Consider the following 57671-nt stretch of genomic DNA (forward strand, 5'->3'; position numbering starts at 1 on the left):
AGCCTCGACGCGGCAAATACGCTCGACCACACGCATGGTCGGCCAAGCGCCTTGACCACGATCATATGCCTGCACCGCAGCATCCAGTGCAGTCATGGCAGTCTGTGCATCCAGTAGCGGTGTACTACCCAAAATGACGGACTCGTGTCCCGACTCTTTCTTCAGGCACACAGGGCTACGCACCGGAGCCAATGGACCGTCCCACAACAGCAACTCACCATTGACGAGATAGTCGCGCTGTTCGATGGCCGGTCCTGGACGGAAAGCAGTGGGGATTTCGTCAGCGCTCGGAAACAGTGCTTCAAGTCGATTGTTCAAAGTCATTTTTATACCTCTGTGCCTGCACCAGGCGCTGCCCGAAAGAAATGAACGGGCACGCAGCGCCTACACATTGAAAAGAATTCAGATCGCGATAGATTCGGTAGTTGGATTGGTCTGAGCCGCCCAGCAAATGGCAGCGAAAGACATCGCATCCAGAGAGGCTCCGCCTATCAAGCCGCCATCGATATCGGGTTGATTGAACAGTTGCTCTGCGTTGTCGGCCTTCACACTTCCACCGTACAAAATCCGGCAATCGGCGGCGGCTGCGCGGTCCTTGTTAGCCAACCACTGTCGGATGTGTCGATGCACTGCTTGCGCCTGCTCTGGTGTAGCAGTTTCACCAGTACCAATGGCCCAGACAGGCTCGTAGGCAATTACGCCTTTAGCCAGATCCTGAATGCCAACAGCCTTCAGTACCGCACTCAGCTGAGTAGTGACGATCCCTTCCGTTTCGCCGCACTGACGCTGTGCGAGTGTTTCGCCTACACACAAAACCGGAATGAGCCCAGCACGAAGCGCCGAAGCAAATTTCTTTGCCACAAGGTCATCGTCCTCTGAATACAGTGCCCGGCGCTCCGAATGCCCGACCAACACGAAGCGGCAGCCGATGTCATGGAGCATCGAAGCACTGACCTCACCGGTATGAGCGCCTGATAGCTGGGAGTTAAGATTCTGAGCACCCAGCGAAACGTCTGAATCATCAAGTAGATCAGCCACGGTCGTCAGGTAAGGAAACGGCGGGCAAATTGCAATTTCAACACCTTCAAAGCGTGAAATCACCGGAAGTACGCTACGCAACAATGACGCATTGGCAGCGCTACTCCCGTTCATTTTCCAATTACCGATCACCAATTTTTGCTTGTTCGAAGAGGTCTGCATGATTCAGGCTTTCCTGTTCAGAAGCGCGGCCGTGTTGTAAGGCGCTCGCTCCTGCAAGGCCTCTTCAATACGCAACAAACGGTTGTATTTACCCACACGATCCGAGCGGCTCAGAGATCCTGTTTTGATCTGTCCCGCGCAAGTGGCGACGGCGAGGTCGGCAATGGTGGTGTCCTCGGTCTCACCCGAACGATGGGAAATGACTGCGGTGTAACCGGCATCCTGCGCCATGCGGATGGCGTCCAGCGTTTCGCTGAGTGTTCCGATCTGGTTGAACTTGATCAGGATCGAGTTACCGATCCCTTTCTGAATTCCTTCTCGCAGTATTTTGGTGTTGGTCACGAAGAGGTCGTCACCCACCAATTGCACGTGACCAAGCTTTTTAGTCAGGCCTGCCCAGCCGTCCCAATCGCTTTCGTCCATCCCATCTTCAATAGAAATAATCGGGTATTTGTCACAGAGCATCGCCAGGTAATCGGCGAAGCCTGCCGAGTTGAATGCCTGATCTTCACCGGCGAGCACATATTGACCGCCCTCGTAAAATTCCGAGGCAGCACAATCGAGTGCCAGGGTAATGTCTTTGCCCAGCTCGTAACCCGCTCTACTCACTGCCTCCTTGATAACAACCAGTGCTTCTTCGTTGGAGGCCAGTGAAGGAGCAAAACCACCCTCATCCCCCACCGCGGTGCTCAGGCCACGCTCCGACAAAACTTTCTTCAAGGAATGGAACACCTCGGCGCCCATGCGAAGCCCTTCCCGGAACGACGATGCTCCGACTGGCTGAATCATGAACTCCTGGATGTCGATGTTGTTATCGGCGTGCTCACCACCGTTGATGATGTTCATCATCGGAACCGGCATGCTGAATTTGCCCGGCGAGCCGTATAGCGCAGCCAAGTGTTCGTACAAGGGAATGTTCTGAACCTTGGCAGCCGCTTTGGCTGTCGCCAGCGAAACGGCAAGAATCGCGTTGGCTCCCAGGATGCTCTTACTCTCTGTGCCATCCAGGGCGATCATGACATTGTCAATTTCGCGCTGATTGAATGCATCCAGTCCGATCAGGCACTCGCGGATCGGGTTGTTTACATTCTCGACCGCCCGCATGACACCTTTGCCCATGTAGCGCGATGCATTGTCTCGCAACTCAAGCGCTTCACGTGAACCAGTCGAGGCTCCGGAGGGGACGCTGGCGGTAGCAGTAACTCCATTCGCGAGAGTTACCACCGCTTCAACAGTCGGGTTCCCACGCGAGTCCAGGATTTCCCGAGCACTGATTTGTTGAATTTGGCTGTTCTTGTTAAGCATGGTTCTCCCCCTTCGGATGGTTCGGAGCTAACGTGTCGTCGCTCTGCGACTTCAGTAATTCCTGCTGCTCCGCATACTGCTCACGAAAATCGAAATCTCTTGGCCACGATTCACTTTCAGTCGCGTCCTGGTCTGCTGAATTGATCTCACTCATCAATGCTTCCTCACTCAGCGAATGGCTTCACCGACACACACGACTCGAAGGGAGTTAGTACCGCCTTGGGCATTGGCGTAGTCGCCTTTGGTAATCAGAATGTGATCGCCAGCCTTCACGACGCCACGCTGGGTCAGTTCCGCAACGGCCTTCTCGTTCACCAACTCTGGGGCGAAATCATCGCTGTCGAAAGGAATGGTGGTGACACCACGAAAAAGCGTGACCCGATTCTGAGTAGTCAGGTTGCGAGAGAATGCAAAAATGGGCAGGTGTGAACGTATGCGCGACATCAAACGAGGGGTATCACCGCTTTCCGTCATGCAGATAATGGCTTTCACACCATGCAGATGGTTCGCTGCATACATTGCCGACATGGCGATGGATTCATCGATCTTATGGAACACTTGATCGACGCGATGCTTGGAGCGATGGGACTGAGGGTGCTTTTCGGCGCCGATGATAATCCGGTGCATGGCCTCAACCGTCTCAATCGGATAGGCACCTGCTGCGGTTTCAGCTGAAAGCATCACCGCATCGGTGCCATCGAGCACCGCATTGGCGACGTCGAATACTTCAGCGCGCGTCGGCATCGATTGAGTGATCATCGACTCCATCATCTGCGTCGCAGTGATTACCACGCGATTCAGTGTGCGAGCACGGTCGATAATCAGCTTTTGCACGGCAACCAATTCTGCGTCGCCAATCTCAACACCGAGATCGCCACGAGCGACCATTACACCTTCCGACGCCTCAATGATCGCATCCAGAATGCGTAGGTCATTGACGGTTTCTGCGCGCTCAATCTTGGCGATCAGACCTGCCTGCCCTCCTGCTTCATGCAGCAGCCGACGAGCCAACTCCATGTCAGAAGCATCTCGCGGGAACGACACAGCCAAGTAATCCACCTGCATTTCTGCGGCAGTCTTGATATCGGCGAAGTCCTTTTCGGTCAGCGCCGATGCAGACAACCCTCCGCCCTTTCGGTTGATCCCTTTGTTGTTCGAAAGCGGCCCGCTGACCAGAACTTCGCAGATCAATTGCGTGGCCTCGACCTTCAAGACCTTTAGCTCAATTCGTCCATCATCGAGCAGCAGTATGTCGTCTGGACGGCTATCGGTAATCAGCGCTTCGTAGTCGATACCGACTCGTTGCTTGTCCCCCGCATTCTTGTCCAGGGAAGCGTCGAGAACGAACTGTTGCCCCTTTTCGAGGATCACTTTTCCTTCCGCAAAACGCGCAATTCGAATTTTCGGACCTTGCAAATCCGCCAGTACCGCCACGAAGCGACCGTGCTTGGCAGCCAACTCACGGACCAATCTGGCACGAGCAATGTGATCCTCAGCCTTGCCGTGGGAAAAATTCAGACGCACGACATCGACGCCCGCTTTCACCAATCCCTCGATGGCTTCGAATGATTCTGTTGCTGGCCCTAATGTGGCCACGATCTTGGTTCTGCGCTGCATGACAGATGCTTCCTCGAACAGGGTTTTATTATTGAATGCAAAGGAAATCTTGATTCTGCTTATGGCTATTAGCGTGCAAATAACCAATCAGAGCAAAGCAATCTGATTGGTACCCCTAACAACCTCGGCTCGATTAAATCCTTTAAATCTCAGCTTTTCTGCCTTGATCACAAATCATTGAGGTGAGCCGTCTCGAAAAATCGCCAAAAAAATATTGGCACATTGACACACCAAAATGCAATGCTATTTTAGTCAGCACAAATACACGCATCCGGCCAAGACCCGGATCGCACTACTCTGCCGAAGGGACAATGCTCATGCTGCCAAGACACCTCTCAATCGCCAGTCGAATGGTTCTCGGGTTCTTCATCATTGCCGCGCTGAGCGTTGCTTTAGGGGTATTCGCGTTGCAGCAGATTGACGAGGTTCAAGATCAATCGATCCAAATCAAGGACAACTGGCTCCAGCGAGTCCGTGCGTTGGGTGCAGCTAATGCCGCGCTGAATCGCTATCGGATGGGATCGATGCAGCACATTCTTTCGGTCAGCGAAAAAGACATGCAGTCCTACGAGGACAAGACCGCCGGGCGGTTGCAGCAGGTTCGAGAGCAAATGCAGACCTATGCGCAGTTGCTGACCAACGACGAAGACAAGGGTCGTTTGAACGCGTTTAACTCCAGCCTTGAGGTGTATGCAAAAAATCACCTCGAATTGCTCAACCTGTCTCGTCAAGGGGACAAGACGGGCGCCAGGGCATTTCTGATGACCATCAGGGACTCGTACGATCAGATGACCAAGAACTTCGATGACCTGATCGATCGCTCGAACCAAGGGGCAGAAGCCGCGGGTAATCAATCAATCGATGCCTATCAACGTGCTGTCAGAGGAGTGGTGCTGGTCATCATTTTGGTTGGTATCGGCACAATCCTGGTGGCGTGGTTACTGACCCGCAGCATCACTGCACCGCTGAATGAAGCCCTAAGAGCGGCGAGAACAATTGCCGAAGGTGATTTGAGTAAGCCCATCCAACCGACCGGCAATGATGAAGCCACTCGCCTGCTCGAATCCCTGGCGACAATGCAGAACAATCTGATCAAAACACTGAGTCAAATATCCGGATCTTCGAAGCAACTGACCTCCGCCACCGCTCAACTGAACACCGTTACAGAGGCATCAGGCCAGGACATTCACCAACAACATGCGGAGATCGAACAGGCAGCCACCGCGGTCAATGAGATGACAGCTGCCATTGAGGAGGTAGCCCGTAATGCGCTGTCTACTTCAGAGTTGTCGCTGGCTTCCCGGGACATTGCTCTTCGTGGCCAACAGCGCATGGTGGAAACCCTCGGTGCAATCGAAACACTCACCCGAGACGTGCAACTCAGCTCAAAACAGGTGGAAGGTCTGGCCGATCAGGCACAAGGCATCGGTAAGGTTTTGGACGTGATTCGCACGATAGCCGAGCAAACCAATCTGTTGGCGCTGAACGCTGCCATTGAAGCTGCGCGGGCGGGTGATGCGGGGCGAGGCTTTGCTGTGGTCGCCGATGAAGTCCGAGCGCTCGCTCACCGTACCGCGCAGTCCACGCGAGAAATTGAAGACATGATCAGCGGGATCCAGAACGGCACGGATACTGCCGTGTCGACCATGCTCAGCAGCAGTGAAAATACCCGCCTCACCCTCTCACTAGCTCAGTCCACCCAAAGTGCATTGGCAGAAATCGTGGCCGCCAACGACGACATCAACCAACGAAACTTGATGATCACGACGGCGACTGAGGAACAAGCCCATGTTGCGCGTTCAGTCGACCAGAACTTGCTCAACATCCGAGACCTGTCTGTTCAATCAGCGACAGGCTCGCAGCAAACCACCAGTGCGTCTCAATCCCTTGGCTTGCTGGCCCTTGAGCTGAATTCAATGGTTCAACACTTCAAGATGTAACAAATACGCTCATGCAATTTTTTGCATAATGACACGCTAAAAAGTAGTCATGCGCGACAAAAACTGATCGAATTGAGGTATGCCTCATTTGATCTCACATTCCGGCTCAACCGGTTTGTGTTTGTCGCCACCCCCATTTCGTAAGTGATCACAGATATGGCCTCAAGCGCCCTCGTACAACGAATCGCTGCCGAGATCCGGCAGAAAATCCAGACCGGTGAGCTATCGCTGGGCGCTCACTTGAGCGCACAAAAAGTCGCCGACGAATTCAACGTCTCTCGCTCCCCGGCGCGCGAAGCACTGGTCTTGCTCTCGGAACAATGTGTTCTGGAGCAACTGCCCAATCGCGGGTTCTTCGTACTGGAATCAGTACAGGATCCATCGCAGATCCAAGACGAGGTACTTCCTCTTGAAGAGCCGGATGAATACTACCGACTCTCGGAAGACTGGTTGAACAACGCAATCCCGAGTGAAGTGACGGAGCAGTTTCTGCGCACTCGCTATGACCTGACCAAAGCCCAGGTCATCGACATTCTCAATCGCGCCGCCAAAGTAGGATGGGCTGAGCCAAAGCCTGGTTATGGCTGGCGTTTTCTGGATGTGGCGAAGACACCGGAAACCCTTGAGCAAATCTACAAGGTGCGCTCGCTGATCGAGCCAGCGGCATTGCTGGAGCCGACTTACCTGCACGACCTGGCCAAGCTCCAACGCCTTAAAAAAGAGCAGCAGGACATGCTCAATGGTGGCATCGATAGCCTGCCGGCAGATGTCCTCTTAAAAAATGGTATTCGCTTCCACGAAGAGTTCATCAAGCTCTCTGGCAACCCGCTTTATCACATGATTCTGGTCCAGATGAACAACATGCGGCGGCTCATCGAGTACCGCTCGATGATCGACCGCAAGCGTCTCTACAAACAATGCGCCGAACACATTCGGATGATCGAGCTGGTGGAACAGGGCAATAACCTGGAAGCCGCGCATTTGATGAAGCAGCACTTGAGCGGCTCTTTTGCTCACAAATCGCCGATCCTGAAACTGCGATCAGAATCTGCCGAAACCACCCCTTCACTTTCTGGCCTCAGCACTGGCCTCATATCACTTCTCGAGGAGAACACACGTTGAATACCGAAGAACAACTACGCGAAGAAATCTGCATCGTCGGAAAAAGCCTCTATGAACGCGGTTACACCGTGGGCAGCGCAGGCAACATTAGCGCACGCCTGGAAGATGGCTGGTTGATCACCCCCACAGACGCCTGCCTGGGAAGGTTGAAGCCGGAAGAGATAGCAAAAGTCAGCAAGGACGGTACTTGGGTCTCGGGCAGTAAACCGTCGAAGACCCTGGAATTGCATCGTCAGGTGTACGACCGCAACCCTGAAGTCAACGGTGTAGTTCACACCCATTCGACTTCGCTCGTAGCTCTAACACTTGCAGGAGTCTGGGCCAATGACGACATCCTTCCACCATTGACGCCTTACCAAATCATGAAGGTTGGCCACATCCCATTGATCGCTTATCAGCGTCCCGGCTCTCCCGATGTGGCCGGGCAAGTGGCGCAATTGGCCAACAAGGTTCGGGGCGTGATGCTGGAGCGGCTGGGCCCAGTTGTTTGGGAAAGCTCTGTATCAAAAGCCAGCTTTGCGCTGGAAGAACTTGAGGAAACGGCAAAGCTTTGGATGATGAGCAATCCTAAACCTGCGTCACTAGGTGAAGACGCTATTGAAGATCTGCACAGGGTGTTCTCTGTTAAGTGGTGACCCCGCTAGGGGATAAGGCAATGTGTTCGCTTGAGCTATTGCCAATCGGTGCGTCCCATCAGATCGTGCCAGAGGGGTTGGCGGTGTGAACTCTTTCTGACCCGTCTCGCGCGCTTCAGACGCCTTCGTTACCAACTTTGATCGCCCAAGTAACGGCATTATCGACATTTCATGGTCTGTTTCGCCCGTTCACCACCTCACGCGACTAATGATCGGGTCGCGTGCTCAGCTAGATCGAAAGAGTGGCCATTTGCATTATTGTCTACGTGACCCACACTCTGCCTGCTAGCGGGCAAGGTGACGCTGCGTGAGGGCACGGTGCTATCATCGACTGCACACAATCTCACGACTTTCCCCGGCATTCCCGGTGGATTCACGGATGGATTTAGCATGGATGATCTGAACAAAAACATAACTGGTGTCGAAGCTGCCGGTGAAGAAGTAGAGAACAAATCACTCGTAGTCGTGAGTGCCTGCGCTGCGAGGTTTTTCAAAACCTCCCTCGGAGGGCACACTTTCTATGACAGTAAGAAAGGCAAAGATTGGAATCTGAAATCCAGCGTTTGCGTGGATTTCGTCAATTTGATCGGTAAGAAATTTTCACGCAGTGGTCGAATTTACGGCTATGTCGATCCAGGCATCGTTTCAGCGGCTGAAAACTTCTCTAATTATTGCAGCAACGCAGATTTTAACGCTTTCGTTACCGGAGTTATGGATAGGCTTTGTCATGAAGCGAACGATCCTGCGCGCCGCTCCCTCAGTGAGGGTTATGTCGTATTTGCCCACTATCAGGACTTCCAACAGCGTGATTATGTCCTGGTCGTAATGCTGGGTAAGAAAGGGGGGTATGATTTTGACGACAATGACAACCTCAACCCCAAAGGCACGGAAAGCTTAAACCTTCAGGATTTCAGGCAGGCCGCATGCATGGACCTGACGGCCTTTGCATCTAGTTTTCCCGAAAATAAAGGTGAGGCATATCTCTACTTCATCAAGGGAAACTCCAAGAGCGAGTTTTTCAACGCCGCCTTGGGCTGCTCCGACTCCATCCCCGGCAAGGTATGCGTCGACAATCTAAAGAGCGCGCTGGCAGCATATTTCGTTGAGGAAGCGAAAGACCTATCGGCAGCTGATAGGAGAAAAATCCACACCCGCGTGGTCAGTTACATTGAAAACAGAGCGGGAGAAAGGGTACACCTTTCGGAAATTCAGCGTGAAATCGACAAGTGCTTGCCATCAAAATCCCCCCACCATGGCGGGCTCACAAAGTTTATTTCTGAAAACTCAGAGCGTTTTAAGGTCAGTGAGGAATTCCAGCCCTCCAGTATGACTGCGAAAAACATGGGTTTCGTCGACGTCAAACTACCGTCTGGCGATTTTGATGGGCGCATCAAGCTTGACGCTGTGGCCATTGGTGACAAGGGCGCTGATCTGAGCGTTGACAAGGATTTTGTTTATCTGACGATAAAGCTACCAAGCGATGTTTCAGAAAAGCTAAAAGGCATAGGTGCAGAGAACAATTGAGGGCGCACGGATGCTAGACCGGATCTCACTGGATGAGGATCAACTGGTGCTCAATGCTGAAGCGCTGAGCGACGCAGAAATCAATGAATTTCTGACCCAACATGGTTGCGAAAGCCCTCAAAGTCTAGAGCGCATTGGCAATCATATTTACCTTTTAACGAGCGCTGCATGGACTGACCGCTATATCCCTTTCTTCGCTGATGCCGAGGCGCTCTGGCATGCGGTACGGACTAAGGCGACAAAGCCCGAGCATCACTATGTGATCGGAATGGATGCGCAAGAGATAGCGTCACTCAACCTCCGGTTGGGTGTGTATTTCTCATTGCGTTCAATGCTTAAGTCTCTGTGTCATCACGAAGGTGATGACACGCAGCCGATGAAATACGTATTTTTCAGCTCTAAGGAATCGTTCCTTACGAAGCAAGAAGTTCGGTACGCGATGAGCTACACCGATCTGATGTCGATTGATGTCGATGAGGCTGGGGCAAAGCGCGCCAAGACGCTAGAGTCGGCTGTCAGTGAGGAAGATGATGTCCACTGCGATGAGCGGCGACACGTTATGCGAGAAGCTTTGATCGAATTTTTCAAGGAAGAGGACAGCCGAAACGTCAAATTTTTGATGTCCTCGCTAGGCAAGTTTTATCAAGGCTACACCGAGCGCTACAAGGTTTATGTAAGCAAGTTTTCGGTGAACAAAATCTTGGCCGGAATTGAGAGTGAGCGCATTGGGTTTTTATGCAAGGTCCAAGACGCGATCATGGCTCAGCAGACCAAGGCATTCGCGATTCCAGGCGGTGTGGTCGCTGTAGGTGCAATCTTAAAATCCACGACTACCGGCTGGGATTTCTTCGTGGTCTTCGTTGGCCTGTTGATTTCGACATGGATGATTGCGTCCCTCAACAGCAACGTTATTGGTCATATCGATTTGCTAGGCGAAGAGTTTGAGCAGTCGGTATCCAAATACGATGACGTGGTCGTGGGCATCGACGAGGTCCAAGAAGAAATTAATCGCTCCAGATCCAAACTTTCAGGCTCATCATCTGCAGCGAAATCCAGGTTACGCACGTTGACACGAATATCCTGGCTGATTCTTGTGTTGGTGAGCCTCGTGCTATTTGAACGCGCCAAATTGGTTTGATGTCGGAATCGCAGCTTAGGTTTGTAACGTACCGCGTTGTTACTAGGCTTAGAAAGTATTCAGTAATTCCGTCCTTGGCATTGATAAGAGTGATCACGACGCTCGTGTTCACTGAGTCGTACCTGATCACCAGGAATAACGATTGCAGTGCGTCGAAAGCATCCTTTCACTACAGGCCAATTTCGGCCAACAGCTGTTTTGGAGGCTAGTTGCGGCAAAAATGGACCAGCCGTTTCGGAGCCACAGCGGTTGTCGGCCTCGGCATCATTCCGCGAAGCGGGTTTCGGGTGTCTGAGCTGCTGCGCGGAAGCAGGCCAGTGATACTCGGCTGTTGGGCCTCGATCCGCGGCAGGCAGCAATCGGCCTTATATGGCCTTAAAAGGATGCCTCTCGGTTAGGTTAAGCCTGCGCTTGCGCGACGACCTTGCGCACGACATAGGGCAGGATCCCACCCTCCTTCAAGTACAGAATTTCCTGTTGCGAATCCAATTGCAGAATCAACGACACCAACGTCTGGCTTCCGTCAGCACGAAGGATCGTCAGGCTTACCGCGTTTGCCCCCACCTGCAATGTCTCCAGTCCGCTGAAGTCCAGCGATTCATTGCCCGTCAGTTGCAGGCTTTGGGCGTCACCCCCAGCAGCAAATGTAATGGGCAGGATGCCCATGCCGATCAGGTTGCTTCGGTGGATGCGCTCAAAACTTTGCGCGATAACCGCCTTTACACCGAGGGTGGCTTGCGCCTTGGCGGCCCAGTCACGACTGGAGCCCGCCCCGTAGTTGAAACCGGCGAAAATCACCAGCGGGACGTCCTTGGCGACATAGCTCAGTGCCGCGTCGTATACGCGCTGAATCGAGCCGTCGTAAGCCGTGGCAAAGCCGCCCTCTCCCGGCTGTTGATCAAGCAGCTGATTCTTGACCGCCCGATTGACGAACGCGCCACGCATCATCACTTCGTGATTGCTGCGGCGGGTCGAGTATTGATTGAGATCTTTCGGATTTTCGCCGCGCGCGGTTAACCATTGTCCAGCCTGGCTTTCGAGTGGAATCGCGCTAGCCGGTGAGATGTGGTCAGTAGTGACGTTATCGCCCAGCTCCATCAATGCACGCGCGCCGTGAATCGACAATTCAGTGGGGGCCTGGAGTTTGACGTTTTGCAGATAGATTGGCCGACGTAGGTAGGTGGAATTCGCAGCCCAAGGAAACTGCACACTGCCACTGGCCGACAGTGCCTGCCAGTGGTGAGTGCCGTCCCACAGCATCGCGTTGCGCTTGCGGAAAAGGTCCGGGCGAACGGTCTGGCTGACCAGTGCCTGAATCTGCTCTTCGCTTGGCATCAGCTCATGCAGATACACGTCGTTGCCTGCCGCGTCTTGCCCCAACGGTTCAGTCTGGATGTCCATGCTGATGGTGCCCGCCAACGCGTAGGCGACGACCAGTGCAGGCGAGGCCAGGTAGCCGACCTGCACCCGAGGATTGACGCGCCCTTCGAAGTTGCGATTTCCGGACAGCACGACCACGGTTTTGAGGCCCTGATCCGAGAAGCGCTCCATATGTTCTTCGAGGCTGCCGGAGTTACCGATACAGGTCATGCAGCCGAACCCAGCTAGGTCAAACCCCAAAGCCGAGAAGTCGCTCAGCAGGTCGGCTTGTTCCAGGTAGTCCGCCACCACACGCGAACCTGGGGAGAGCGAAGTCTTGACCCAAGGCTTGCTGCGCAAACCGCGACGCTGGGCGTTACGTGCCAGCAATCCGGCTTGGATCATCTGGCTTGGATTCGCGGTGTTGGTGCAACTGGTGATCGCCGCTAATGAGATTGCGCCATGGCTCAACGCCTGACCAAAAGTAGGCTCGAAGTATTCGGCTTCACTATCCGAGGAGCGAGCAATGACGCCGTCCCGTTCACCCAGAATATCCTGGCGAAAGGATGGTGCGGCGTCCGCCAGTTTGCGCCACTGGTGCGGCTGATGGGGCCCTGCAACACTTGGCTCGATTGCCGCAAGGTCCAGCTCGATCAGATCATCAAAATGCGGCTCGGGCAATGAGTCGTGGCGCCACAGCCCTTGCGCTTCAAGGTACGTTTCAATGCGCGCAATGGTGTCGTCGCTACGCCCGGTCAGATGCATGTATTCCATCGTGCTGTCGTCGAACGGGAAGAACACCACCGTGGCGCCATACTCAGGGGCCATGTTCGACAGCGTCCCCCGTGCCGCCCAACTGAGCTTCGACAGACCGGGTCCACAGAACTCAACGAACTTACCCACCACGCCTTTCTCACGCAGCATCTGAGTGATGCGCAATGCCAGATCGGTAGCTGTCACACCGGGCCGCAGTTCGTTACTCAACCAAATGCCGACGACCTCAGGAAAGCTGATCGGCACCGGCTCGCCCAGCATGGCAGCCTGCCCCTCCAGCCCACCCACGCCCCAGCCCAGCACGCCGATGGCGTTGATCATGGGCGTGTGGCTGTCAGTCGCAACGATATCGTCAGGATGCAGCAGCGGCTGGCCGTCGGCCGTCTGGCTCTCCCAAACGACGGTGGCCAGTGATTCCATGTTGACCTGGTGGATGATCCCGGTGCCCGGCGGCACCACCTTGAAATTGGTCAGGCTCTTTTGTGCCCACTTGATGAACTCATAACGTTCGGAGTTCCGGCGGTAATCGATGTCGAGGTTCTTCTCGACGGCATCCGCCTCTGCGTAGCGCTCGACAATCACCGAGTGATCGATGACCAGCACCGCAGGAATCATCGGGTTCATGGTTTCCGGTGCGCCACCCATTTCAGCAACCATGTCACGCATGCCGGCAAAGTCAGCCAACGCCGGCAGACACGTTGTATCGTGAAACATCAGCCTATTGGGATAAAAAGGCACTTCGCAAGCGGGGGCACCCTCGCGTATACACGCGATGAAATTGTCCAGAGCCGTAGGTGAGCAACGAGCCACATTCTCCAGCAGGATACGGATCGAATAGGGCAAACCGAGTAGTTCGTCCGGGGTCAGTATCTTGTACAGATCGACGTAGGCGTAACGGGTGTCGCCCACTTGCAAGTGACTTTGATGGCGTGCATCGATGGTTGAAATCATGGGCTTATCATTCACCGGTTGAGTGCATGAGCAAACGACTCTATGCGGTCGTTCAGTTGGACCCAGCGTAACCAAAGGCAGGCCCGAGTAAAATTGAGCGTTGAGCAAGCCATCGTTCGTCCACGGAGAACGCAGCCTTGGCGAGCCTGAAATTGTCAGGGCCTGCACACTTCCCTACCCTCAGGGCCGACGACATTTTCCCTTGGAGAACCTGTATGCCCGCCCCTACCGCAGAAGTCCTCAACGATCTTGCCCCAACAGGCGTACTCAGAGCCGCCATCAACTTCGGTAACCCTGTTCTTGCACAGCGCAATACCGAAACAGGACAGCCTCAAGGGGTGTCCGTCAGCCTCGCCGTGGAATTGGGTAAGCATCTGGGCGTCCCTGTTGAATTCATCACCTTTGACGCTGCCGGCAAGGTGTTCGAGGCATTGGCGAACAAGCAATGGAATATTGCTTTCCTGGCCATCGAACCCGTGCGTGAAGCCCAAGTCGCTTTTAGCGAACCGTACGTGATCATCGAAGGCACTTATCTGGTCAAGAACAGTTCCAGGTTCTTCACAATGGAAGATCTGGATCAACCAGGTGTGCGGATCGCCGTCGGTCAGGGCGCTGCTTACGACTTGTACCTGAGCCGAACTCAGCAGCACGCGACCCTCGTCCGTGCGCCGACATCGGCCGCCGCGGTAGACCTATTTCTCGACGAAGACTTGGATGCAGCTGCGGGCGTGCGTCAGCCACTGCTCAAAGTTGCCGAGGCCAACAACGAACTGCGCGTGCTGGACGGTTACTTCACCTCGATTCGCCAGGCGATGGGTGTTCCCGTGGAATGCGTCGCTGGCGCGGCTTACGTCAGGGCGTTCCTGGAAGTACAGAAAGCCAGCGGTTTCGTCCTCAAAGCTCTCGTCGACAGCGGTCAGAGCGACGTCACTGTCGCCCCCAAGCAGGGCAATTAATACATCGCCCACGGTGGGTTGAAACGCACTTGCCCGCTCAGCGGCGAAGGCGTTTCAGCCAGACTTTGTGTACTGGTTCGGCACATAGCATCACCACCACCAAGCGCATGATTTGCATCGCCGTGACAATACCGACACCTAGGTTTAGGGCTTCGGCCGTCAGATACATCTCTGTACTACTGCCTGGCATCATGCCCAATGCTAGGGTCAATACCGGAAAGCCCAGTAAGTATCCGATTCCAAGTGCCAGAACCAGGGTGCAGAAAATCATGATCAAGTTGAACAACGAAACCTTGAGCAGGAAAGTCGGCGAGGCTCTGAAGAACTGGCGATCAAAGTAACCACCGAGTGCGCAACCGATCATGAGCTGCCCGTAATGACTGAGTTCCACGGGCAGGGCCGTTTGAAGATTAAAACTGGCCGTGAACAGAGCACACAAAGCCATCGGTCCGAACATCCAGGGATTCGGTAACTTGTACCGCTTCCAGATCATTGCTGTTAGCGCTCCGCCGATCAGCAGCGGTAGCAACCAATACCAATCACTCGGCAAGCGAGCATGGACCACTGCCGGCGAAATTTTCGCGGTGAAAAACATCGCAGGCGGGACGCAGAGAACAATCACGACCAAGCGTACGCTGTGCGCCGCAGCGATCTGACTGACGTCGGCCTTATGCCTGATTCCCGATTGAATCATTTCTGCAAAATTGGCGGGCATGAAAGCGAAGAATGCAGTCGTCAGATCCATTCCACGACGCCGCATAAACTCTACGCCGAGCAGTGCAAGGAACAGGGTGAGAAACGCCGCGAACAGCATCATCGCGAAATGCCCCAGGATTTGTTCCAGCACCACAGGCGTGAAGTGCAAACCGATGGACGTCGCGATCATCCATTGTCCGGTCAGACGGCCATTGGGAATCTCTCCCACGCGCCAGCCCAGGCAACGCACCAGGATCACCGCCAACATCGATCCAATAATCCATGGCAAAGGCCAATTCAAGTAACTGGCGATCAGAGCCCCGGCAATGCCAACGAGCGGTGTCGCCCACCACAATCCCATTGAGGTGAAAAACGCCTTCATGTCCTCGGACCACCGAAGACCATGCACACAGGGCTCCCCGTCTTGATCAGGTTACCCGTCGGGGTCAAGCCTCCGGTTGCTGGGTCAACACTGAAAACCACAATCGTATCGCTGTCCTCATTGGCGACGTACATGAACTGTCCGTCGGGTGAGAGCGCAAAAAATCGCGGCGTGCGGCCTTTCGTTGGCGTCGCCGACACGAACGTCAGCCAACCCGTTTGCGGGTCGATGCTGAAGATCGCGATGCTGTCATTGCCTCTATTGGAGGCATACAAGAATCGCCCAGCTCCATCGACTTCGATCTCGGCGGCGGTGCTGTCGCCGGTAAAAGAATCAGGCAACGCAGAGATCACCTGCTGCGGCAGAAGCTCTCCGCTTTCGCTGTTAAAGCGGTAGGTGCCAACGGTGGAATCCAGTTCATTGACCGAGTAGACCACTGGCAATCCCGGATGAAACGCAACATGCCGTGGCCCTGCCCCTTTGCGAGTGGCCACAAACGGGCAAGCTGCCGGCAGCAGCTTGCCCAGTTGCGAATCGAAACGATAAGTGAAGATCCGGTCGAGCCCTTTGTCCGGCACGACCACTAGCTTTCCACTGGGATCGAATGGATTGAAATGAGGCTTCGAGCCTTTCTGCTCCACTCGATGGGGGCCGATTGGCCCCTCGGTCAACACTTGATCACAGAGTTCGCCCAGCTCACCCGAAGCGAGTATTGGCAGCACAACCACTGAACCGCTGTAATGATTGCTCACCACTAGGAAACCACCGTCCGGTGAAATCGCCAGATGAGCAGGATTGTGACCATGGGTGTTCTGGCTATTGAGATAGGTCAGCGTGCCGTCGGCGCTGATGCTAAATGCACTGGCTTGATCTGTATCGCCATGGACGCAATACAGGAAATTCTGTTGTTTGCTGATGGCCAGGAAAGACGGATTCACCAAGCCATCGACGAGTTGCACGTGAGACAGCTGCCCCGTTTGCGAGTCGACGCTGTAGACGTTGATCCCATTACCGCGAGCATTTCTTTCACGAGTGGTACGACAGCCGACGTAAATAAACATGTACTCATCTCAAGAGTGAACAGGTGATTGAACAGCGCCTGTTACGCGGTCAAGTGTGCGACGAACGCACGGGCAGTAGGTGGTAGAGCCTCAAATCGTCGAGCAACGATCTGCAACTGACGCTTGGCCCAGGACTCAGCCAGAGTCACAGCTTGTAGTTGAAAGGGACGCAGATAAGGGCGCAACACATCGCGAGGCAAAATGCAGATACCCAGATTGGTCGAGACCATCCGGCACATGCATTCAAAACTGGAAACACGAACCCGCTGCCTGACTGGCTTTCCTAATAATTGGGCTTGTTCAGTCAGTAGCAGGTGCACCGAGCTTTCCACATGAGGACCAATGAATTCGTAGAGCAACGCCTGCTCAAAACTGGCTTGCGCCTGCCCCGCCAAGGGATGGTGATCTGGGACAGCAATCACCAACTCGTCCACGCGATAGGCCAGTGTTTCCAACCCAAGGGACGGCGTCTGTTCCGCGATGATGCCGACATCCGCACGCCCATCCGAGACGGCTCGTACGATTGCGGCACCGACGCGCTCCTCGATGTCGAACTTGATATCGGGGTACGTTTCCAGGAACGTCCCGATGTCCAGGCTCAGCTGTTGCGCTAACGCGGATGTAATGGCGTGCAAACGAACATGGCCTTTGATCCCAGCGCCATATTCACTCAGCTCCTGATCCATCTTCTGGAGGGTTTCATTCACCTGCAACGCGTAGTGACGAAGCGACTGCCCTGCCGGAGTCAGCTCCATTCCGCGGGGGTAGCGAACAAACAGAGGTGAGCCGACTTTCTCCTCAAGCTCGCTGATCCGTTTACTGACCGCGGACGTCGCCAAGTGGCAGAGTTGCGAAGCCTTTGTCAGGTTCCGCTGCTCCGCCACTGCCATAAAGATTTCCAGGCTGAGCAGATCATGGCGCATTGGCCAATGCCTTCTCGAAGAAGTCTACTGTTCCGAAATTGCCGGACTTAAGTGCCAAGGCAACTGGGTCGTCCCGCAAGCCAAGCGTCCAAGGCACACCGGGATCAATTGTCGCGCCGATTCTCAGCGCCTTGACCTTAAGTGCCTTGACCACTGCACCCGACGTTTCGCCACCGGCCACCACGAGTTTACGAACGCCCATTTCATATAGGCCAACAGCTACGGCGGATAGCGCGTCTTCAACGATCTGCCCTGCGGCTTCAACACCGAGCTTCTGCTGTGCAAGCTTTACCGTCTCTGGCTGCGCACTGCCGTAAATCAGAATCGGCCCTTGCTGAATCAAGTCTTTCGCCCAGGCGAGTGCTTCGGCTACCTGATCATGACCATTCGCCAGGAGCAGCGGGTCAAGGGAGAAACTCGGACGACTCTTTTGCCAGTGCTCTACCTGGCTATTGGTCGCCACTGAACAACTTCCGGAAACCACCGCGCACAAGCCTTCAATGGCGGGTAGTACCGAAGCGGTCTCGGACTTGCCCAGCAAACCTGCACGGCGGAAGTTTTCAGGGAGACCCAGCGCAACTCCAGATCCGCCGGTAACGAGTTTATGGTCCGCAACAGCCTGACCGATTGCGTGTAGATCCTCATCATCTATCGCATCGACAATGACGTAACCGCGGCCCTGAGCCTCAAGGTTACTGAAGGCAGTTGAAATGGCTTGCGCACCCTTGCTTACGACCGAATGCGCAACGAGCCCGACTGGCTTGAGCGTCTGCTGTTGTAGCACTCGAACCAGATTGGAATCAGTCATTGGCGTCAACGGATGATTGCGCATTCCGGATTCGCTCAACAACACATCACCGACAAACAAATGACCGTTAAAAATCGTGCGTTTGTTCTCCGGGAATGCAGGGCAAGCCACAGCGAACGAGACATTCAAAGCATCAGCGAGTGCGTCGGCGACAGGCCCGATGTTCCCGCGAGAAGTCGAATCGAACGTCGAGCAATACTTGAAAAAAAACTGTTGACAACCCGCAGCGCGCAACCACTCCAACGCTTCAAGCGATTGAGTAACGGCCTCTTCGGGACTGACAGTGCGGCTTTTCAGGGCAATAACGACAGCATCAATATCTTCTGGCAAGGGCCCTTCAGGCACACCGATCACTTGCAGCGTTCGCATCCCGCCACGTACCAAAGTACTGGCCAAATCAGTACCGCCGGTGAAGTCGTCAGCGATGCAACCGAGTAGTAATTGACTCACTGTTCTCTCCTCGCGCCCCTCCCTTGGTTACCCCAAGGATGAAAGGCATTCTCTTGTTATTGATCCAGCAATACTCCAAACAACGGGCGGCATGACATTCATGCCGCCCGTGTCGATCAGCCCAGGATGACCTTGGCGACGGCCTCACCAAAAGCTTTGGTACCGCTAGAACCGCCCAGATCCGGGGTGCGTTGCTTAGGATCTTTCAGAACAACATCCACGGCCTTGTCCATTTCCAGACCGGCTTTGATGAATGCTTCATTGTTGTGGTGCTCGCCCATCCATTGCAGCAACATGCCGACGGAGAGAATCATGGAGACCGGGTTGGCCTTGTCCTGACCTGCGATATCCGGCGCGGAGCCATGCTGTGCTTGGGCGCAGCAGTGAATATCGCTGGCCATCATGGAGCCGGCGAGACCCAGGCTACCCGACAGTTCACTGGCGAGGTCGCTGATGATGTCGCCGTAGAAGTTCGTAGCGACCAGCACGTCGAAACGCTCAGGGCTGCGCACCAGGTGAGCAGTCGACGCATCGACCAGCAGATCGTCCAGAGCCACTTCTGGGAAGTCCTTCGCCACATCACGGACGCACTCCAGGAACAGGCCATCGGTCATATGGAAGCTGTTGGCTTTGTGAATGGCAGTGACCTTCTTGCCACGCTTCATAGCCAACTCGAACGCACGGCGGGCAATACGCTCACTGCAATGACGAGTGATTTTACGCGTGGATAAAGCCATATCAGGGGTCGGCATCACTTCGCCCCAGCCGCGGCTCATGTTGCGGTCCGGATAAAAGCCTTCAGTCGCTTCGCGCATGATGACCAGATCCATCGTCTTGCCTTCCTTCATGTTCGAAGTCAGGAACGGACGAGTACGGGCAGGACGTACGTTGGCATAGAGATCCAGGCCAATACGGAAACCGGCGGAAACGTTACGACCGCCCTTTTCAGGCACTGGATAGTCGGCGTGCGATTGGGTGCCGAGAATGATGCCGTCGTAGCCCTTGGCCTTTTCCAGCACTTCATCACGCAAGGTGGTGCCGTATTTATCCAGGCTCGTGAAACCTACATCCTCGTAATCGAAGCTCAGGTCCAGATCGAATTTTTTGTTGGCTGCTTGCAGGACCGACATCGAAGATTCAACGATTTCCGGACCGATACCATCACCAGGAAGAACCAAAATACGCATCGCACACCCCTTGCTTATTGTTTGAGCTGAATTTTTTGAAGCAGGTCTGTCTGAAAACCGCTCCATTTATGTACATCGTAAATACAAAGTACAATATTGGCGAGGCGAAATCCTTAACCATTTGCTCCCGTTCGTCCTGACATTTCCTGGAGCAGTGTCGTTATCGCCTTCGACAGATTGCATTTTATTGCATGAATATTCAGTTTGTGCAATCTTTTCGCTCAACGGTCATCCATCAATCGAGCCAGGAGACTCACTCCATGACAGTTAAAACATCTGATTTGTGCGACCAGTACCCGGACACCGTTCGGGTTCTGGCCCCAGTGTTCAGGGACTTTGGCGGGAAAAATGATTTCGAGGGCCGTGCTTTCACCCTCAAATGCTTTGAGGACAATTCAAGGATCAAAGAAATAAGCAGTTTGCCGGGTCAAGGCAGAGTGTTGGTCGTGGATGGTGGGGGTAGTGATCGGTACGCACTGTTTGGCGATGTGATCGCTGAGGACTTGGTGAGGAACGGCTGGGCCGGCGTACTGATCTACGGTTATATCCGCGACAAGGCGGCTCTGCGCGACATGCCGATTGCCATTAAGGCACTTGGCACATCACCGCGAAAGACCGTCAAACGCAACGAGGGGAAGATTGGTATAGCGGTGGAATTCGCCGGGCACACCATCTCAGATGGCGACCAGCTATACGGTGATGACGATGGGGTGGTGCTGCTGAACGAGCCGCGGCTTAGCTGACCACCGAGATCTCAAGGCTGCGCTGGTATTCCAGCTCATCCTTGGCCTCTTTGTCGGTTTTCTGCCGCCCGACGACATCGAGATGATTACGCAGGAACTCCGCAGCAGCTTCTCGCTGCCCACTTTCGATGAGATCTAGAAGATGGATGTGCTCTTTACATTGGTTGATCAAGCGAGGCCGGTCCACGTTGGCCTTGTAGGCCATGAATCGACGCAACTGGTTTTGCCGGCGGATAGCTTCGAGAAAAAAAGCGTTGCCCGAACAACGGACCACCAGTTCGTGAAGCTGTGCACCTATCTGAAACAGCTGAGATCGCGACAGGTTAAAAATGTCTCCATCCAGCATTTTTTGCTGGGTCTCACGAGCTTTGGCAAACGCGGCCTTATCCACCTCGTAGCCAGGTTCGAGCACGGCAGCCGGTTCAATAGCCATACGGAAACGGTAGCTCTGAATATGGGCCTTGGAGTCATGCAGAAAACTGTTGATCTCCCACCCCTGCCCAGGCTTGCGCTCAATCATCGCCTCATTGGCCAACCGGTTCAGGACCTTCATGAGTTGCCCTCTGGGCACCTCATATTTGCGCATCAACTCGGCTTCAAAAAAAGTCGTTGGGATGTCGCCGCGAAGAACGTCGTCGACAACACGCAGATAGAAATCTTCAAAAGGGTCGACTTCCAAGGGGAGCTTACGACTGTCGATTCCTCGCGCGTCAGCCGTCAGGAAATAGCCCCGATTCGGTTCCTTGGTCGCGAGGCCCAACTCAGCCAACAAAGCGAAACCACGTCGAATCGGCGAACGGGAGACCCCCAACTCTTTGGCAAAAGACTCCTCGCGCAGCGGATCACCGGCACGCATCGACCTGGCTCTCGCCATATCGATGATCTTGGGAGCCAACTGCTCCGCAAGGTCTTTTTTTATCTTGGGCTTCATTTTGGATTGTTCGCCCGCCAATGGTTGTGGAGGAGTCAATTCTGCTGAATTCATGGAAACCGGTTATCAGAGGAGGATGGATTCGATGCAAAGGTCTGGGGTGGAGCCTTGACACCAAAATCCGGGACTTGAAAGAAAAATAACACACCTGATGCGCATCAACACGCCACCGAAATGCCAAGGCTACACCGTCCATCAACTTGATCTACTACAAACCAGGAATACGTCATGACCGCACCACGTATCTATTTGATTCATGCAACGCCGGTGGCAATCGCCCCCATCACTGAAGCTTTCACTCGGCTCTGGCCCGAGGCCAAGCTCGCAAATCTGTTGGAAGACTCGCTTTCCAGCGACCTGGCGGAAGCCGGTGAACTCACTCCAGCATTGAATGAACGCTTTTTGAAACTGGCTACCTATGCGGCGGAGTCAGGGGCTGATGCGATCTTGTTTACGTGCTCAGCTTTTGGTGACGCCATTGATCTGTGCAAGCGGTCGCTGAGCATCCCAGTGCTCAAACCGAACGAAGCCATGATCGAGGAGGCCATTCAACGCACCCAAAGGATCACTATCCTTGCGACCTTCAAACCAGCCATTACATCGATGACTGAGGAGTTTGAAAGCTATGCGCGGCAACTCGGCGTAGAGATTGAACTCGATACACGGGTCTGCCCTGAAGCGTTTGACGAACTGCGCAGGGGAAATACAGATCGTCATGACGCTTTGATTGTTGATTCGGCTCGCGCGCCTACGAGCAGCGAACTGCTGTGTTTCGCGCAGTTTTCCATGACCAGCGCAGCGCAATTGGCAAGCCAAGCGAGCGGCCTTTCAGTGCTGACCACGCCAGATAGCGCAGTGTTGAAACTTCGTAACCTTTTGAACGCTTGATGCAGGTCGAAAAACCTCGGAGTAAGGCATGACCAGATTAAACGCACACATTGGATTCCAATTTACGGAATTGCCATTTCTAGAGCGGTTTGCTGCGGCCGCGAAATCAGGATTTCGAGCGGTCGAGTTCCCCTCGCCCTATGAATACGAAGCGACGCACATTGCGGAGCTTCTCAATGAGCATCAGCTGCAGATGGTGCAATTTGCCGCGCCATCAGGCGCAACAAAAGGCACCACTGGCATTTGTCGCTCAAAGCAGGATTTCCTGGCAGAAGTGAACCAAGCCGTTCAATACGCAAAGGTGCTCGACTGTAAAATGGTGCACCTGATGTCTGGTGTGTCGCTTGCTGAGCTTGGGGTGATTGCCGACAGCGGTATTTATCGACGTAACCTGAAGTACGCGGCCGAGTTCTTGTCTGGCGAAGGTATTGAACCCTTGATTGAAGTGATCAGCTCAACTGAGGTTCCGGGCTACCTGATGAGCCGCTTCGACTTTGCAGAGGAAATGCTGGAGGCCCTTCCCAACCTCGGCCTGATCTTGGACACCTACCATACGGAGCTTCTGGGCGAGGATTGTCTGCGAAAGCTAAATCAATGGTGGCCGCGCGTTTGTCATGTCCAAGTGGCCGACTTCCCGGGCCGGAATGAACCTGGTACTGGCAATGTCGATTTTCCAAAACTGCTCTCCATGCTTGAAGACCATGCCTATCAAGGCTGGGTGGGATGCGAGTATCGCCCTCGCGCCTCCACGTTCGACGGGCTCGAAGACCTATGGAGGATCATGAAACCCAACCCGCATGAACATGACCGTTGGTAAGAAATCGTTTCTTTTTGAAGAAATTGTACTGCGTTACCTTGCAAAACAATTTCGAGTGGAGTTTATTAGGGCCAGTAGCCCTTGAAGGTTGCACGCAATACTCCCCACAAAAAACACAAAAGGAGTTTACGCATGACCAAGAAGATCGCCTTTGTTACTGCTGGCATGGGAAACCTGGGCACAGCAGTTTGCCAGCGACTCGCCCGAGACGGATTTACCGTTGTCGCAGGATGCGGTCCCGATTCCCCATTGAAAGACACTTGGCTAGCTCAGCAAAAGGAGCTTGGCTTTAACTTCATCGCCTCTGAAGGAAGCGTTGCTGATTGGGACTCTTGCCGCCAAGCCTTTGAGCAGATCAAGAAAAATGTCGGGCCAGTCGATGTCCTGATCAACAACGCCGGCACCGCTCGCAACGTTGTCTTTCAGGAAATGCAGCCCAACGACTGGACAACCGTCATCGACACCAACCTCAACTCTCTGTTCAACGTAACCAAACAGGTTATCGATGGCATGACTGAAAGAGGCTGGGGACGGGTGATCAACATCTCTTCCGTCAACGCCCAGTTGGGCCAAGTGGGTCAGGTCAACTACTCCACCGCCAAGTCTGCAATCCGGGGTTTCACCCGTGCGCTGGCACGAGAAGTGGGATCCCGTGGCGTCACGGTGAATACCGTATCCCCTGGTTACATTGCCACCCCCAAACTCAAGTCCGTTACTACCGCCGACGTCATGGACCGCATCATCCAGGACATTCCGACTCGGCGCCTTGGAACGCCTGAGGAAATCGCCGCCGTATGTGCCTGGCTTGCCTCCGATGAGGCTGGGTATGCGAACGGTGCTGACTTCTCGCTAAATGGTGGTCTTCACATGAGTTGATACTCGTGTGAGACTCAGCGGCAACCCGCTGGATCAGACCAAAAATGCAGCGGGAACCTTGATGCGCTTTTTGCGCAGATCCCATAAAAACAATTGTACTTTACGTCAAGGTGATACAAATGCTCTCAATACTCGGCTACGGCATGATCGTGACCTTCATGGCACTGATCATGACCAAGCGGTTGTCACCGTTGGTAGCGATGACAATAGTCCCTATCGTATTCGCTCTGCTGGCGGGTTTTGGCCCGGACATGGGCGGCATGATGATCGAGGGTCTGAAAAAGGTAGCTCCAACCGCGGTCATGGTGATGTTCGCGATCCTTTACTTCGGCGTGATGTTCGATACTGGTCTGTTCGATCCGATCATTCGCAAATTCATCAAGCTGATCAACGGCGACCCGATGAAGGCCGTCGTGTTTGCAACACTTCTGGCAGGGATGGTATCGCTGGACGGCGACGGTTCCACTACGTACATGATTACCGTCACCGCAATGCTGCCGCTGTTCAAGCGTCTGCGACTCGAACCACTGTCGCTTACCTGCGTCGTTATTCTTGCGGCAAGTGTCACCAATCTATTGCCGTGGGGCGGACCCTTGGCACGTGCAGCAGCGTCCTTGCAAGTCGACACTGCCGAACTGTTTATCCCGCTTATCCCAGTTATGGTGGTCGGCTTCCTAGGTGTTCTTGCACTGGCTTACTTCATCGGTATTCGCGAGCGTCAACGCTTGGGCACGCTGCGTTTATCCGTGGGTGCCGCCGCTACCGTTTTTGATGATGAGGCTGACGAAGGTCTGCCATCCATGTCAGACGAAAATGCCGAACTGCGTCGTCCAAAACTGTTCTGGTTAAACGCAGGTTTGACGATCGCCTTGATGGCCGGCCTGGTGGTGGAAATACTGCCACTTTCCATTTTGTTCATGGTCGCGTTCTCCATCGCCTTGGTGATCAACTACCCGCACGTGAACGATCAGCGTCGCCGCATTTCCGCGCACGCTCCAACGGCTTTGAACCAGATCGCGATCTTCCTGGCAGCCGGCATCCTGGCAGGTATTCTGTCCGGTACGGGCATGGTCAATGCGATGTCAGCGAGCTTCCTGGCAATGTTGCCAGCGACTTGGGGCCCGTACATGGCGCCGATCACCGCGTTGGCGAGTATTCCGGGCACCTTCTTCATGTCCAATGACGCCTTCTACTATGGCGTGCTTCCAGTGCTTGCCAAGGCTGCCGAAGTCTATGGCATTACCCACGCTGAAATTGGGCGTGCCTCTCTGGTAGGTCAACCTGTTCACCTTCTGAGTCCTCTTGTGGCCTCGACCTACCTGCTCTGTGGCTTGGCAGGTGTGGAGTTCAGCGACCACCAGAAATACACAATGAAATGGGCATTCGCGCTGAGCTTCCTGATCTTGCTCGCCTGCCTGCTGCTGGGATTGTTCCCTCTGGCAGCTGGTGTCTAAGGGAAAACCGAGAGCAAATAGCATCACCGCATCGAAACAATGAAAAATCCTGGAAACAGAAATGTTTTCGGGATTTTTTGTGTTCGCTCAATCAAGGATCACTTTGGAGCCCGAATGCCTAGTGAAAAGGACATGGCCGCCGAAAGCGGCGCACCGATGATCCCTGAACAGCGCCGTGAGTTGATGCTGCGCCAGTTGCGCAAACATCAGGTGCTGAGCGTTCATCAATTGATGGAAATGTTCGACTGTTCGCACATGACCATCCGCCGCGACATCGCGTTGCTCGAGCAGGAAGGTCGTGCCTACTCGGTAACGGGTGGGGTGCGAATCGCCAGTCAGCTGCACAGTGAGCCCAGCCATCAGCTCAAGGCGGTGGTGGAGTTGCCGCAGAAACAGGCCATGGCCAAACTCGCCGCCCGGCTACTGCATGCTGATATGGCGATTTACCTGGATGCGGGAACCAGCACCCTGGAAATTGTTCCCTACATCAAGGCGCTGTCCGGCATGACCGTGGTGACCAACGATTTCGGGATTGTCCAGGCCCTGATCGAAGCCCCCCATGTCACGGTGATTCATACCGGCGGGCAGCTGGATCACCCCAATCAATCGTGCGTAGGCAGCCTGGCGGTTGCCACATTGCGTCAGGTCGTCACCGATATCGCGTTCATATCGACCAGCTCATGGGATTTGCGTCGCGGTCTCACCACGCCTTCGGCGCTGACGGTAGACGTCAAACGAGCCGCGATGCAATCGGCCGCGCAAGTGGTGCTGGTGGCCAGCAGTTTGAAATACGGCACCTTCAGTATGTACAGGATCGCAGAGGTCGAGCACTTCGACATCATCCTCAGTGATGATAACTTGCCCCCTGCCGCGGCCGATGGCATCCGAAAACAGGGTGTAGAACTGTTACTTCCGTCGAACGATACCTTGGCCTGAAACGACGAACTTCCGCATTCGGAAATGAGAAAGGGGACGTATTTGATTCCCGGAAATATAAATCCGGGGATGCCCTCTCAATGCGCCTCGAAATTAGCAGGGAGGCCATGGCTTGATAGCGGCATACCTAGTTAGGCACGGTTTGCCGTTGAGTCTATGTGCAATAACGCTAGCCTGACGCTGGATAACCTGAAACAGGTGAGAGTATATGAACGACTGCTTTTGGCTGTGGATTGAACCGGTCGTGATGGGCACCTACCAGTCTTCAGTTGAGGAGCAAAAAACGGGGCCGAATGTACCTATCCCCACTTTTTTCGCTTGCTCTTCAATACGCCCAGCCTGCAGCACATCGTGCTTAGTAGGAAAGTGGCGTAAAAGGAAATAAGCGTTTTGTCTAACGCGTTCGGGCACTTCTGTGTCGCGAGCAAGTTCCGTCAGGAAAGCATGAGTTTGTGCGACGGACCTGCTCCGTTCAAATGGCATCGTCATTTAAGCCTCCACGCGTTGAGGTTGTCAGTCCAATACAAGGCGACCAGATTCGGTCACCTATAGTCGCTCTATAATCGCTCTATAATTCCCTATAAACCTGCGTCGTAAGCGTCCGCCTGTAGCGGTCTAATGGGCAGATCAGAAACGCGTGTTCGAAACGCAGCTTCAAAGCTCAAGCTTCCTGGTCTTACCCGTCTCTATCCTTTCGAGCAGCATCGACAGTACTTCGGCGGCAGCCCCCATCAGCATGAACTCCTTCGGTTCACCCATTGCAACGTCGACCTTGTTCACATGAATGACCGACGCGCCAGACGCCAACGCAAGATCGGGAAGGCCTGCGGCAGGCATGACGATCCCGGAGGTGCCGACTGAGACCAGCAGATCGCACTCCTTCACCAGCTGCACCGCAGTTTTCCAGGCCTGGGGTGGTAAATCCTCTCCGTACCAGACCACCGCAGGACGCATTTTGCCGTTACAACGCTGACACCTAGGAGGGTCGATCAGAGCACCTTCCTCCGGCACTGCTGATTGATCGGGTGACACAACCGCAGGCCGATGACAGGCGAAGCACTTGGGCATTGCCAAACTGCCATGCAGATGCACCACATTCAACGAGCCGGCTCGCTCATGGAGGTCGTCAATATTCTGGGTGACAACAGACACCTGGCACTGGGAGTTAGCTAGGCGCGGTATTGCACGATGTGCGGCATTGGGCTCTGCTTGAGCAACGCGGAGCCGCCGCCACAGATACCATCCCCACACCAATGCGGGGTTCTCCCGAAAGGCCTTGGCCGTCTCTAAATCCCTTGGATCGTATCCTGCCCAGATTCCAGACAGCTTTTCGCGGTACGTGGGAATGCCGCTATCGGCGGAGATGCCAGCGCCGGTGAAAAAGACCACCTTGCTGGCCTTCTGCAGTGCGTCTACAGCTTGCTCTATGACCGACATGCTACCCCTCCCAGCCTCAGTTGCTTTCCACAAGCAGCAACTGCCAGCTAATGCCATCGAAGCCGCCACGCCCTGCTACGCTTTTCCCTTCACGGAGGAAACACCATGCCCACCTCAGACCTGCTGCCTTCCCTGTTGCCCAAGCTCAATGAAAACCAACTGGCCCTGGAAGCGGCCATCCTAGAACTTTCAAACTGGGTAGAGCAGCGTGGTGTGGTTGAAGTCGCGGATAACGTACGCGGCGCCCTGGTGGCGATCGACCGAAATGAAGAATTCATCAAGATGATCCTCGCGGTAATGATGACGCCCGAGTGAAGATCGAAAGCGAGCTGTACCCCACGAAACGCCACAACGGGGGAGTGATTTACCCCCTTCATCACAGCCGCAGACGAGCCGTTATCGTCTGTCGATCCGCTTTTGTCACTGTCAGGACTGCTGACTTACGGTTTTCGACGACGAGTGTCGCCAGGCGGGAGATCCGTGCCTACTCCCGCCAGCGGGCCGGGTGGCTCCTGGCTTTCATCGCGATGGCGCAGGTTATTGATCAGCCGCTCATCGAGTGCGCCAAATCCCAAAGTCGTTTCTTCCGCCTCTGGCTCAAGGTCCTCGGCGTCTGGGGCCAAGTAGCCAGGGCTGAGCAAATAATGCGAAAGCAGTTTGTGCTGGGGATATCGATTCTCAAAAAGCGGTAACAACCCATTGAAAATTTCTTCCCCGGCCGGCGTTCCGGCCACCCGCCGAATTACAAACTCGGCGATGGCCAGGCGTACCTCGATCTCACTCGCGTTGAGCGGAAGCTCCTCTGCGACTTCTTCAAACCATTGGTAACTACCGAATCTCAGAGGCTGATCAGACATCTTCGGACACCCGTCGCGAATGGAACGCCGTGATGAGCAAGACCGTACACCCACGTCCGGCCAATCGTTATCAGGTGGCCGTCATTCGATCAATGCAGCAGCGAAGTCCAACATACTGCAAGCAGGAGACCAATGAAACCACCGGAATCCTGTGTACGCTCGCGGGAGGGCCGCGGCCGTACATACGGCAACAAGCACCAGGATGACCGTGTCGAACCTCATCGCCAGCGTGGACGCTCCGGCCAGGCTCCTCCTCAGCCATTTCAACCGCCGAGGCCGCCTTTGGGACTGGCCCAGCTCGGAGCTTGACCACCTCCGCGCATGACGCATTCGGTTTTCCCTTCAGCTCGAAGCCGGCATTAAACGATGAGAAAACGCCACTCCAGACGGCACGCAACCGCCGTGAGGGCATGCGGCTTCAGTCTCCATCGACCAGCGATTGACTGCGCGGCAGAATGACAGCGGCATACTTTTGCAAGGTGTCGTATTATTGTATGTAACAAAGCATTGGCCGATGCTGGAGTTTTAAATGTCCGATCGGCATCAAAACCGCTTGAAAGTTAACACCAGGTTATAAGTAAAGCCGTCACGGAGACGAATGAGCGCGAGGGTCTACGCCAAGAATAATCGCTGGTTACCCGTCAAATGATACCAAATTTTCAACTATTTTCCCGATAAACGGTCATCACCTTGGGTAACTTTAGATTATCCCGTGTTAATTAGCTTCACAAACAAGCGTTCGATCACGGCATTTGTACAGTGTAATTACATGCAATGTAATACAGGTCGAAAAAGTAGGAGGACGTTATGGCGCGCGAAGGCATCAACAAACAATTGGTGCAACAAGCCAAAACGGCGCTACTGGCCCAAGGCAAGCGCCCGACCATCGACGCCGTGCGCATCGCGCTGGGCAACACTGGATCCAAAACCACGATTTCCCACTACCTCAAGGAACTCGAAGAAAAACCCAAACCCACGCTTGAGCGTCTCAGCGAGCCGCTGGCGCAGCTGGTTTTAGGCTTGAGCGAACATCTGCAAGCCGAAAGCGAGGAGCAATTGACTAGGGTTCAAGCGCAACTTTCCCTGGATAAAACCCAGTTGGAATCACAGTTGCAAAGAACGCAGAAACATTTGGAGGAACAGCAACACCACATGGAGAACTTGGAGGCACGCCTGCTCAACGAGCAACAACAACGACAAGAAGCTACGGCCAAAGTTACCCAACAGACTTCCGATTTAGTTCTCGCACACCAACGTATTGAAGAATTAACCAGACAACTGCAGGAACAACGCACGCAGATCGCGATACTTAACAATGAACGGCAGCATGCCGATGAAATTTTTAAACAGTTTCGTCAAGTCCGCCAGGAGGAACACGACACCCTGTTACGGCAACACGCACAACAAGTGACCCAGCTGTCTGAAGAACTACACCACAATTTCGAGAAACTCTCGATTACGCAAAAAGAGCTGATTGAGCTGCATCGCGAGAATGCTCGACTCCTGCAGCAACTCAGCACTCGGCAAAAATTTAATGAATGAGCAATAACCGCGGCCTGCCTCTAACAGCAGTTCAAGCAACTTGGCAAGCTGGCTAAGCCACCAGTAAAGTTTGGTAATTTTCATTCGAGTGTGTTCCGGCCATTGCTGAAGTTATTCAGTAGACGCGCAACCGACAGCCCCCCTGTAGCGCAATGCCTCTTGGCCATGACGATCAGCTCCTCGGGAACGTGCCCTTCCCCTCAGGACTTTGCTCTCAAGAGAAAGCGACTGCATCGACATAGGGATGGCCTCAAAGCCGACTAGTCACCGCCGGAAAATGAGACGAGCCAGGTTGGGTTCAAAGTCGAGCCGCATTGACCTGCATCTCACGCCGCATCGAGGCCCTTTCACCTCCATCACTCGCCCCCATCGCTCGCCCCCGAAGTGTCAACACTTAGCGGCTCGAGGGTGTACGTGTCAAAATCGTGTCAATTTACCAGCAATGGTTAATTGCTTTAAAACAACCAATATAACTCACTGTATTTATTACAATATTTCATTCGTCGCACATTGAATTCGATAAAAGATAAGGGCGTAAAATCATACGTACCCAGTCGATTTCACGTTTCTGAGTGGCTCAACTGATCGATGACCAAAAGGCCGGACAATCCGAAGCTCAATAAATATCGATCTCGACTACGGCACACAACGGTGATTACTACATGGCAGGTCGGATATAGCCGGAAGCACTAATGCCCTTGTGGACATACAAAGCGCCTCGACCAATAAAACTCCGGTCTGTATGCCATCCGTTGTCGCTGGGGTGGCGCCGTCAGAACATTAGAGGAGTGTCGCAAGATGATCATCACGTCCAAGGAAATGAACCTCGACGATGAGCCCGTGCGGCAATCCTCTCGGCCACGGCGTCAACACTTCATCGTGGACTTTCTGTCCCGCAAAAATGACCATTCGATGGAGTGCCACTCAGTGCTGGAATCTGCGTACTGCATTTGGTTGACCAACGAGGGAGTGCGATCATGAAGACCGGTTACCGCCGACTCTGGCTCGAAAAAGGCCACAGCATCCGATCCAGTACCGGCGTCGAGCTGCGGTTGACGCCTTCGAAGTCCCTTGAGCCCTTGGGCCTAGCGGAAACCTCGCACACCTTCTATTGGCTCGCGCATACGTTCCTACATGGTTCTTCAATGTTTTACCCCGCAGGGCATATCCCGGAAGGCCGGTGTGGGTCTGACTCGCGGGACCCCAGCCGCAGACACGCGATCAGCGGTGGCCGAGGACCACAGTTTCCCAGCGCTGAGATGCTTAGCGAAGAACGCCACTGGTGGGCCTCGCGCCTATCAATACGGTGCGAAAGCACTCCCCGAGGAGGCTTGACCTTGGAAGTCATGCACCTCATGACGGGCAGTCTGCAACTGGTGATTTTTGACGCACGTTCCGGGTGCGTGGTCGGGACGGCCGCAATCCCAGGTTCGCTGGAAACGCTCCATTGGGGATTGCGAATATATGCTGCCCTTGAGGCGAAGCGGGCAGCGCAACACTGCCAGGTGCATGCACCGCTGAAGCAGAAAATGAAAGTCGGCCGGGTTGTCCCTGGCCGTGAGTGATGTGACCCCATCATCGCCAGCACTCTCGGAGCCCAGCCCATGGTTACTCCATATGATCGGCAAGCGCCACAAGCAGGCTATACACTCAAACCGAGCAAACCGTTGGTGTTTGGAAAGCCCTGCAAGCTGGTAACCTTCGTCGCCTCGCGCAAGAACCAAGTCTCGATAGGCTGCGAGACCTTGCTGGAGGCGGATTTTTGCATTCATCTGGAATACCAACCAGCTATTGCCTCCTACCAATCACAGCCCTTCACCATCTGCTTCAGCGAATCAAAGACCCGCTATACCCCTGACTTTCTGGCAACACTGGTGGACGGTGACCAGATTGTGTACGAGGTGAAAAGCTGCGCGGGGGCTCGCAATCGAAGATGGCAAACACGGCGTGCCGTGCTTGAGCAACTGTTCAGCCGAAACGGCTTGCGATTTGAATGCGTTGAAGAGCGTCAGTTTCGCCAGCCTGTCCAGATCCACAATCTTCGCACGCTTTACCAGTTGGGCTACAACGGCAACCTCGCCAACGTGCCGTCTATGCTTCGCCTGCTGAACGCACAACCACAACGGAGTGCGTCGATCTCGTTTCTGATGAAACAGGGCATTTCGCAGGCTGACATTACCTGTGCGCTGTTTCATCAACGGCTGCATTGCAATTTACAACGCCCGCTTAACTTACTCAGCCGCGTGTGGTGAATGTGATGAATAGCCTGCAGCTCAACGTCGGCGAGCATTACCTATATTGCGGTTCTGACTACCAAGTGGTCGCGGCCCAAGGCAATCGCTATCAGCTGCGCTCATCGAAATTCAGCAAGCAAATCGTGATTCAGTCGTATGAGCGACTGGCGCAGGCCTGGCGGAATGGGACCTTGGTCAAAACCCAGGAGGCGCCGTTTGCTCCGCGGGTGGACCTGATCGTCGATGCATTGAATGCTCGCCAGCAGACCATCATGGCTAAACGGCTTGGGTATGTACTACCCGTGATGGAACGCTGGAACGGCCATCTGCCTCGCCAGCCGGTGCTAACCCTGCTCTCCGAGATTGCCGAACAGAGGGGCGAAGCGAGACCAAGCTACGGTGCCATCTACCTATGGATAAGAGCCTACCTGAGCATGGGCGAAAATAAGCTCGCTCTCGTACCTCGAACCCGGACTTCACCAACCCGGCGTGTTTTCAGGCAGCATGAGGTTGTGCAAGAACTCATCCAGCTCAACTTGGCTCAATTGTTCTACACGTCTACGCCTTGCAAGAAAACCGACCTTATCAGTGCCATCCAATGCTCGATTGACGCCTGCAACGAAAAACGGCCTCCACACGAGCAACTCGCCTGCCCGTCGACGAGTACGCTGTACCGAATTATCACAGAGCTGGACCGGTACGAGACTGACCGCCACCAGCTCGGTTACCGTCGAGCCATCAAAAAGCAAAAGTGGAGTAAAAAATGTAAGCGGCCATTGGCGCTCTTTGACCTCGTTGAGGGCGATACGCATAAGCTCGATGTGGAAACCGTCGATGAGAACGGCCAACTGATCGGACGCCTTTTTTTGACCGTGCTGATAGAAGTGCGAAACCGGGTAATCACGGGATGGGACATCTCCTACAACCCGCCCAGCACCGAAAAGACGATGCGCGCACTGAAACATTCACTGTTGAGTAGTAATCCCTATGGCGGACTGGCTCGCCGTTATCGTCTGGACAATGGCAGCGAATTCGCCAATGCCCGTTTGAAAAGTGTACTCCAGGACCTTGGCGGTGACGTGACTTACTGTGAACCAGGTAATCCAGATCAAAAACCGCACATCGAGAGTTTCTTCAAGACCTGGACCACATCCATCGCCCATTGCATGCCAGGTACGACGTTTTCGGGGCCGAGCCCTTATGACTCCGAAGCCAATGCCACCCTTACCCGGGAAGACGTCATGAAAAATTTCGAAGATTGGCTCCAAACTGCCTACCATCCAGGCTTCCAGAATGGCTTAGGTAAATCTCCGCAAGAGGCCTGGGATGAAGACCAGGCCAATACCCTTGCCTTCGAACGAAAAAGGTACAGCGAGGAAGATCTTAATCGCCATCTGCTGTGTGCCGCCTACGTAAAGCCCAACAATGGCCGGTTGCGCTTCAAAGGCCTCGCTTGGACGGGCCCAGCAGTGAGTTATCTGGCCACCCAGCATCCCGGCAAACCCAGGTCGCTGCGGCTGCTGTATGACATTTCCGAGCTGGGCAAGGCCTGGGTCTGCGCCCCCAATTCGCCAAGCGAACTGTTCGAAGTCATGGCGGTTGATCCCGATTATCAGAATGGTTTGACCCTGCACCTCCATGAAATGATCAAGGCCCGGCTCAGAGCCAGAAAGCAATCACCTAACTACAGTGCGGCACGCGAGGCGCGGGTGGAGATATTAAGAGAACTGGCCAGCGCGAAGACCAAAACTCAATGGAAAACCCGGAAACGCGCAGAGGAGCGTGGCGATTTCAATTCGAGGCCGAGTTTGCCCGCCCCTTCCGTGGCTCTGGAGGCTGACAGCAACCTCCGGTATCAATTCCATCCCGATACCCCATCGGATTACGCGAGCGTAGTGACCAAGCATGATTGATGAAGCGAAGGTTCAAGCCATGGTCGAATTCAATGAACAGACCGTGTTCTTTCCCAGCTATCAGTTCGCCTACTCGCAGCTTTCCAAAGCCGTGGAAGCCACCAAACTACGTAAAACGGCCAGCTGCGCCTTCATCATCGGGCCATCCGGATCCGGAAAATCCCGTCTGTGCGAACTGTTCACCGGCTCCTTTAATCCGCCGTATATAGAGTGCGATGAAGGTGGCATATTCAAAATCATAACCGCGCTCTACTGCATCGTGCCCGCCCCGGTGACGATCAAGGGGATATGCACCACCTTACTCAAAACGCTGGGCGTTTACCCGCCGCACGGCGACGTGCATGCGCTTAACGAATTACTCCTCGATCGTCTAAAAAAATGCCGGGTCAGAGTCGTGATCTTGGACGAAATCCAGCGCCTGTTGAAACCGGATGCAGAGAAATCACGCGGCGTAACCCTGGATTGGCTGGTGACACTGCTTAGCAAGAGCGAGATCCCCATCATGCTGGCAGGCACTGAAGAGTGCGAGCTTCTGCTTAAAGAACAAAGAAAACAAAGTTTTTCCCCGTTCATCAGAAGATACTGCTACGTCGCATATCTGGAGCATTTCAAATTCAGCGAACTCGATACCTCTGAATACTACATGACGCTTAAGGTACTTGATCAACAGCTATATAACCTAATGAAGTTTGAAGGTGATGTTCATCTACACGAACTGATGATCATGGCGCCGCTCTACGTTGCGAGCGTAGGAAACCTGGAGTACCTTCGACAAATCGTGCACGAAGCGGTTATCAACTCCTTAACCCGCAACGCAACTACTCTCACCCGCCAGGACTTTTTTGAGGCCTGCCGATGCCTAAATCTATCCAAACAGCTCTGTGAGACAAAAAACCCGTTCACTTTGACGCTGAGTGAATGTCTAGCATTGATAGCGAAGCACACCGATGAACAAGCTAATCTTTGTGCCAATTCCGCTCGCTGAAGAAAGCCCATACAGCTTGATAAGGCGGGCAACGCTGTTTCATGGATTTTACACGATTGGTCAATTCAGCCGCCGTTGCGTGGGTGAATCAGCATTGCAACACATTGCACTAACCCAATCATCAGCGATCGCTCAATTTTTAGCAGAAGAGGCGGGAGACTATGCCCCCGCAGTCCTCAGTGGGTTTTACAAAACTGTCAACCGCGCGCAGACGATGCATTTGTTGGTCAGCGGAATTGAAATACCTAGCTTTTATCTAAGATTACGTTCCTTTGTGTACTGTGACGACTGTTTCGAAGAGGGCTGGCAGCGCCAAATCCAAGACATAATACTTACAGAATTTTGCCCATATCACCAGAAAAAGTACTTGACGCACTGCCCCGCATGCGGTGGACATATTAAGTGGTGGCAGGCGCTACATGGTAAATGTCACTACTGCGGGGATATCCTTAAGTGTATTCCATGCACTGCCCAAGACTGCAGGCCTGAAGAATATCTTGTACAGAGTTTGAAAACCCAAAATCAAGCTTACTTTGACAAAATCATGAGAATTGCTCGCCAATTGGGAGATATTAAGCAAAAAAAGCCTACCGCACCCGAGGCCAGTCGCTGCCAGATTAATGAAGCAGCAATGCTAATTGCGAATAATGATACGTACGGAATTCTGCAACACCTGACAGCGTTACATAGCATATATCCCGATCTCGACAAGGCTTGGATAGCCGCCCGTTTCTCAGGTTTCAAGAGCCCTGAAGTGAATGAAGCTATAAATGCCTTCATGAAACGGACAACGTTTTCTCAGAACAGCATCGGCAGCGATACACCTTTTCTATTAACACCCAGACAAGTCAGACGAAAAATGCAGGCGGAGGGTCTACGCTTCGCCAGCATCAGCCAGATATGCCAAAGCCTTAACGCAACGAGAAGATCCTGTACCAATGATGACATCCTAGCAATATCTCTAGCGCTTGAAGAATATCATGCCAAGAGTGCTGGACGATTACCCCTCGCACAGACAGAGATGTGGACTACCAAAGAGGTCTCTAGGCGGCTAAACGTCAATTCGCACGTCGTACAAACTTATGCCAGAGATGGCTTATTGCCATTCTATTGCGGCAAAAAGTCCAAGAAATTTTTCCTTCCAACTGACGTGGACTGCCTACTCGACCGACTCCAACCTCCGCACTACATTGCAGCAACCTGTGGCATTAAAGTCATAAAAATTCGCAAAGCCATTCTCGAATCTCAAGTTGAACCCAGCTACAATGCCGAACTCCACTGGTCGTACTGGCTATTCACCTCAGAAGACATCCAGTCAATCAAGCGAACGTTGGCTCACAAAAAATCACGAGCCACGGAAGCGTTTCCGTTAATTCTCCCAAAGCTCCCAGCTGATCCAGTTTTTTTCGGGAAATTTCTAAGCATTGCGCAGACAGCGGAATCACTTCGAATTGAAAAAGGAACCGTTCGTGAGCTCATAAAGTGGCATCACTTGAAAAATTGCTACATATCTGTGAGGAAAATCTACATCCCTAAAACGGAAATAAAAAGATTCAAAAAAAAATACTTGAATAGCAAAACCACCAGCAAAATTCTGAAAATCTCTTCAAACCGTCTGGTCGATGTGCTGCAGTTTTTTGGCGTCAAGCCACTAACCTTTCCCGCCACCACACAATGCCGAATCACTGCCATCTATAAAAAAAGCGAAATTTCAAAGTTTGCCATACACCTAAGCACAGAAAAATCCACGGAAAATCAGAATTACTTACCAATTACTATCGCCGCGAAACGTGCACATGTTACCGAACATACCCTCAGAGCCCTGGCCTATCACAATGTGCTCACTCACGTAGCGGGTCAGTTATCGTTTTATTTCCGGCCCAGCGTTCTGGATTTGTTCGGAAAGAAATTTTCGATTATTGAAGCACTGCTTGCCCCACTGGGCTTTCCGTCGCGACCAACCCCTAGACTTATCGAAAAGCTGTACAAGTACGACGCCAAAGAAATGCCGCCCAGGACCAATACAGCGGAATTCTATCGAAGCAGCACCGACATACTCTCGTATCTAAATTCAGAGACGCCTATTGACTCCCCTATCTTGATCAAAATAAGAAGAACGGCAAATTACTTCTGCGCTAAGGTGCCAACTCTGCCGCCGGAGTGCATATTGCTCAGCATCGTCCTCGAACAATGTCAAATAAGCTACAACGACTTTTATCACACGTTTTTAAAGAAAGGATTTGTGTCATTAATCAGACACGAGAAAGAAAAATACCTAAATATAAAAGATTTTAATAAGTGCCAACGCATCCTCGCCTCGTACATAACCTGCGCAATGGCCGACCGATTGATTTTCAAAAACTCCGGAACTAGCCGATGCTTGATTAGACGGAACATTCTGACAGGAGAACACCTATCCAATTTTATCGCCACCCCATTGATACGGCGGGACATAATATCGCAGTACCTTATCAATTACCCCGTAAGTTCTCATCTCAAATCTGAATAATCACAAGCGCATTTAATATTCAATCGAGCAGGGTGCCACTAACTTCCCAAAGCTCAGCTCGTTCCCCAACCATGACGCATCTTCAAGCCAGTCGCACCCGACCTCTGCTCGCCGCACCTCCTGCCATTTTTAAACTTGATCCACATAGACTAACTCCGATGCTGGGCCACATTGAACCGTGAACCGTGAACCTCCTATGGCCACCAGATAGGATATTCACTTGTATAAATTTTTGCCAAAAAATATTCATCAGTATTATTTTTTTTGAAAAATGCACTTCAAGTGCTTCATGAATTTCGCACCTATCACGGTCAGCCATATCAATTTGAACAGAAATTGATCGATCAGTGAACTGGTCAGCGCTATAAAAGCGGTATTTTCAGGTTACAACTATTTTCCGAGCGAGGCTTTGAACCCCGTCCGTGGAGATGAAACACGCTGTATCGAACTGGAACTGTTCAAATCCGTAAACGACCGGGAACTGATGGTCTTGCAACTTTTTGCCCAAGGTCGCACAAACAAGGAAATCGCCAAGGGCATGTTTCTGAGCAACAAGACCGTGAGCACCTACAAAAAGCGTCTCATGCAGAAACTCAAAGCCAAATCCCTGGTTGAACTCATCGAGATGGCAAAACGTAACGCGCTAGTATGAGAATCTGGATGCCCAGCCGTTTGAAGGTCTTTCTGATTCAAGTGACCGCAGGTCTATGCATGAGCACCTCGTTGTTCGGGGCACCGGGCAATGAACACTACACGCTGCTCAGCCGATCGAAGGCCGGGGCGCTGGAGGTTCGACTGGATGAGTCCCAGCGACAATGGATAAAACGCAAAAATCAACTGACGCTCGGGACGTCAGCCCCTGACTATCCCCCTTTCGACCTGACCACCAGTGGTCAGGACTATGAAGGGTTTACCGCCGATTACGCCGGTCTTCTGGAAAAAACAACCGGGTTGCCTGTCAAGGTTCAGCGCTTCGATTCCCGAGGGGCCGCAATCGCTGCACTGGAGAACGGCGAAGTCGATCTGCTTGGCACCGCCAATGGATTCGAAGCTGGCAATGCCGACATTGCACTGTCCATACCCTATGCCGTCGACCAACCTGTATTGGTGACCCGCGAAGGGGAAGTCCGATCCCTCACCGAGGGCCTGGCCGGATTGCGCCTGAGCATGGTGTATCACTACTTGCCGCTGGCGGAAGTCACGGCGTTGTATCCAAAGGCGATCATCACGTCCTACCCGTCCTACCAGAATGCGATCAACGCCGTTGCTTTCGATCAGGCGGACGTGTTTCTCGGCGATACCATTTCAACTCACTACATGATCAACAAGGGGTACTTGAACAACATCCGGATGGCCAACTTCGGTAAACATGAAGCCTTTGGTTTCAGCTTTGCCGTTAACAGGAACAACCCCGAGCTGCTTGGCATCATCAACACGATGATCAGGGCCATCCCCACCAGTGAACGAGAAAGCATCGCCAAACGCTGGAGCGCCGGTAGCGACATTCTGTTGACCGATCAAAAGCTGCAACTCACTGACCGGGAAGAACGCTGGCTGGCACACCACCCGATAGTGCGCGTCGTCGTCAACGAAGCCTTTGCACCACTGACGTTTTTCGATAGCAATGGCAACTTTCGCGGGGTCACCGCAGATTTGCTTGAACTGATCAGGCTGCGCACCGGCTTGCGCTTTGACATCCAGCACAGCCGTAGCGATGACGAGATGATCAAACAGATCAAGGACAACAAGGCCGATGTGATCGCCCCATTGCTCCCCAGCGTCCAACGTCAAACCCAGCTGAACTTTACCCGCCCCTTCCTGGAAAATTCCTACGTCCTGCTGACCCGCAAAGCCGCCGACAGCCCGACCAACCTCGAGCAGTTGCAGGACAAGCGCCTGGCCATTGCCCGCGGCAATCCACTCATGGATTACCTGCGCAGAGAATTTCCCCGGATCAGGTTGATCGAGACCCCGGACACCTTCAGCGCCGTAGAGTTACTCGCCGGAGGTCAGGCCGAGGGGGCGGTGAATTCACTGATCATTGCCAATTACTTCATTTCGTCGCGGCTGTTCGAGCACAGATTGCAGATCAGCACCACCATCGGCACCGAGCAGGCAGCGTTTTCCCTTGCCACCGCTCGGGGTGCCAAAGAGCTGAACGCGATCCTCGACAAGGCTTTACTGAGCATCTCACCGGAGGAGCTGGGCATCATCAACAGTCGCTGGCGCGGCTATTCGGCGTCCTCGCAAAACACTTGGCGCAACTATCAAAGATTGTTTTACCAAATCATCTTCGGTGCAGGCGTGCTGCTGCTGATTTCCATTGCGTGGAACGACTACATGCGACGCCAGATCAAGCAGCGCAAGGCCGCAGAGCGTGCGTTGAACGATCAGTTCGAGTTCATGCGATCGCTGGTCAATGGCACGCCCCATCCGATCTACGTACGTGATCGCCAGGGGCTACTGCAAAGTTGCAACGACAGTTACCTGCAAGCGTTCTGCGCCAAGCGTGAAGATGTCATTGGCAAAAGCGTCATGCAGGGATCGATGAGCAATGTATTCGAAGCCCGGGAGTACCAGGCTGACTACCAACGCGTGGTGGCCGAGGGCAGACCGTTGATTGTCGATCGCGAGCTGCATATTGGTGGCCGGCGACTGACGATTTATCACTGGATTCTTCCCTATCGGGACTCCAGCGCAAAAGTGCAAGGCATTATCGGTGGCTGGATCGACATCAGCGAACGGCGGCAACTGCTCGATGATCTGCGTTGCGCGAAAGAACGAGCCGACAACGCCAACCGGGCCAAAAGCACGTTTCTGGCCACGATGAGCCATGAGATCCGCACGCCGATGAATGCGATCATTGGCATGCTTGAACTGACACTCAAGCGTCTTGATCATCAGCACCCGGAACGTCCGACCATCGATGTCGCGTACAACTCGGCGAAAGGGTTGCTGGAGCTGATTGGCGACATTCTCGACATTGCCAGAATCGAATCAGGACACTTGAGCCTGAGCCCGGAGCGCGTCAACCCGGGTGAACTCGTGGCCTCGGTCGTGCGGATATTCGATGGCCTGGCCCGACAGAAGGAACTCGAGATGGTGCTGGAATTTTCGTCGGCCAACCCGACCTTCGATGTGTTGCTGGACCCTTTGCGCTTCAAGCAAGTGCTGTCCAACCTGATCAGCAATGCCATCAAATTCACGGAGCAAGGCCAGGTCCGGGTCATTGTCGACCTGCATCCGGCAACGCAACCTGAGCACGTGCAAATGCGGGTGCTGGTTCACGACAGTGGTATCGGGATCAGCGAACAGGATCAACAGCGGCTATTCGAACCCTTCGCTCAGGCCGACAACACCGTGCAATCGTCCAGGGGGGGCGCAGGACTTGGGCTGGTGATCAGCCGCAACCTTTGCGAGATGATGGGCGGCAGTTTGCAATTGTGCAGCGAGCCGGGCGTCGGCACTCAAGTGGAGTTGTTGCTGCAGCTGGAAACGCTGCCGCTGCAACAGTCAGCCCAGGTGGCCGAAACGCAAATCGTCGCCTCCACAACCCCATTGAATGTTCTGGTAGTCGACGATCACTCGGCCAATCGTTTGCTCACATGCCAGCAATTGGAGTTTCTTGGACATCGATTTACCGTCGCGGCCGATGGCCAGGAGGGACTGGAGGCATGGAAGGACCAACCGTTTGATCTGGTGATCGCCGATTGCAACATGCCGGTCATGAACGGTTACGAACTGGCCCGTGCCATTCGTCGGCATGAACGACAAAACCATCGTCCTCCCTGCATCGTTCTCGGCTTTACCGCCAACGCCCAACCGGAAGAAGTACAGCGCTGTAAACAAGCGGGAATGGACGACTGCCTGTTCAAACCCCTCAGCCTCGGTGCCTTGAGTCAATGGGTGGAAGGCATTGAACCCACCCATGCAGCCCCGGCGTTCAGCCTGCACGGGCTGAAACTGCTGACCGGGGGCAACCCGATGTTGAACCGGCGATTGCTGAACGAGTTGGTGAGCAGCAACCGCCAGGATCTGCAAACGCTGCTGTCGCTATCCAGCTCCGGGGATACGCAGGCGCTGCAGGACACTGCCCACAAAATCAAAGGCGCAGCCCGGATAGTGCAGGCCTCCCGTCTGATCGACCGATGCGAGGCACTCGAAGCAGCCTGCCATGAGGAATTCGATCGCGGAACAGTGGCTGGATGCTGCAAATCCATGGAGCGCGCCATGCTGGAGCTGGAGGACGCGTTACTACGTCAGATCAAACATTACGACGAAGGCAAAGTGACAGAGCCTTAACTATGCTTGGACCCTCGGCAGGGTGTTGACCATCATGGAGAAACCCGCAATGCCTGACCCACTGCGCACGGATCCACGCCGGTTTCCACTGCATGTCCATATCAGTGTGATGTTCACCTTTTTGTTGTTGCTGACCGGGGTGCTGCTGGGTCTTTTCAACTACCAGCAAACCACACAAATCATACTGTCCAGCAGTGAAAAACTGTTCAACCGCATTGAACAGGATGTCCGCCTGGACCTGCACGCAACCTATGAACCCATTCGTCATCTGTTGAGCCTGCTGGCACTCAATCCGGCAGGCCAGTCCCCTGATCTGGAACAACGCCTGGCACTGCTCGAACCGTTCAGCCAGTCACTCAAGGACAACCCCAATCTGGCTTCGCTGTACCTGGGCTACGACAATGGAGACTTTTTCATGGTCCGCCCGCTGCGCACCCCAGAGGTCAAAGCCCTGGTCCGGGCACCGGACACGGCGGCTTACCAGGTCTGGAGCATCGAGCACAACAGCAGTGGCCAGCCCCACTCCCAGTCCCTGTTTTTCGACCGGAACCTGGCACTTGTAAGCCGTCTGGAAAACCTGAACGACACGTATGACCCACGCAATCGCGCCTGGTTTATCAGTGCCCGCAGCGAAAATGACCAGATCACCACCGAACCCTATGTCTTTTTTTCCACCCACAACATTGGCACGACGCTGGCGCGACGCAATGGCGACAAGGCAATCATGGCCGCTGACCTGACCCTGGCCGAACTCAGCGCGACCCTGGCCAAGCACGTCGTGACCCCCAATACCGAAATCGTGCTGTTCGATGCCCAAGGCAATGCCATTGCCTATCCTGACAGCCACAGACTGATCATCGATGATCAGACGTCCCGCCTGGTCAAGGCGGCGGATCTGAGCCCCAGCCTGGGTGCGTTGCTCAACAGTCCCCCTCAAGGTAGTCGCCTGAACGCCAATGGCCGGCAGTGGATCGTGGCCCGCAGCGGCATGCAGGAAGGAGGCCCCCAAGGCCTGCAACTGGCTCTACTGGTACCGGAAGACGAGTTGCTCGTCGACGCTTACCGGATGCGCTGGCAAGGTGCGCTGATTACCCTGGCAACGCTGCTGTTATGTGTGCCGCTGGGTTGGTTGACATCAAGAGTCCTGGTCAACCCCTTGCGCGTCCTGGTGCAGGAGGCCGATGCGATTCGCAGTTTCGATTTCAATTTTCCGCTTTCCCGACGCTCGCTGGTGCTCGAAATCGACCAGTTGAGTGTGTCGATGGCACGGATGAAAGACACACTGGCGAGCTTCTTCCAGATCACTGACAGCCTCAGTGCCGAAACCCGTTTCGCCCCGCTGCTGGAGCGGGTGTTGTTTGAAACCGTGAAAATCGGCCAGGCCCAGGCCGGCCTGATCTATCTGCGCGAAGGTGATGGCCAGCACATGGAACCCCACGGGCTGGTCATCAATAACGCCGCCGAAAACCTGCAATTCTTCGACATCCGCGGACACTCGCTCGATAACCCGCAAAGCCCCCCATGGCTGCACCAGTTGGCAAACGTCGACAATGTCGTCAGTAACCTTGGGTTCGAGCAGGCGGGTGATCTGCAGAAAATCCTGCTCGCGCTGAAAAGTCCTCGAGTCCATCTGATTGGAATCCGCCTGCACAATCGTCACAACGAAACCGTGGGCCTGCTGGTGTTGCTATTGGCCGACAGCGGCGAGCAGAGCGATCTGGACAAACTGAGCCCGGACCGCATTGCGTTTCTCCAGGCGGTGTCCGGCGCAGCTGCCGTGTGCATCGAAAGCCAGCGCCTGCAAGCCCGGCAAAAACAGCTGCTGGACGCCTTCATTCAACTGCTGGCCGGTGCCATCGACGCCAAAAGCCCTTATACCGGTGGCCATTGCCAGCGCGTGCCGGAACTGACCCTGATGCTTGCCCAAGCGGCGGCAGCCAGCCAGGAACCTGCCTTCAGCGCCTATCAGCCGACCGAAGATGAATGGGAGGCACTGCACATCGCCGCCTGGCTGCACGATTGCGGCAAGGTCACCACGCCGGAATACGTCGTAGACAAAGCCACGAAGCTGGAAACCCTGACCGATCGGATCCACGAAATCCGTACCCGCTTCGAGGTACTCAAGCGCGATGTCTGGATCAGCTACTGGCAGGCCGTTGCCCTGGGCGGTGACGAGCAATCACTGGCAGAACTGCGCAATGCCAGCCTGGCCGGACTGGATGATGATTTCGCCTTCGTTGCCCGCTGCAATCTCGGTGGCGAAGCCATGGCCGAGGCTGATTTGCAACGCTTGCACAGCCTGGCTGAACGCACCTGGACCCGGACCCTGGATGACCGGCTGGGCGTGTCCTGGGAAGAAAACCGGCGCCAGGCCCGAACACCCGCCCCCATCCTGCCCATCAGCGAAGCGTTACTGGCGGATAAACCCGAGCACCTGTTCGAACGCAGCGAAAACGAAGTGATACCGCAAGATAATCCCCTGGGCTTCAAACTCGACGTCCCGCCCCACAAATACAACCGGGGTGAGCTGTACAACCTGAGCACTGTCCGGGGCACCCTGACGAGCGAGGAGCGTTATGTCATCAATAACCACATCGTTCAGACGATCCTGATGCTCAACCATCTGCCGTTCCCGGGGCACTTGCGCAGCGTCGCGGAAATAGCCGGCGGGCATCACGAAAAAATGGACGGCAGTGGCTATCCGAAACGCTTGAAGCGAGAAGAAATGAGCCTGCCGGCGCGAATGATGGCGATTGCCGATATTTTCGAAGCGTTGACTGCCGCCGACCGGCCCTACAAAAAAGCCAGGACCTTGAGCGAGGCGCTGGGCATCATGGCGTTCATGTGCCGTGACGCCCACATCGATCCGGAGCTGTTCGGGCTGTTCATCAAGGCACAGATCTATTTGCAGTACGCCAGGCGCTTCCTCGCCCCTGAGCAGATCGATACGGTGGACGCGTCGGGCCTGCTGGCCAAGGCAGGCCTGGTGTCTTGATCAGCAGTCAGTCAGGCGCAGGAAAATTGCCGCCAGCTGTTCGATTCCGGCCTGGTCCTGTGCGGTGAAGCGCGCCAGTTTCGGGCTGTCCAGATCAAGCACGCCGATCAACCGGCCGTCCTTGACCAGCGGCACCACCAGTTCGCTGTTCGAGGCGCTGTCGCAGGCGATGTGACCGGGAAACGCGTGCACATCTTCTACCAACTGAGTCTGCAAGGTGGCTGCCGCTGTCCCGCAAACACCACGCCCGAACGGAATCCGCACGCAAGCGATCTGCCCCTGAAACGGGCCCAGCACCAATTCTTCATTGCGGTTGAGGTAGAAACCGGCCCAGTTCAGGTCATCGAGCTGGTTGAACAGAAACGCCGAGAATTGTGCGGCATTGGCGATGAAATCCCGCTCGTCCGCCAGCAAGGACTCCAGTTGCGCGTGCAGCATGCCGTAGCCTTCGAGGCCCTGGTCGCTCTTTTGTAAATCGATCATGCCTTGTGCTCCAACAGTTTCAGCCCGACCCAATAACGGGCAAATTGATAAGCGCAACGTCCATTGCGATTGCCCCGGCCGGTGGCCCAGCGTACCGCCAGAATGTCCAGCTCTTCCGTGCGCTGCCACGCCAGTCCGGCCTTGCCGGCCAACTGGCCGATCCAGTGCTCGACGACGTTCAGGAAGTGTTCCTGGGTAAACGGATAGAACGACAGCCACAAACCGAAGCGGTCCGACAGCGCGATCTTGTCTTCCACCGCCTCGCTGGGATGCAGTTCGCCGTCGACCCGTTTCCAGTTTTCGTTGTCACTTTCCTTTTCCGGCACCAGATGGCGACGGTTGGACGTGGCGTACAGTAAAACGTTGTCCGGCGCCTGTTCCAGCGAGCCGTCAAGCACGCTTTTGAGCACTCGGTAATCGCCCTCGCCCGACTCGAACGAGAGGTCATCGCAAAACAGCACGAAACGCTGGGGCAATTTGGCAATCTGTTCGACCACTCGCGGCAGGTCTGCCAGGTGATCACGTTCAATCTCGATCAAACGCAAACCGGCCTGAGCGTGCTCGGCCAACAAGGCGCGCACCAGCGACGACTTGCCGGTGCCGCGCGAGCCCCAAAGCAAGGCGTGGTTGGCGGGCATGCCATCGAGGAACTGTCGGGTATTGCGTCCAAGCTGCTCGACTTGCCGGTCAACGCCGATCAAGTCCGACAGGCGCATGTCGAGGCTGACCTCCAGCGGCATCAGATAACCGCCACGCGACTCTCGCTGCCAGCGCGCGGCCAGGCATTGTGTCCAGTCGATGGCTGGCCGGGGTGCCGGCAGCAACGGCTCGATACGGGCCAGAACGGCATCGGCGCGTTCAAGAAAAGCATTCAATCGGGAATCCACGACTTCTCCTCGGGCACGTTCACAGTAATGATGGTGATACAGCGACGAAACACAGCGTCAGATACGTGGCTACCCCCGCGGTACAGGCCTCGCGAGAACATCAGTAGGCAGACATGATCGACTATGCTTGAGCAGCGAAAGGAAACGGAAGTGGTTCACCCCCCCATGGACATCAAATTCACCAACCGGCTGTCGTTCAAGCAAGCCCGGCTTACCGTGCTGGTCGGTTTCATTCTGGGCACGCTACTCAGCCTGCTGCAAATAGGCATCGATTATGCCAGTGAAGACGCCTCCATCAATCGTGAAATCCTTTCGTTACTGGAAATCAGCCACAACCCGGCCTCGCGAATCGCCTACAACATCGACGCCGAACTCGCCAAGGAACTGACCCTGGGCCTGCTGCGCTCGCCGGCGATCATCAGCGCGAAACTGACCGACAACAACGGCACCGTGCTGGCCAGCGTCAAGCGACCCGGCGTGCAAAACGGTTACCGGATGTTCAGCGACTTCCTGTTCGGCGCCAATCGACAATTCGAAGACCGACTTTACCTGGATAACTTGCCCAACGAGTCCCTGGGTACGCTGCGGCTGAACGTCGACACTTATGCCTTCGGCGACCGGTTCCTGCGCCGGGCCGAAGTGACCCTGCTCAACGGCTTCGCCCGCAGCCTGCTGCTGTCCGGCATCCTGCTGGCGCTGTTCTATGTGATGCTGACCAAACCCCTGGTGCGGGTCATCCGTGAGCTCAGCGGTCGCGACCCGAGCAGTACCGAACCAACGTCACTGGAATGCCCCGCCGGGCACGCCAACGATGAGATCGGTGTGCTGGTCAAGGTTGCCAGCCAGCAGTTCAAAAACATCGCCACCGAAATCCAGCAGCGGCGCAACGCGGAAAATCGCCTGACCGAGTATCTGGGCCAACTGGAAAACATCGTCTCGGCCCGCACCGCCGAACTCAAGGCGATCAATGACCGGCTGAGCCAGTCCAACGAGGAACTGGAAATCGCCCGCAGTACCGCCCTCGACATGGCCGAAGCCCGCTCGGTGTTCCTGGCCAACATGAGTCATGAAATTCGCACGCCCCTCAATGGCTTGCTCGGGATGATCGCGCTGTCCCTCGACGGGCCGCTGAATGCCGAACAGCAGCAACAGCTGTCGATCGCCCATGACTCAGGCAAAGTGCTGGTGGAATTGCTCAACGATATTCTCGATTTGTCGAAGTTCGATGCCGGTCAGCTCGAACTCGAACACATCCCCTTCGACCTTGGCTCACTGATCGAAGACACCGCCAACCTGTTGTCGCAGAACGCCGCCCCCAGCGTCGAACTGACCTGCCTGATCGATCCGCACTTCCCCGCACTGGTGCTCGGCGATCCGACCCGGGTCCGGCAGATTGTCAGTAATCTGCTGTCCAACGCCCTCAAGTTCACCCGTTTCGGGCGCGTCGACGTGCGCCTTTCGACGCTTGGGGACGGTGTCAGAATCGAAGTGTGCGACACCGGCATCGGCATCGCTCAGGATGCCCAGGTCAAGATCTTTCAGCCTTTCACCCAGGCCGGTGCCGGTATTACCCGCCAATTTGGTGGCACCGGGCTGGGCCTGGCGCTGACCTACAACCTTTGTGAAGCCATGCAGGGGCGCCTGACGATCAGCTCCGAGCCGGGTTTTGGCAGCCAGTTCTGCGCGGACTTGCCATTGCCCGGCCATACCCGTGCAATGCCTGCCGTTTTGCTCAAGGGCAAAGTCGTCGCCATCACGGCCGCCAGCAGCGGGCTGGGTGAACTGCTCAACAGCCTGTTGTCTGGCTGGGGGCTGGACTATGAACGACGCTCCATGGATGACTCACTGCTTGGCCTGACAGCCGACGTGCTCATCACCGACTGCCCCGAATGTCTGTTCAATTTGCGCCCCACCCTTGGCGCCCCGATCCTGCTGGTCACCGCTTATGGCAACTTCATGCCCAGCGAAGAGGCCAACGCCCTCGCCCCCTTGCAACAACAGGCACGCCCCCTGGCACGCAATACCTTGTATCAGACGTTGCGGCGGATCCTGCAACCGGAAACCCACCCGATCAACGATCCCCGACTCGACACGCAATGCCCGCAACGCCGCGGGCGCGTGCTGCTGGTGGAAGATAATCCGGTCAACCAACTGGTGGCCAAGGGCATGCTCGGCAAACTTGGCTGCGAGGTCGCCACTGCGGCTCATGGTGCCGAGGCCCTGGATCAACTCGAACTACGGGAGTTCGACCTGGTGCTGATGGACTGCAACATGCCGGTGATGGATGGCTATGAAGCCAGCCGGCAAATCCGCCGCAGCGGACGCTGGCCCCAACTGCCCATCGTCGCCCTGACCGCCAATGCCATGTCGGAAGAGCGCGAACGCTGTCGTGCCGCGGGCATGAGCGACTACCTGGCCAAACCCTTCCGGCGAGAAGAACTGGCCGCCCTGCTGGACTTGTGGGTTCCCGCTACGACAGCGCCTTGATCTGTCCCAACAGGTTATCGAGACCATCGCGCAACTCGTTGAGACGATTCAGGTCGACCCCGCTGTCGCACAATAGACGAGCCTTGAGTGGCCCGACCTGATCGCGCAAGGCCATGCCGGCCGGCGACAGGCTCAGATGCACTTCACGCTCATCGCGCGCCGAACGCTGGCGCTGCACCAGTTGCAGTTGTTCGAGGCGCTTGAGCAACGGGGTCAGCGTGCCGGAATCCAGAGCCAAACGCTCACCCAATGCCTTCACGGTCGGTTGCTCCGGGGCTGCTTCCTGCCACTCCCAAAGCACTAGCATCGCCAGGTACTGAGGGTAAGTCAGGCCCAACTGATCGAGCATTGGCTTGTAGGCGCGAATGACCGCACGGGAAGCAGCGTACAGCTTGAAACACAGCTGGCTGTCGAGCTTCAGGGAATCGACTGACAAGGTATTCATTTGAGCAGGGCTTCGATCTCGCGGGTCAGGTCCTGCGGCTTGGTCGCCGGAGCGAAGCGCTTGACCAGTTGCCCGTCTTTGCCAATCAGGAACTTGGTGAAGTTCCACTTGATGCCCTGGGAACCCAGCACACCGGGTGCGCGCTTTTTCAACTGCACGAACAGGGGATGGGCGCCGGCACCATTGACTTCGATCTTTTTGAACAGCGGGAAGCTGACACCGAAGTTCAGCTCGCAGAATTCGGAGATCGCCCCTTCATTGCCCGGCTCTTGCTTGCCGAACTGGTTGCAGGGAAAACCGAGCACCACCAGCCCCTGGTCCTTGTAGGTCTGCCAAAGCTCTTCCAGGCCTTTGTACTGCGGAGTGAAACCGCACTTGCTGGCCGTGTTGACCACCAGCACGGCCTTGCCGGCGAAATCCCCCAGGGTCTTTTGCTCACCCTTGATCGTGGTGCAAGGGATGCTCAGCAGGTTGTCGCTCATGATGAAAGCTCCGGATTCGGGAAGATGAGCCAAACATAGCGAGCAATTGAATTGTGTGCAATTTAAATAATTGATTTCCCCCTACGGATTTACTGTAGGAGCTGGCTTGCCAGCGAAGGCGGCCTCAAATGCAATGCGGTATTTGAGACTTCTTCGCTGGCAAGCCAGCTCCTACAGGGCTCGCATTACTCGCGTGGAACGAGGTCCAGGCACACCGAATTGATGCAATAGCGCAGGCCTGTTGGCGGCGGGCCGTCGGGAAAAACGTGGCCCAGGTGCGCGTCGCATTTGGCGCAGACCACTTCGGTGCGGATCATGCCGTGGCTGACATCACGGATTTCGGTCATGGCGCTGTCGCCGATCGGCGCGTAGAAGCTCGGCCAGCCGCAACCCGAGTCGAACTTGGTTTTGGAGTCGAACAGCGGCTCGCTACAGCAGATGCAGTGGTACACACCGTCGGTCCTGGTGGCGTTGTACTTGCCGGAAAACGGTCGTTCGGTGCCTTTGAGGCGGCACACGTTGTACTGCTCTGGATCGAGCATTGCCTTCCATTCTTCCAGGGTTTTTTCCAACTTTTCCATCATCACACCTCAGCGGCTGAAAAAGCCCGATCTGTACCTTTTCCACGGATCGGGCGGCACGTATGATTGCGCCTCGTCAAACGCCAGTCTGGCAGCCAGACCACGCGCATTCAAACGGAAATATGGGTGCTGCATCTCAAGGCGTCAGGCCTGTGTGAATACGCAGGATTCCCAGCACGGCTATCCAAACGCCGCCTGGATCGTTCATTTTCGGGAACACATCGCCATGCAGGTCAGCAAATCGAACAAGCTCGCCAACGTCTGCTATGACATTCGCGGCCCGGTGCTCAAGCACGCCAAACGCCTGGAAGAGGAAGGCCATCGCATCCTCAAGCTGAACATCGGCAACCCGGCGCCTTTTGGGTTCGAAGCGCCGGATGAAATCCTCCAGGACGTGATCCGCAACCTGCCGACCGCGCAGGGCTATAGCGACTCCAAGGGCCTGTTCAGTGCGCGCAAGGCCGTGATGCAGTATTACCAGCAAAAGCAGGTAGAAGGCGTCGGCATCGAAGACATCTACCTGGGCAACGGCGTTTCCGAACTGATCGTGATGTCCATGCAAGCCCTGCTCAACAATGGCGACGAAGTGCTGGTGCCTGCGCCTGACTATCCGTTGTGGACCGCAGCTGTAAGCCTTTCGGGCGGTAATCCGGTGCATTACCTGTGCGACGAGCAGGCCAACTGGTGGCCGGACCTGGCCGACATCAAGGCCAAGATCACCCCGAACACCAAGGCACTGGTGATCATCAACCCGAACAACCCGACCGGCGCGGTGTATTCGAAGGAAGTGCTGCTGGGCATGCTGGAACTGGCCCGCCAGCACAATCTGGTGGTGTTCTCCGACGAGATCTACGACAAGATCCTCTACGACGATGCCGTGCACATCTGCACCGCCTCCCTGGCGCCGGACTTGCTGTGCCTGACCTTCAACGGCCTGTCCAAGTCCTATCGCGTGGCCGGTTTCCGTTCCGGCTGGATCGCCATTTCCGGCCCGAAACACCACGCCCAGAGCTACATCGAAGGCATCGACATGCTGGCGAACATGCGCCTGTGCGCCAACGTGCCCAGCCAGCATGCAATCCAGACCGCCCTGGGTGGCTATCAGAGCATCAATGACCTGGTGCTGCCGCCGGGCCGCTTGCTGGAACAACGCAACCGCACCTGGGAATTGCTCAACGACATTCCGGGCGTGAGCTGCGTCAAGCCGATGGGGGCGCTGTATGCCTTCCCGCGGATCGACCCCAAGGTCTGCCCGATCCATAACGACGAAAAATTCGTCCTCGACCTGCTGCTGTCCGAAAAGCTGCTGGTGGTACAAGGCACCGCATTCAACTGGCCATGGCCAGACCACTTCCGCGTCGTGACCCTGCCACGTGTCGATGACCTGGAGATGGCCATCGGGCGCATCGGCGGCTTCCTCAAGTCCTACCGCCAGTAAGCGGCCAGTCACCGTGCTACGCGCCTGCTCGTCGCACGGTGATTCACCCGGCAACACTGGTCTGCATTGCGCCGCCGGCTGCCGCTTTGCCCGCTGCCAGTTAACGCCTCGCATGGTCGCGCCTGACAAAGGCGGGGCCTTCGACATGAATTGACTGACAAACACCTCCTCCACTCGCCTCGGAAACGCCCTGCAAGCAGCTAGACTGTTGCCGTAGGACACAGTTTGAAATAGTCACCCGGTTGAATACACCGGCGCAGCACCTTATATACCCCGCAGTACGCTACATCTTTAGCATGAGGAGATTTCTACAACCATGATGCGCATCCTGCTGTTCTTGGCCACTAACCTGGCGGTCGTGCTGATTGCCAGCATCACCCTGAGCCTTTTCGGCTTCAACGGGTTCATGGCGGCCAATGGGGTTGACCTCAACCTCAATCAGCTGCTGATTTTCTGTGCGGTCTTTGGTTTCGCCGGTTCGCTGTTCTCGCTGTTCATCTCCAAGTGGATGGCGAAGATGAGCACCAGCACCCAGATCATCACCCAGCCACGCACCCGTCACGAGCAATGGCTGCTGCAAACCGTCGAGCAACTGTCCCGCGAAGCCGGGATCAAGATGCCCGAAGTCGGTATCTTCCCGGCCTACGAGGCGAACGCCTTCGCCACCGGCTGGAACAAGAACGACGCACTGGTCGCGGTCAGCCAGGGTTTGCTCGAGCGCTTCTCGCCGGATGAAGTGAAAGCCGTCCTGGCCCACGAAATCGGCCACGTAGCTAACGGCGACATGGTCACCCTGGCGCTGATCCAGGGCGTGGTGAACACCTTCGTGATGTTCTTCGCACGGATCATCGGCAATTTCGTCGACAAAGTGATCTTCAAGAACGAAGAAGGCCAGGGCATTGCCTACTACGTCGCGACCATCTTCGCCGAACTGGTTCTGGGCATCCTGGCCAGCGCCATCGTCATGTGGTTCTCGCGCAAGCGTGAATTCCGTGCCGACGAAGCCGGTGCAAACCTGGCCGGCACCGCCGCGATGATTGGCGCCCTGCAACGCCTGCGGGCGGAACAAGGCCTGCCGGTGCACATGCCCGACACCCTGAATGCCTTCGGCATCAACGGTGGCATCAAGCAAGGGTTCGCGCGCATGTTCATGAGCCACCCGCCACTGGAAGAGCGTATCGACGCCCTGGCTCGTCGTCGGGGCTGAGAGAACCCGATGTAAACTAGAAGGCCCGCAGCGATGCGGGCCTTTTTATTGGCTTGAATATAGTAGGAGCCGGCTTGCTGGCGATGGCGTAGCGTCAGTCGATATCAATGTGAAAGATCCGCCGCTATCGCCAGCAAGCCGGCTCCTACAACCAATACTGGTTACCGACTGGAAACCCGATACACCCGCTCCTCAAGCCGGGCAACCCCCGCTTCCAGAAATTTCCCGCTCTCGCTCAACACATCCTGATCTTCCAGAATTTTCAGGGTCCACGCGGCCCCGAACAACCGCTGCACTTCTTCATCGAGTACCGCGAATGGCGGTCCCGGCAGTTGCGCCTGGTCGTAATCCAGGGTGATCAACAGTCCGAGGGACTCTGCGGGCAATATTCGCTTCAAATGGTCGGCATAACGTTCACGCATTGCCGCCGGCAACGCAATCAACGCCGCGCGATCATAAAGCGCAGAGCAATCGGCCGTATCGCCGGCACTCAGCGAGAAAAAATCACCACACCACAGTTCAATCGATCCTGCCCGGTAGACCTTGAACGGCCCTTGCTCGCTGACCGCGGGATCGAAACCGTGCTCGGCGAAGAAATCCTCCACGGCTTTTTCCGACAACTCGACCCCCAGGACTTCATGCCCCTGGTGGGCCAGCCACAACAAATCCAGGCTTTTGCCGCACAAGGGCACCAGCACGCGCGTACCTTCCTCCAGCCCCAACTGCGGCCAGAACCGTCGCAGATGCGGGTTCACCTGCGGAAGGTGAAAGCCGATCTGATTCGACGCCCACTTCTTGTGCCAAAACTCCGGCTGCATAACTAACCCCGAAAATTCGATCAAAACACCCTAAAACTTATATTAGATTTAGATTAATGATCTGACTGAAGATGTTGCATCTTAACTCTCAGGAGCTCGTTCATGTTCCCCAGCCTGTACATATCCCACGGTTCCCCCATGCTCGCTCTGGAGCCCGGCGCCAGCGGGCCGGCACTCGCCCGCCTGGCCGCTGCAATACCGAAGCCCAAGGCCATCGTGATTGTGTCTGCGCACTGGGAAAGCGATGAGCTGCTGGTCAGCGGCAATCCACAACCGGAAACCTGGCATGACTTCGGTGGTTTTCCCAAAGCCCTGTTCGAAGTCCAGTACCCGGCTCCCGGCGATCCACGACTCGCCGCAGAGGTTACCGGGTTACTGAAAACCGCAGGCTTTCCTGCGCGTATCGACAGCAATCGGCCTTTCGACCATGGCGTCTGGGTGCCTTTATCGCTGATGTACCCGCAAGCAGACATCCCGATTGTGCAGGTATCACTGCCCACCCGTGGCGGCCCCGCTCTGCAGACCCGCGTTGGCCATGCGCTAGCCAGCCTGCGCGAGCACGGCGTCCTGCTGATCGGCTCCGGCAGCATCACTCACAACCTGCGGGAACTGGACTGGCATGCCGGCCCCGAGAGCGTGGAGCCCTGGGCCCTGGCGTTTCGCGACTGGATGATCGAGAAACTCGCAGCGAACGACGAAGCTGCGTTGCACGACTATCGCGCGCAAGCACCCAATGCCGCGCGCAACCATCCCAGCGACGAACACTTGTTGCCGCTGTACTTTGCCCGCGCCGCCGGTGGGCAGTTCAGCATTGCCCATCAGGGGTTCACCATGGGGGCGCTGGGAATGGATATTTATCGCTTCGGTTGAGCGCAAACCGAGCCGCGAAGACCGCACCGCCGATTGAAAGGCAAAAAAAATCCCCGAACCAGTCGGGGATTTTTCATGTTCGATCAATCAGCCCGAGAGCGGATCAATCTTCGCGGTAGCGACGCAGCTTCAACTGCTTGCCGGCAACGCGAGTGTCCTTCAGCTTGGTCAGCAACTTCTCAAGACCATCTTCCGGCAGCTCGACGAGGCTGAAGCTGTCACGCACCTGGATGCGACCGATGGCTTCACGCGCCAGACCACCCTCGTTGAGGATGGCGCCCAACAGGTTCTTGGCGGCGATACCGTCACGCGCTCCCAGCGCGGTACGGCAACGTGCACGGCCTTCGCCCAGTGGCATCGGAGCACGACGCTCGCGGTCGCCACGCTCAGGACGATCACCGGAACGCTCTGGACGATCGCCACGCGGTGCATTGTTCGGCACCAGTGGACGCTCTTTCTCGATAGCGGCCAGGTTCAGCGCTTGACCGTTGGTTGCCTTGCGCAGCAGAGCAGCGGCCAGGGCACGCGGGCTGCAACCGATGTCGGCGGTCAGGCGATCCAGCAGATCACCGTGGGTCGATTCGGCTTCAGCCACCAGCGGCGACAGGCTGTTGGTCAGCTTCTTGATGCGAGCATCCAGAACGGCTTGAGCGTCCGGCAGGCGAACTTCAGCAACCTTTTGACCGGTTACACGCTCGATCACTTGCAGCATGCGGCGCTCACGCGGAGTCACCAGCAGCAGTGCACGACCTTCGCGACCGGCACGGCCGGTACGGCCGATACGGTGAACGTAGGACTCAGGATCGTACGGCATGTCAACGTTGAACACGTGAGTGATGCGTGGAACGTCCAGGCCACGAGCGGCAACGTCGGTCGCCACAACGATGTCCAGACGGCCATCCTTGAGGGAGTCGATCACGCGCTCACGCTGGTTCTGGGCGATGTCACCGTTCAGCGCAGCGGCTTTGTAGCCTTTGGCTTCCAGGGCACTGGCCAGGTCCAGGGTCGCTTGCTTGGTGCGCACGAACATGATCAGGGCGTCGAAATCTTCCACTTCCAGCAAGCTGAGAACGGCCGAAGTCTTCTGGTCAGCGTGAACCAGCAGGTGAGCCTGCTCGATCGCGGTAACGGTTTGGGTCTTGCTCTGAATCTTGACGTGCTTCGGATCGCGCAGGTGGCGTTCGGCGATGGCACGGATCGATTGCGGCAAGGTCGCCGAGAACAGTACGGTCTGACGGGTTTCCGGCATGGCCTTGAAGATGACTTCCAGGTCGTCCATGAAGCCCAGCTTGAGCATTTCGTCGGCTTCGTCGAGAACCAGGTGGTTCACGGTCGCCAGTACTTTTTCGTCGCGACGCAGGTGGTCGCACAGACGGCCCGGAGTGGCGACAACGATTTGTGCGCCATTACGGATTGCTTTCAGTTGCGGGCCCATCGGCGCGCCGCCGTAGACAGCCACAACAGTCACGCCCGGCATTTGCTTGGCGTAGGTTTCGAAAGCGGTTGCAACTTGTAGCGCCAACTCACGAGTTGGGGCCAGGATCAGAGCTTGCGGCTCGCGCTTGGACGGATCAATGCGGTGCAGAATTGGCAGGGCAAAGGCAGCGGTTTTACCGGTACCGGTTTGCGCCTGACCAATCATATCGTGACCGGCGAGAATGATCGGGATCGACTGCTGCTGAATGGCCGAAGGCTCTTCATAGCCGGTAGCGACTACTGCAGCGACAATATTGGGATGAAGTTCAAGAGCGGCGAAGCCGCCGATTTCCTGGGTCATGGGTCTGCCTCTAAGTGCATCCGCAAAGACCCATGCTCCAAAGCTGCACATGCCGTGTTGAGACTCAAGAGTCGCCCTGGCAGCTTTGTCGGCGGGGATTTGCGAAAACGAATGAATGAAAAGAATCGTCAAGGAAGAGTCCGCTGGGCGGACGTGCAGCCGAAGCTGGCTTCGGGGAATTGCGCTACCTAAACGCGGCCCGGTTAAAGGCCGGCGCGCACTATACCGGAATTCGCCCGAAAAGGGAGCTTTTTTTATCGAAAATCCACCGGATACACCGTTGTGTCACAGGCTTTGCGAATAATCGGTCAGCCGTCTATTTTTCAAAGGCCCGGCCTTGCGGGTGATGGCGCTAAAACGGTTCACCCTTTGCCGTGCAGACCGCAGGTCCCCGCACGCCTTTCCTACCCCGAGGATCGCTCCATGAATCAGCCCAGCTCCAGTCGAGTCAGCCGCGAACGGCGTGGTCATGTGTTCCTGATCGGTCTGGATCGGGTGGCCAAGCGCAACGCCTTTGACCTCGACCTGCTCAACGAATTGAGCCTGGCCTATGGCGAGTTCGAAGCCGACAGTGAGGCGCGTGTGGCGGTGGTGTTCGGTCATGGCGAGCACTTTACCGCCGGGCTCGATCTGGTCAATGCCAGCGTCACGCTCGCAGAAGGCTGGCAAGTCCCCCCTGGCGGCTGTGACCCGTGGGGGGTGTTCGCAGGTCCCAGGGTCAGCAAGCCGGTAATCGTCGCCGCCCAGGG

At 55.3% G+C, this 57671-nt stretch carries 47 protein-coding genes and 2 pseudogenes (2 of these 49 cut by a window edge); 27 read left to right on the forward strand and 22 right to left on the reverse strand.

Annotated features, from left to right (window positions below; all coding sequences use genetic code 11):
- From PMI31_RS07095 to pyk, 5 genes are all read right to left on the reverse strand, one after another.
- Window positions 1–324: the start of an NADP-dependent glyceraldehyde-3-phosphate dehydrogenase gene (locus PMI31_RS07095; protein WP_008017139.1), read on the reverse strand. The gene continues 1302 nt to the left of window position 1, outside the view; the window shows 324 of its 1626 coding nt (coding positions 1–324); the start codon lies at window positions 322–324; the stop codon falls past the left edge of the window.
- Window positions 325–402: 78 nt separating this feature from the next.
- Window positions 403–1200 (reverse strand): triose-phosphate isomerase, encoded by a 798-nt coding sequence (gene tpiA / locus PMI31_RS07100; RefSeq protein WP_008017141.1) that lies wholly within the window; start codon window positions 1198–1200, stop codon window positions 403–405.
- 3 nt (window positions 1201–1203) lie between these two features.
- Window positions 1204–2505: a phosphopyruvate hydratase gene (gene eno, locus PMI31_RS07105; protein WP_008017142.1), complete on the reverse strand. Its 1302-nt coding sequence runs from the start codon at window positions 2503–2505 to the stop codon at window positions 1204–1206.
- On the reverse strand, window positions 2498–2659 hold the full coding sequence (locus PMI31_RS31040) for a hypothetical protein (protein WP_008017143.1): 162 nt from the start codon (window positions 2657–2659) through the stop codon (window positions 2498–2500). The genes eno and PMI31_RS31040 overlap by 8 nt, the downstream gene beginning before the upstream one ends.
- Before the next feature lie 14 nt (window positions 2660–2673).
- Window positions 2674–4122, reverse strand: coding sequence for a pyruvate kinase (pyk, locus tag PMI31_RS07110; protein WP_008017145.1), 1449 nt, complete (start codon window positions 4120–4122; stop codon window positions 2674–2676).
- Between the two features lie 317 nt (window positions 4123–4439).
- Here pyk and PMI31_RS31840 point away from each other — a divergent pair.
- The 6 genes and pseudogenes from PMI31_RS31840 to PMI31_RS07135 form a co-directional block, all read left to right on the forward strand.
- Window positions 4440–5201, forward strand: a pseudogene (locus PMI31_RS31840) (MCP four helix bundle domain-containing protein); the annotation flags it as partial.
- Entirely contained in the window at window positions 5199–6062 is an 864-nt protein-coding gene (locus tag PMI31_RS31845; protein WP_376739144.1) for a methyl-accepting chemotaxis protein, read from the forward strand. The pseudogene PMI31_RS31840 and the gene PMI31_RS31845, both read left to right, overlap by 3 nt.
- Before the next feature lie 156 nt (window positions 6063–6218).
- A complete protein-coding gene (locus tag PMI31_RS07120; protein WP_008017147.1) occupies window positions 6219–7184 on the forward strand; it encodes a GntR family transcriptional regulator in 966 nt (321 codons plus the stop codon).
- Entirely contained in the window at window positions 7181–7819 is a 639-nt protein-coding gene (gene otnC, locus PMI31_RS07125; RefSeq protein WP_008017148.1) for a 3-oxo-tetronate 4-phosphate decarboxylase, read from the forward strand. Before PMI31_RS07120 ends, otnC begins: the two co-directional genes overlap by 4 nt.
- Before the next feature lie 390 nt (window positions 7820–8209).
- Window positions 8210–9343, forward strand: coding sequence for a nucleoid-associated protein (locus tag PMI31_RS07130; protein ID WP_008017149.1), 1134 nt, complete (start codon window positions 8210–8212; stop codon window positions 9341–9343).
- 46 nt (window positions 9344–9389) lie between these two features.
- Window positions 9390–10481, forward strand: coding sequence for a hypothetical protein (locus PMI31_RS07135; protein WP_177323557.1), 1092 nt, complete (start codon window positions 9390–9392; stop codon window positions 10479–10481).
- A gap of 399 nt (window positions 10482–10880) precedes the next feature.
- Here the strand turns inward: PMI31_RS07135 and acnA are convergent, their stop codons facing one another.
- The gene (gene acnA / locus PMI31_RS07140) at window positions 10881–13565 is read right to left on the reverse strand and encodes an aconitate hydratase AcnA (RefSeq protein WP_008017151.1); all 2685 of its coding nucleotides are present in this window, start codon (window positions 13563–13565) and stop codon (window positions 10881–10883) included.
- 215 nt (window positions 13566–13780) lie between these two features.
- Here acnA and PMI31_RS07145 point away from each other — a divergent pair, with 215 nt between their 5' ends.
- Window positions 13781–14521, forward strand: a complete 741-nt coding sequence (locus PMI31_RS07145; RefSeq protein ID WP_008017152.1) for an ABC transporter substrate-binding protein — start codon at window positions 13781–13783, stop codon at window positions 14519–14521.
- 37 nt (window positions 14522–14558) lie between these two features.
- Here the strand turns inward: PMI31_RS07145 and PMI31_RS07150 are convergent, their stop codons facing one another.
- The 5 genes from PMI31_RS07150 to PMI31_RS07170 all read right to left on the reverse strand — a co-directional run bounded on the left by PMI31_RS07150 (window position 14559) and on the right by PMI31_RS07170 (window position 20094).
- Window positions 14559–15599 carry an AbrB family transcriptional regulator gene (locus PMI31_RS07150; RefSeq protein WP_008017154.1) on the reverse strand — a complete coding sequence of 347 codons (1041 nt, stop codon included), beginning with the start codon at window positions 15597–15599 and terminating at the stop codon, window positions 14559–14561.
- A complete protein-coding gene (locus PMI31_RS07155; RefSeq protein ID WP_008017155.1) occupies window positions 15596–16660 on the reverse strand; it encodes a lactonase family protein in 1065 nt (354 codons plus the stop codon). Before PMI31_RS07155 ends, PMI31_RS07150 begins: the two co-directional genes overlap by 4 nt.
- A gap of 41 nt (window positions 16661–16701) precedes the next feature.
- Window positions 16702–17583, reverse strand: a complete 882-nt coding sequence (locus PMI31_RS07160; RefSeq protein WP_008017156.1) for a LysR family transcriptional regulator — start codon at window positions 17581–17583, stop codon at window positions 16702–16704.
- On the reverse strand, window positions 17573–18841 hold the full coding sequence (gene otnK / locus PMI31_RS07165; protein ID WP_008017157.1) for a 3-oxo-tetronate kinase: 1269 nt from the start codon (window positions 18839–18841) through the stop codon (window positions 17573–17575). Before otnK ends, PMI31_RS07160 begins: the two co-directional genes overlap by 11 nt.
- 116 nt (window positions 18842–18957) lie before the next feature.
- A complete protein-coding gene (locus PMI31_RS07170; RefSeq protein ID WP_238539270.1) occupies window positions 18958–20094 on the reverse strand; it encodes an isocitrate/isopropylmalate dehydrogenase family protein in 1137 nt (378 codons plus the stop codon).
- A gap of 194 nt (window positions 20095–20288) precedes the next feature.
- Here PMI31_RS07170 and rraA point away from each other — a divergent pair, with 194 nt between their 5' ends.
- Window positions 20289–20771, forward strand: coding sequence for a ribonuclease E activity regulator RraA (rraA, locus tag PMI31_RS07175; RefSeq protein ID WP_008017159.1), 483 nt, complete (start codon window positions 20289–20291; stop codon window positions 20769–20771).
- Here the strand turns inward: rraA and PMI31_RS07180 are convergent.
- Complete coding sequence (locus PMI31_RS07180; RefSeq protein ID WP_043302255.1) at window positions 20764–21702, reverse strand: GntR family transcriptional regulator; 939 nt, start codon at window positions 21700–21702, stop codon at window positions 20764–20766. The two genes, rraA and PMI31_RS07180, sit on opposite strands and share 8 nt — an antisense overlap.
- A 228-nt stretch (window positions 21703–21930) precedes the next feature.
- Between PMI31_RS07180 and PMI31_RS07185 the strand changes: the two genes are divergently transcribed.
- From PMI31_RS07185 to PMI31_RS07205, 5 genes are all read left to right on the forward strand, one after another.
- On the forward strand, window positions 21931–22590 hold the full coding sequence (locus PMI31_RS07185; RefSeq protein ID WP_008017162.1) for an aspartate/glutamate racemase family protein: 660 nt from the start codon (window positions 21931–21933) through the stop codon (window positions 22588–22590).
- Between the two features lie 28 nt (window positions 22591–22618).
- On the forward strand, window positions 22619–23407 hold the full coding sequence (locus PMI31_RS07190; protein ID WP_008017163.1) for a hydroxypyruvate isomerase family protein: 789 nt from the start codon (window positions 22619–22621) through the stop codon (window positions 23405–23407).
- 132 nt (window positions 23408–23539) lie between these two features.
- Complete coding sequence (gene phbB / locus PMI31_RS07195; protein ID WP_008017165.1) at window positions 23540–24283, forward strand: acetoacetyl-CoA reductase; 744 nt, start codon at window positions 23540–23542, stop codon at window positions 24281–24283.
- 119 nt (window positions 24284–24402) lie between these two features.
- Complete coding sequence (locus PMI31_RS07200) at window positions 24403–25737, forward strand: CitMHS family transporter (RefSeq protein ID WP_008017166.1); 1335 nt, start codon at window positions 24403–24405, stop codon at window positions 25735–25737.
- A 114-nt stretch (window positions 25738–25851) separates the two neighbouring features.
- On the forward strand, window positions 25852–26673 hold the full coding sequence (locus tag PMI31_RS07205) for a DeoR/GlpR family DNA-binding transcription regulator (RefSeq protein ID WP_008017167.1): 822 nt from the start codon (window positions 25852–25854) through the stop codon (window positions 26671–26673).
- Between the two features lie 255 nt (window positions 26674–26928).
- Here PMI31_RS07205 and PMI31_RS29755 read toward each other — a convergent pair whose 3' ends face one another.
- Complete coding sequence (locus tag PMI31_RS29755) at window positions 26929–27162, reverse strand: BPSL0761 family protein (protein ID WP_008017168.1); 234 nt, start codon at window positions 27160–27162, stop codon at window positions 26929–26931.
- Between the two features lie 165 nt (window positions 27163–27327).
- Window positions 27328–28110 carry an SIR2 family NAD-dependent protein deacylase gene (locus PMI31_RS07210; protein ID WP_008017170.1) on the reverse strand — a complete coding sequence of 261 codons (783 nt, stop codon included), beginning with the start codon at window positions 28108–28110 and terminating at the stop codon, window positions 27328–27330.
- A 105-nt stretch (window positions 28111–28215) separates the two neighbouring features.
- On the opposite strand from PMI31_RS07210, the gene PMI31_RS07215 reads away from it, so the two are divergent.
- Window positions 28216–28425: a hypothetical protein gene (locus tag PMI31_RS07215; protein ID WP_008017171.1), complete on the forward strand. Its 210-nt coding sequence runs from the start codon at window positions 28216–28218 to the stop codon at window positions 28423–28425.
- Between the two features lie 125 nt (window positions 28426–28550).
- Here the strand turns inward: PMI31_RS07215 and PMI31_RS29760 are convergent, their stop codons facing one another.
- On the reverse strand, window positions 28551–28967 hold the full coding sequence (locus PMI31_RS29760) for a hypothetical protein (protein WP_008017172.1): 417 nt from the start codon (window positions 28965–28967) through the stop codon (window positions 28551–28553).
- A gap of 807 nt (window positions 28968–29774) precedes the next feature.
- On the opposite strand from PMI31_RS29760, the gene PMI31_RS07225 reads away from it, so the two are divergent.
- The 8 genes and pseudogenes from PMI31_RS07225 to PMI31_RS07270 all read left to right on the forward strand — a co-directional run bounded on the left by PMI31_RS07225 (window position 29775) and on the right by PMI31_RS07270 (window position 45447).
- Window positions 29775–30509: a DNA-binding protein gene (locus PMI31_RS07225; RefSeq protein ID WP_008017173.1), complete on the forward strand. Its 735-nt coding sequence runs from the start codon at window positions 29775–29777 to the stop codon at window positions 30507–30509.
- Window positions 30510–32113: 1604 nt separating this feature from the next.
- Window positions 32114–32761 (forward strand): TnsA endonuclease N-terminal domain-containing protein, encoded by a 648-nt coding sequence (locus PMI31_RS07240; protein WP_008017176.1) that lies wholly within the window; start codon window positions 32114–32116, stop codon window positions 32759–32761.
- Between the two features lie 5 nt (window positions 32762–32766).
- Complete coding sequence (locus PMI31_RS07245; RefSeq protein ID WP_008017177.1) at window positions 32767–34656, forward strand: integrase catalytic domain-containing protein; 1890 nt, start codon at window positions 32767–32769, stop codon at window positions 34654–34656.
- Window positions 34649–35641 carry an ATP-binding protein gene (locus PMI31_RS07250; protein ID WP_157213265.1) on the forward strand — a complete coding sequence of 331 codons (993 nt, stop codon included), beginning with the start codon at window positions 34649–34651 and terminating at the stop codon, window positions 35639–35641. Before PMI31_RS07245 ends, PMI31_RS07250 begins: the two co-directional genes overlap by 8 nt.
- Entirely contained in the window at window positions 35604–38150 is a 2547-nt protein-coding gene (locus PMI31_RS07255) for a helix-turn-helix domain-containing protein (protein WP_008017179.1), read from the forward strand. Before PMI31_RS07250 ends, PMI31_RS07255 begins: the two co-directional genes overlap by 38 nt.
- A 343-nt stretch (window positions 38151–38493) precedes the next feature.
- Window positions 38494–38802, forward strand: a pseudogene (locus tag PMI31_RS07260) (response regulator transcription factor); the annotation flags it as partial.
- A gap of 8 nt (window positions 38803–38810) precedes the next feature.
- On the forward strand, window positions 38811–42452 hold the full coding sequence (locus PMI31_RS07265) for a transporter substrate-binding domain-containing protein (RefSeq protein WP_008017181.1): 3642 nt from the start codon (window positions 38811–38813) through the stop codon (window positions 42450–42452).
- 49 nt (window positions 42453–42501) lie between these two features.
- Entirely contained in the window at window positions 42502–45447 is a 2946-nt protein-coding gene (locus tag PMI31_RS07270; RefSeq protein WP_008017182.1) for an HD domain-containing phosphohydrolase, read from the forward strand.
- Here the strand turns inward: PMI31_RS07270 and PMI31_RS07275 are convergent, their stop codons facing one another.
- Both PMI31_RS07275 and PMI31_RS07280 read right to left on the reverse strand, forming a co-directional pair.
- On the reverse strand, window positions 45448–45930 hold the full coding sequence (locus PMI31_RS07275) for a GAF domain-containing protein (RefSeq protein WP_008017183.1): 483 nt from the start codon (window positions 45928–45930) through the stop codon (window positions 45448–45450).
- Window positions 45927–46817, reverse strand: a complete 891-nt coding sequence (locus PMI31_RS07280) for an ATP-binding protein (protein ID WP_008017184.1) — start codon at window positions 46815–46817, stop codon at window positions 45927–45929. The genes PMI31_RS07275 and PMI31_RS07280 overlap by 4 nt, the downstream gene beginning before the upstream one ends.
- Window positions 46818–46940: 123 nt before the next feature.
- Between PMI31_RS07280 and PMI31_RS07285 the strand changes: the two genes are divergently transcribed.
- Window positions 46941–49304: a hybrid sensor histidine kinase/response regulator gene (locus PMI31_RS07285; RefSeq protein WP_081500286.1), complete on the forward strand. Its 2364-nt coding sequence runs from the start codon at window positions 46941–46943 to the stop codon at window positions 49302–49304.
- Here PMI31_RS07285 and PMI31_RS07290 read toward each other — a convergent pair.
- The 3 genes from PMI31_RS07290 to msrB form a co-directional block, all read right to left on the reverse strand.
- Window positions 49288–49749, reverse strand: coding sequence for a MarR family winged helix-turn-helix transcriptional regulator (locus PMI31_RS07290; protein ID WP_008017187.1), 462 nt, complete (start codon window positions 49747–49749; stop codon window positions 49288–49290). The two genes, PMI31_RS07285 and PMI31_RS07290, sit on opposite strands and share 17 nt — an antisense overlap.
- Window positions 49746–50231, reverse strand: coding sequence for a glutathione peroxidase (locus PMI31_RS07295; RefSeq protein WP_008017188.1), 486 nt, complete (start codon window positions 50229–50231; stop codon window positions 49746–49748). Before PMI31_RS07295 ends, PMI31_RS07290 begins: the two co-directional genes overlap by 4 nt.
- 185 nt (window positions 50232–50416) lie before the next feature.
- Window positions 50417–50812 (reverse strand): peptide-methionine (R)-S-oxide reductase MsrB, encoded by a 396-nt coding sequence (msrB, locus tag PMI31_RS07300; protein ID WP_008017189.1) that lies wholly within the window; start codon window positions 50810–50812, stop codon window positions 50417–50419.
- 226 nt (window positions 50813–51038) lie between these two features.
- Between msrB and PMI31_RS07305 the strand changes: the two genes are divergently transcribed.
- Both PMI31_RS07305 and htpX read left to right on the forward strand, forming a co-directional pair.
- Entirely contained in the window at window positions 51039–52250 is a 1212-nt protein-coding gene (locus PMI31_RS07305) for a pyridoxal phosphate-dependent aminotransferase (protein ID WP_008017190.1), read from the forward strand.
- Window positions 52251–52566: 316 nt separating this feature from the next.
- Entirely contained in the window at window positions 52567–53457 is an 891-nt protein-coding gene (gene htpX, locus PMI31_RS07310) for a protease HtpX (protein WP_007973520.1), read from the forward strand.
- 161 nt (window positions 53458–53618) lie between these two features.
- On the opposite strand, the gene PMI31_RS07315 is transcribed toward htpX, so the two are convergent.
- Window positions 53619–54275: a thiopurine S-methyltransferase gene (locus PMI31_RS07315; protein ID WP_043302248.1), complete on the reverse strand. Its 657-nt coding sequence runs from the start codon at window positions 54273–54275 to the stop codon at window positions 53619–53621.
- A 102-nt stretch (window positions 54276–54377) separates the two neighbouring features.
- Between PMI31_RS07315 and PMI31_RS07320 the strand changes: the two genes are divergently transcribed.
- Complete coding sequence (locus PMI31_RS07320) at window positions 54378–55145, forward strand: DODA-type extradiol aromatic ring-opening family dioxygenase (RefSeq protein ID WP_008017192.1); 768 nt, start codon at window positions 54378–54380, stop codon at window positions 55143–55145.
- Window positions 55146–55248: 103 nt separating this feature from the next.
- Here the strand turns inward: PMI31_RS07320 and PMI31_RS07325 are convergent, their stop codons facing one another.
- Window positions 55249–56922: a DEAD/DEAH box helicase gene (locus PMI31_RS07325; protein WP_007973525.1), complete on the reverse strand. Its 1674-nt coding sequence runs from the start codon at window positions 56920–56922 to the stop codon at window positions 55249–55251.
- A 423-nt stretch (window positions 56923–57345) separates the two neighbouring features.
- Between PMI31_RS07325 and PMI31_RS07330 the strand changes: the two genes are divergently transcribed.
- Window positions 57346–57671, forward strand: partial view of a crotonase/enoyl-CoA hydratase family protein gene (locus tag PMI31_RS07330; RefSeq protein WP_008017194.1) — the 5' portion only. Its footprint extends 466 nt past the window's final position; the window shows 326 of its 792 coding nt (coding positions 1–326); its start codon is at window positions 57346–57348; its stop codon lies off the right edge, out of view.

Source organism: Pseudomonas sp. GM55 (assembly GCF_000282395.1).
Lineage (GTDB): Bacteria > Pseudomonadota > Gammaproteobacteria > Pseudomonadales > Pseudomonadaceae > Aquipseudomonas > Aquipseudomonas fluorescens_CC.

What these genes read in the sequence shown, in the direction of transcription:
- tpiA (WP_008017141.1), bottom strand. Translation starts at nt 1,200, where the DNA reads ATGCAGACCTCTTCGAACAAGCAAAAATTGGTGATCGGTAATTGGAAA.
- eno (WP_008017142.1), bottom strand. Translation starts at nt 2,505, where the DNA reads ATGCTTAACAAGAACAGCCAAATTCAACAAATCAGTGCTCGGGAAATC.
- PMI31_RS31040 (WP_008017143.1), bottom strand. Translation starts at nt 2,659, where the DNA reads ATGAGTGAGATCAATTCAGCAGACCAGGACGCGACTGAAAGTGAATCG.
- pyk (WP_008017145.1), bottom strand. Translation starts at nt 4,122, where the DNA reads ATGCAGCGCAGAACCAAGATCGTGGCCACATTAGGGCCAGCAACAGAA.
- PMI31_RS31845 (WP_376739144.1), top strand. Translation starts at nt 5,199, where the DNA reads ATGCAGAACAATCTGATCAAAACACTGAGTCAAATATCCGGATCTTCG.
- PMI31_RS07120 (WP_008017147.1), top strand. Translation starts at nt 6,219, where the DNA reads ATGGCCTCAAGCGCCCTCGTACAACGAATCGCTGCCGAGATCCGGCAG.
- PMI31_RS07130 (WP_008017149.1), top strand. Translation starts at nt 8,210, where the DNA reads ATGGATGATCTGAACAAAAACATAACTGGTGTCGAAGCTGCCGGTGAA.
- acnA (WP_008017151.1), bottom strand. Translation starts at nt 13,565, where the DNA reads ATGATTTCAACCATCGATGCACGCCATCAAAGTCACTTGCAAGTGGGC.
- PMI31_RS07145 (WP_008017152.1), top strand. Translation starts at nt 13,781, where the DNA reads ATGCCCGCCCCTACCGCAGAAGTCCTCAACGATCTTGCCCCAACAGGC.
- PMI31_RS07150 (WP_008017154.1), bottom strand. Translation starts at nt 15,599, where the DNA reads ATGAAGGCGTTTTTCACCTCAATGGGATTGTGGTGGGCGACACCGCTC.
- PMI31_RS07155 (WP_008017155.1), bottom strand. Translation starts at nt 16,660, where the DNA reads ATGTTTATTTACGTCGGCTGTCGTACCACTCGTGAAAGAAATGCTCGC.
- PMI31_RS07160 (WP_008017156.1), bottom strand. Translation starts at nt 17,583, where the DNA reads ATGCGCCATGATCTGCTCAGCCTGGAAATCTTTATGGCAGTGGCGGAG.
- PMI31_RS07170 (WP_238539270.1), bottom strand. Translation starts at nt 20,094, where the DNA reads ATGGAGCGGTTTTCAGACAGACCTGCTTCAAAAAATTCAGCTCAAACA.
- rraA (WP_008017159.1), top strand. Translation starts at nt 20,289, where the DNA reads ATGACAGTTAAAACATCTGATTTGTGCGACCAGTACCCGGACACCGTT.
- PMI31_RS07180 (WP_043302255.1), bottom strand. Translation starts at nt 21,702, where the DNA reads ATGAAGCCCAAGATAAAAAAAGACCTTGCGGAGCAGTTGGCTCCCAAG.
- PMI31_RS07185 (WP_008017162.1), top strand. Translation starts at nt 21,931, where the DNA reads ATGACCGCACCACGTATCTATTTGATTCATGCAACGCCGGTGGCAATC.
- PMI31_RS07190 (WP_008017163.1), top strand. Translation starts at nt 22,619, where the DNA reads ATGACCAGATTAAACGCACACATTGGATTCCAATTTACGGAATTGCCA.
- phbB (WP_008017165.1), top strand. Translation starts at nt 23,540, where the DNA reads ATGACCAAGAAGATCGCCTTTGTTACTGCTGGCATGGGAAACCTGGGC.
- PMI31_RS07200 (WP_008017166.1), top strand. Translation starts at nt 24,403, where the DNA reads ATGCTCTCAATACTCGGCTACGGCATGATCGTGACCTTCATGGCACTG.
- PMI31_RS07205 (WP_008017167.1), top strand. Translation starts at nt 25,852, where the DNA reads ATGCCTAGTGAAAAGGACATGGCCGCCGAAAGCGGCGCACCGATGATC.
- PMI31_RS29755 (WP_008017168.1), bottom strand. Translation starts at nt 27,162, where the DNA reads ATGACGATGCCATTTGAACGGAGCAGGTCCGTCGCACAAACTCATGCT.
- PMI31_RS07210 (WP_008017170.1), bottom strand. Translation starts at nt 28,110, where the DNA reads ATGTCGGTCATAGAGCAAGCTGTAGACGCACTGCAGAAGGCCAGCAAG.
- PMI31_RS07215 (WP_008017171.1), top strand. Translation starts at nt 28,216, where the DNA reads ATGCCCACCTCAGACCTGCTGCCTTCCCTGTTGCCCAAGCTCAATGAA.
- PMI31_RS29760 (WP_008017172.1), bottom strand. Translation starts at nt 28,967, where the DNA reads ATGTCTGATCAGCCTCTGAGATTCGGTAGTTACCAATGGTTTGAAGAA.
- PMI31_RS07225 (WP_008017173.1), top strand. Translation starts at nt 29,775, where the DNA reads ATGGCGCGCGAAGGCATCAACAAACAATTGGTGCAACAAGCCAAAACG.
- PMI31_RS07240 (WP_008017176.1), top strand. Translation starts at nt 32,114, where the DNA reads ATGGTTACTCCATATGATCGGCAAGCGCCACAAGCAGGCTATACACTC.
- PMI31_RS07245 (WP_008017177.1), top strand. Translation starts at nt 32,767, where the DNA reads ATGAATAGCCTGCAGCTCAACGTCGGCGAGCATTACCTATATTGCGGT.
- PMI31_RS07250 (WP_157213265.1), top strand. Translation starts at nt 34,649, where the DNA reads ATGATTGATGAAGCGAAGGTTCAAGCCATGGTCGAATTCAATGAACAG.
- PMI31_RS07255 (WP_008017179.1), top strand. Translation starts at nt 35,604, where the DNA reads ATGAACAAGCTAATCTTTGTGCCAATTCCGCTCGCTGAAGAAAGCCCA.
- PMI31_RS07265 (WP_008017181.1), top strand. Translation starts at nt 38,811, where the DNA reads ATGCCCAGCCGTTTGAAGGTCTTTCTGATTCAAGTGACCGCAGGTCTA.
- PMI31_RS07270 (WP_008017182.1), top strand. Translation starts at nt 42,502, where the DNA reads ATGCCTGACCCACTGCGCACGGATCCACGCCGGTTTCCACTGCATGTC.
- PMI31_RS07275 (WP_008017183.1), bottom strand. Translation starts at nt 45,930, where the DNA reads ATGATCGATTTACAAAAGAGCGACCAGGGCCTCGAAGGCTACGGCATG.
- PMI31_RS07285 (WP_081500286.1), top strand. Translation starts at nt 46,941, where the DNA reads ATGCTTGAGCAGCGAAAGGAAACGGAAGTGGTTCACCCCCCCATGGAC.
- PMI31_RS07290 (WP_008017187.1), bottom strand. Translation starts at nt 49,749, where the DNA reads ATGAATACCTTGTCAGTCGATTCCCTGAAGCTCGACAGCCAGCTGTGT.
- PMI31_RS07295 (WP_008017188.1), bottom strand. Translation starts at nt 50,231, where the DNA reads ATGAGCGACAACCTGCTGAGCATCCCTTGCACCACGATCAAGGGTGAG.
- msrB (WP_008017189.1), bottom strand. Translation starts at nt 50,812, where the DNA reads ATGGAAAAGTTGGAAAAAACCCTGGAAGAATGGAAGGCAATGCTCGAT.
- PMI31_RS07305 (WP_008017190.1), top strand. Translation starts at nt 51,039, where the DNA reads ATGCAGGTCAGCAAATCGAACAAGCTCGCCAACGTCTGCTATGACATT.
- htpX (WP_007973520.1), top strand. Translation starts at nt 52,567, where the DNA reads ATGATGCGCATCCTGCTGTTCTTGGCCACTAACCTGGCGGTCGTGCTG.
- PMI31_RS07315 (WP_043302248.1), bottom strand. Translation starts at nt 54,275, where the DNA reads ATGCAGCCGGAGTTTTGGCACAAGAAGTGGGCGTCGAATCAGATCGGC.
- PMI31_RS07320 (WP_008017192.1), top strand. Translation starts at nt 54,378, where the DNA reads ATGTTCCCCAGCCTGTACATATCCCACGGTTCCCCCATGCTCGCTCTG.
- PMI31_RS07325 (WP_007973525.1), bottom strand. Translation starts at nt 56,922, where the DNA reads ATGACCCAGGAAATCGGCGGCTTCGCCGCTCTTGAACTTCATCCCAAT.